This is a genomic window from Neisseria sp. P0016.S008 (genome assembly GCF_051957775.1).
GTDB classification, from domain to species: domain Bacteria; phylum Pseudomonadota; class Gammaproteobacteria; order Burkholderiales; family Neisseriaceae; genus Neisseria; species Neisseria flavescens_B.
Genome location: NZ_JBQCWB010000001.1, coordinates 1 through 57,671, shown reverse-complemented (window position 1 = coordinate 57,671; position 57,671 = coordinate 1). Strand labels below are relative to the sequence as shown.

Below are 57,671 nucleotides of genomic sequence, written 5' to 3'. Positions count from 1 at the left end.
TAACATAGGGTATATGGATTGGGTTCCACCTTTGTCTATGTTTAGTACAAAACCATTTTTATTGTTCTTAAGCCAGTCAATATAAGCTCCATCATCTGGCATATCTTTAAAAATTTTTATATCAGACATAAGTTTCTCCAAATTGTTTTCCATAATTTCTATGAAGTTGTTTATTTTCAAAAAGGTCGTCTGAAAACCTTAATTTGAGGTTTTCAGACGACCTTTTCTTGCCAATCAGTTAATCAGGGCACGATTTAGCCCAAAGCTTTTCTTGCGCCGGCAAAGAGGCGATACCAGCCGGACAATTCCGTCCAGTCTTCCGGTTTCCAGCTCATTTGTGCGGCGCGGTATACGCGTTCCGGATGCGGCATCATGATGGTAACGCGGCCGTCGGTGTTGGTCACACCAGCAATACCTTGAGGCGAGCCGTTAGGGTTGAGCGGATAAGTTTGGGTCACTTGGTTTTGTCCGTCGACGTATTGCAGCGCAATGCCCAAATCGGCGGAGATATTGCCGCCGTGAAGCGCGAAGTCGGCGCGACCTTCGCCGTGGCTGACCACGACAGGCAGGCTGGAGCCTTGCATTTCGTTCAGAATCAGCGATGCGGATTTTGGAACATGAACCATACTCAGGCGCGCTTCAAACTGTTCGCTCAAGTTGCGTTTGAACTTCGGCCATGTTTCTGCGCCCGGGATAATCTCGGCAAGGTTGCTGACCATTTGACAGCCGTTGCACACGCCCAATGTCAGCGTGTTCGGGTCGGCGAAGAAGGCGGCAAATTGGTCGCGCAGAGCAGGGTGGAACAGGATGGATTTCGCCCAGCCTTCGCCTGCGCCGAGTACGTCGCCGTAGCTGAAGCCGCCACACGCCGCCAGCATTTTGAAGTCGGCAAGGTGAACGCGGCCTGCCATCAGGTCGGACATATGCACGTCGTAGGCATCGAATCCGGCACGGGTAAACGCGGCGGCCATTTCGATTTGTCCGTTTACGCCCTGTTCGCGCAGGATGGCGATTTTGGGTTTTGCTCCGCTGTTGATGAAAGGCGCGGCGATGTCTTCGTTCACGTCGAACTTCACGTCGGCAAACAATGCGCTGCGGTCGTTGTCGTCAATCAGGGCAAACTCACTGTCGGCGCAGGCAGGGTTGTCGCGCAGACGTTGAATGGCGTGGCTGGTTTCCTGCCATGCGCGTTGCAGGTCGGTAAGGGATTGATTGAAAATTTCTTCTCCTGCATTGATGACCATATGGCCGCTGTCGGCAAACTCTCCCAAATGGTGCAGCGTGAGATTCAGTTTCTCGCACAAATTGAAAATATATTCGTGGTCGGCAGCGTGAACAGCAATAACGGCTCCTAATTCTTCGTTAAACAGGGTAGTTAGGACAAATTTTTGCCATTCTTGAGACGAGTAATACTCGTTTTGAACGTTAATATTTTTACTTACCATTGTCAGCAGGTCGAGATTCATGCCACGGCGAGAAGCAAATGCCATTTCTGCCAGAGTCACAAACAAACCGCCGTCGCTGCGGTCGTGGTAGGCCAGCAACTTATCTTCTTGAACGAGTTGCTGAATTAACTGATAAAACGCTTTCAGACGGCCTGCATCAATATCAGGTGCTTCGCCGCCGCTTCGGTTATACACTTGAGCCAGTGCAGACCCACCCATACGGCACTTGTTGTTGCCTAAGTCAATCATCAGCAGAATAGTGAACGAATTGGCATTGTCTTTTAATACGGGCGTAACGGTTTTGCGCACGTCTTGAACTGGCGCGAACGCGGAAATAATCAGGCTCAACGGCGAGACGACAGATTTTTTCTCTTCGCCGTCTTGCCAAACGGTTTTCATCGACAGGCTGTCTTTGCCCACGGGGATGCTCAAATCCAATGCCTGACAGGCTTTAGAGACGGCTTCGACGGTGCGGTAGAGTTTTTCGTCTTCACCCTCGTTGCCGCACGCCGCCATCCAGTTGGCGGAAAGTTTGATGTTGCCGATGTCGCCGATGTTGACCGCCGCGATGTTGGTGATGGCTTCGCCGATGCACATTCTGCCCGAAGCAGGCGCGTCAAACAGGGCGACGGTTGGTTTTTCGCCCATAGACATCGCTTCGCCGCGATAGGTGTTGAAGCCCATCATGGTAACGGCGCAGTCGGCTACGGGGGTTTGGTATTTGCCGACCATTTGGTCGCGGTGGGTCATGCCGCCGACGCTGCGGTCGCCGATGGTAATCAGGAAGTTTTTGGCGGCTACGGTAGGCAGGCGCAAAACGCGGTAGGCGGCTTCGGTGATGTCGATATCGCCGGCGTTAAATGGTTTTTCAGACGACCTCACGGTTTTGTCGCTGCGTGTGGTTTTGGGCGGTTTGCCGAGCAAGACGTTCAGCGGCAAATCGACGGGGTTGTTGGAGAACAAGTCGTCGCGCACTTTCAAATGGCCGTCGTCGGTCGCCGTGCCGACTACCGCAAACGGGCAGCGTTCGCGTTCGCAGATGGCGCGGAAGGTGTCCAAATCTTTTTCCAAAATCGACAACACATAACGCTCTTGCGATTCGTTGCACCAGATTTGCAGCGGATTGAGGCCGTGTTCTTCCAACGGCACTTCGCGCAGCTTGAATACCGCGCCGCGGCCGGCATCGTTGACGAGTTCAGGGAAGGCGTTGGACAGGCCGCCTGCGCCAACGTCGTGGATGGAGATAATCGGGTTTTTGTCACCGAGCTGCCAGCAGCGGTCGATGACTTCTTGTGCGCGGCGTTCAATTTCGGGGTTGCCGCGTTGTACGGAGTTGAAGTCTAAAGACGCGTCGTTTGTACCGGTATTCATGGAAGAAGCCGCGCCGCCGCCCAAGCCGATGAGCATGCCCGGGCCGCCCAGTTGGATCAGTAACGCGCCTTCGGGGATTTCGTCTTTGTGTGTTTGTTGTGCCTGAATGCTGCCCAAGCCACCGGCAATCATAATCGGTTTGTGGTAGCCGCGAACTTGGCCGTCAAACTTCTCTTCAAAAGTGCGGAAGTAGCCCAAGAGATTTGGACGGCCGAATTCGTTGTTGAACGCTGCGCCGCCGATCGGGCCTTCGATCATGATGTCTAAAGGGGAAGCAATATGGTCGGGTTTGCCGTAGGCTTGTTCCCAAGGCTGCTCCAAGCCAGGGATATTCAGGTTGGAGACGGTAAAGCCGGTCAAGCCCGCTTTCGGACGTGAGCCTTTGCCTGTCGCGCCTTCATCGCGGATTTCACCGCCCGCGCCCGTTGCCGCGCCCGCAAACGGCGCGATGGCGGTCGGGTGGTTGTGCGTTTCCACTTTCATGATGATATGGGTGTCTTCCTCGTGGAAACGGTAGCCTTGGTTTTCCGCCGCATTCGGATAGAAACGCTCGATTTTCGCGCCTTCAATCACGGACGAATTGTCTTTATAGGCAACGACTGTGCCTTCGGGATGCGCGTTGTGCGTGTCGCGAATCATGCCGAAAAGGGATTTCGGTTGTTTTTCGCCGTTGAGGATGAAATCGGCGTTGAAGATTTTGTGGCGGCAGTGTTCGCTGTTTGCCTGCGCAAACATCATCAATTCAACATCGGACGGATTACGGTTTAAAGCCTGATAGTTTTCAACCAGATAATCGATTTCGTCGGCTGAAAGCGCCAAGCCCATTTCGGTATTGGCTTTGACCAATGCCTCTTTACCGCCGCCCAATACATCTACGCTGGAGAAGGTTTCCGATTGGATGTGGTGGAACAGTTGCGCCGCTGCATCGATGTCGGTCAATACGCTTTCGGTCATGCGGTCGTGCAACAGGGCTGCCCATTGTTGTTTTTGCCCGTCGGTAAGCGCACCTTCCAACCATACGGCCATGCCGCGTTCGATACGCTCAATACCTTCCAAACCGCAGTTTTCGGCGATATTGGTTGCTTTGGAAGCCCAAGGAGAAATGGTGCCCAAACGGGGCGTTACCAAAAATAAATGCAAGCCCTCGCGCGCTTTGGGCGTTTGTTCAACGCTTTGCGCTGCCAGTAAGGCTTGCAGTTTTTCGACTGTCGCGGCATCAAGTGCTTTTTCGCTACCGACAAAATACCAAAATTCGCTGCTTAATTTGACTTCAGGCAGGCCGAGGGCGGCTGCTTTTTGGAAGAGTTTTTCAACACGGAAATCAGAAAGGGCGGTTACACCGCGCAAGGGCAGAACAACAGACATGGATTCAGCTCACAAAATGCAGTTGGGGAATCCATTATTATACCTGAAAAATGCAATTTTGCTTGTGAATTTATACTTCAAGTGTTGACAATTTTTGCTTGTAAACTGAAGGGGAATAAGGCAATCGTGCCGCCTAGTTTTTTATTTTGTACCTGATTACTCGATTATTTTTGTTTATTTTTGAATAATCGGGAGGAATGGGAGTAGATGAGCATAAAGGTATAAAGTAAAAATTATTTGATTGTTGAATTCGACATTTTGCTGACAATAAGGCCGTCTGAAACCTTACTTTCAGACGGCCTTGCTTTATCCTTTTCTTTTGTTTCCCAACATATCCAGCAATCCTGCTAAATTACTTTTTCCTTCTTCCTTGCTCACAATCGGCTCGCCGCCTTTGCGGCCTAGGATTTTGATGTCTTCCTGCGGCATTTCATCTATGAAGCGACTCGGCTCGGGGAACTGCCATGTGCCTTGTTTTTTACGTTTGAGGCAGTGGGTCAGTGTAAGTTGGCGTTTGGCGCGGGTAATGCCGACGTACATCAGGCGGCGTTCTTCTTCGACATTGTCTTCTTCTATGCTGTCATTATGCGGCAGTATGCCCTCTTCGCAGCCGACGAGGAAAACGTAGGGATATTCCAAGCCTTTGGAGGCGTGCAGGGTGGAGAGTTTGACGGCATCGACTTCTTCTTCGCTTTTACCCTCCAAAAGCGTCATCAGGGTAATGGTTTGGGCAAGCTCGATGATGTTTTTGCCGTCCTGCTCGCCTTTGCGTTCCAGCCAGCCGGTCAGGTCGGTAACGTTGCGCCATTTGATTTCGCCTGCTTTGCCTTCTTCGTTGGCCAACAAGTGGTTTTCGTAGTCGATTTCTTTGAGTAGGTTGTGGATAAGCTCGCCTGCTTCGCTGGTTTCGGCTTTGGCGCGGTAGTTTTCAATCATATCCATGAAGGCTTGCAGGTGTTGGCGGTTGGTATGGTTCAACAGGGCAAGCGCTTCTTCGGTTTGCGCGGCTTCATATAGGCTGCATTCGTGTTCGTGCGCGTAGGTGTTGAGCTTTCCCAGTGTGACGTCGCCGATGCCGCGTTTGGGCGTGGTTACGGCGCGTAGGAAGGCAGGATCATCATTGGGGTTGGCAAGCAGGCGCAAGTAGGACAAAACGTCTTTAATTTCAGCTTTGTCGAAAAAGCTTTGTCCGCCGGAAAGCTGGTAGGGAACGCGCGCGCTGCGCAAGGCTTCTTCAAAAATCCGCGCCTGATGGTTGCCACGGTATAACACGGCGAAATCGGCGTATTGGGTTTTGTCGCTGCCGACCAGCTTCTGCTTGACGATTTGACTGACAACCCAGTCGGCTTCGTGTTGCTCGTTTTGGCAGGCAACGACTTTGACAATTTCGCCTTCGCCGAACTGCGACCAAAGTTTTTTCGTGAACAGCTTGGGGTTGTTTTCAATAACTTTATTGGCGATTTTGAGAATGCGCGCGGTGGAGCGGTAGTTTTGTTCTAATTTGATGACCTTCATCTGCGGATAGTCTTCCTGCATTTTGCGCAGGTTTTCCATGTTTGCGCCGCGCCATGCGTAGATGGATTGGTCGTCGTCGCCGACGGCGGTAAACATGCCTTCCGCGCCGGTCAAGAGCTTCATCAGGGTAAATTGGCAGGTGTTGGTGTCTTGGCATTCGTCAATCAATAGATAACGCAGCCGCCGCTGCCATTTGTTGCGCACTTCGCTGTTTTGCTGCAACAGCACGGCGGGCAGGCGGATTAAGTCGTCGAAGTCCACCGCCTGATAGCTTTGCAGGGTTTCCTGATAGCTCGCATACACGCGCGCGATTTGTTCTTCCCAAGCATTGGAGGCAGTCTGAAGCACGTCTTCGGGCGTTTTCAAATCGTTTTTCCATAGGGAAATCTGATGCTGCGCTTTGAATAAGGCTTCTTTGCCCGTACCGCCCAAGAGCTCACCGATGATTTTGGCGCTGTCGGTAGAGTCGAGAATGGAAAAGTTTTTTTTGTAACCGATTTGATTGGCTTCTTCGCGCAGAATCTTCATGCCCAAAGAGTGGAAGGTGCAAATCGTCAGCCCGCGCGTTTGCGATTTGGGCAGCATTTTGGCGACGCGCTCCTGCATTTCCGTGGCGGCTTTGTTGGTGAAGGTAATCGCGGCGACGGTATGCGGCAGATAGCCGACATTGACAATCAAATGCTTGATTTTCTGCGTAATTACGCCGGTTTTACCGCTGCCTGCGCCAGCAAGGACGAGCAGGGGGCCGCCTAGATATTTGACCGCAGCTTGCTGTTGGGGGTTGAGTTTCATTGAAGGGGGAAGACGGGTAATGTGGGGAGCAATTATACAACAAGGCCGTCTGAAATTTTCAGACGGCCTTGGTCGTTTTTTAGAGTAAACCCTATGCAAAATATTTCAATTTGCCTTTGAAGTCTTCCAGCTTCTCATAGCCTTTTTGCGCCATGATGGCTTTTAATTCAAGGGAAACCCGTTCAAAAATGTCTACGCCTTGCTGGTGTAACGCCGTGCCGATCTGCACCATGCTTGCGCCGCACAAGATGTGTTCAAACGCATCACGACCGCTGTAAACGCCGCCCGTTCCGATGACCTGGATAGATGAATCCAATCTTTGATAGAACGCGTGGACATTGGCGAGCGCGGTCGGTTTGATGTATTGACCGCCTATACCGCCGAAGCCGTTTTTCGGGCGGATCACGACGGATTCGTCTTCGATATACATGCCGTTGCCGATGGAGTTGACACAATTGACGAATTTTAGGGGATAGCGGTTGAACACTTTTGCCGCTTGATCGAAATGGGCAATATCGAAATACGGCGGCAATTTGATGCCCAAGGGCTTGTCGAAGTAGGTAAAGGCATTATCCAAGATCATCTCGGTTGTTTCAAAGTCGTAGGCGATTTGCGGTTTGCCGGCGACGTTTGGGCAGGATAGGTTGAGTTCGGTAATGCCGTTAAACCCGCTGTTTTGCACCTTTTCCAACAGGATATGTGTTTCGCCGGGCGACAGGCCGACCAGTGATAGGAAAAATGTCCGTTCCGGCTGAGACTCTTGAAGGGTAAGCAGGTAATCTAGATAGTAATCAATGCCTTGATTCGGCAAGCCCATCGAATTGATGCTGCCGAGAGGGACGTCCCGATAACGCGGCTCGAGGTTGCCTTGACGCGGGGTAAGCGTTGCGGTCTTGGTAATGAAAGTGCCTGCCGAAGACTGTCTGACCGCTTCCAATTCCTCAACAGTCATACACGACACACCAGCGGCGTTCATCAGGCAGTTGTCAAGAGAAAAACCAGCGATTTGGGTTTTCAACGATACCATCTCCTGCTCCTTTTCTTCGAAAAATCAAATTGTTTACCGAGCGTAACACGAAGAGGCGGTACGATTTTTAACAAACATCAAATGACAAAGCATGTAGGCGGATGTTGTTTTCAATATTGAAAAAAAGCCGTCTGAAAAACTCAAACGGTCTTTCAGACGGCCTTTACTATATGGCATTAATTAGGAACAAATCTGTCGGTTGATTTGAATATTAGGTTTTAAAAATCAGGCCAACCATTCGGCCAAGGCTGCTTCAAAACGTTTCAAGCCTTCGGCCATGTCTTCATCGTTCAGCAGCAGGCTGGGGGCAAAGCGCACCACATTGGCGCCGGCAACCAGTACCATCAGGCCGTGTTTTAAAGCGGCGGCGGTGATTTCTGAAGCCTTGCCTTCGTATTTGTCCGCCAACACACAGCCGAGCAGCAAGCCCATGCCGCGGACTTCTTTAAATATGTCGGTCTTTTCACCCAATTCACGCAATGCCGTCTGAAGTTTTTGGCCTTGTTGGTCAACGTGTGCCAATGTTTCGGGCGCATTGATGATGTCAAACGCACGGCTACCGACCGCGCACGCCATTGGGTTGCCGCCGAAGGTCGAGCCATGTGTTCCGGGACCGAAGGTTGGGGCGATTTTATCGGTGGTCAGTATCGCGCCAATCGGGAAGCCGCTACCCAAGGCTTTGGCGGAGCTGAGAATATCGGGTGTTACGCCGTAATGCTCGTAGGCAAACAGTTTGCCCGTATGACCCATGCCGGTTTGTACTTCGTCCAAAATCAGCAAAGCACCATGTTTGTCGCATAAACGGCGTGCGGCTTGCAGATATTCTTGAGTGGCAGGCAGAATGCCGCTTTCACCTTGAATCGGCTCGATAATCACGGCGCAGGTTTTGTCGCTGACGGCTGCTTCCAATGCGGCAACATCATTGAAGGGAACGTGGGTAATGCCGGCCGGCAGCGGCGCGTAGTCTTTGCTGTATTTGGGCTGGCCGCCGACGGATACGGTAAACAGGGTGCGGCCGTGGAAGCTGTTGAGGCAGGAGATAATTTCGGTTTTGTGTTCGCCAAAATGATCGCGGCCGTATTTGCGCGCCAGTTTCAACGCGGCTTCATTGGCTTCTGCGCCGGAATTGCAGAAAAACACTTTGTCGGCAAAGGTGTTTTCGACCAGTTTTTTGGCCAATTCTTGCGCCGGTTGGGTGGTATAGATATTAGAAATGTGCCAGAGTTTTTGCGATTGTTCGGCCAAGGCTGCGACCAAATCGGGATGACAATGACCCAGCGCATTCACAGCAATACCGCCTGACAAGTCAATGTATTCTCGTCCTTCGGTATCCCAAACCCGGCTGCCGAGCGCGCGTTCCGGAATCATGGGGGCGAATGAGAAATTGGGTGTCAGGTAGTTTTGCATTTTCTTTTCCTTTTAATATTGTCAACAATTTTTTCAATTATGCGCCTATTGATTGAGAGATTCAATATGGCAATCAGGCCGTCTGAAAACTGGCTTTCAGACGGCCTGATGCTTATTTATGCTTGATTTCCCAGCATTGATGTATTTTTTTGTTGCGGAAATCGTCGGGAACGGACTGTTTGGAAATGTCTTTGACGGTGTATTGTTCCGCGACCGAATCGTCCAACACAAAACTGCGCAGGTTGTTGGAGAAATACAGAATGCCGTCTGAAGCGAGCAGGCTCATTGCGCCGTCAATCAGCTTTTTATGGTCACGCTGGATGTCGAGGATGTCGAGCATCTTTTTGCTGTTGGAAAAGCTGGGCGGGTCCATGACGATCAGGTCGAACTTTTTGCCTTCGTCTGAGGCATTTTGCAGGTATTGGAACACATCGGCGCGGACGATTTTGTGTTGTTCGGGGTCGATGCCGTTTAGTTCGAAATTGCGTTTTGCCCACTCGAGATAAGTGTTGGATAAATCGACGGTTTCGCTGGATACCGCGCCACCGGTTGCGGCATAGACGGTGAAGCTACCTGTGTAGGAAAACAGGTTGAGGAAGCGTTTGCCCGCTGCGGTTTCGCCGACTTTTTTGCGCGTGTTGCGGTGGTCGAGGAAAAGGCCGGTATCGAGGTATTTGTCGAGGTTGACCCAAAACTTGCGGCCGTTTTCAGTGATGACGAAATCGTCGCCGGTTTTGCCGGTTTTCTCGTATTGCTGCAAACCTTTTTGACGTTCGCGGCGTTTGAGGTGGATTTGTTCGGGCGCAAAACCGGTCACAAAACCAATAGCTTCCAATACATCGGCAAGCCATGCTTCGTATTCTTCGGGCTGCATCAGCCAGCCGGTATCGTATTCCTGAAGATGGATTTGGTCACCGTAAACATCGACGGCAAAGGGAAATTGGGGAATATCGCGGTCGTAAATGCGCCAGGCTTCGATATCGTTGCGTTTGGCCCATTTCATAAGATGTTTGATGTTTTTGCCCAAGCGGTTGGCAAAGGGGGTAATGTCGGTCATGGTTTCATACGGCCTGAATTAAGTATTGGGAAGGGGTTGGATTTTAACGCACTTGATGCCTTTTTGCTTGACTGTTATCCATAAAATCTATATTATCCGCCGTTCGCCTTTTGATACGAAGCCATCGTCATCCAACCTAAACCGCCGTTTCGGGCGCGTTTCTTTTATTGCTTGCATATTTGCAAAGCCTTTTCTGTGCAGGTTGTCGTCGATGTTAACCACAAGCAAGATGCTTGCGACAACCCTGTAACTTCACATTTCCCGTATCGTTACTTTCCTTTGCTTCAGGTCGTCTGAAATTGTTCAGGCGTGCGCGTTGTTGTCTCTTAGGATAGATATGTCTATTAAATTTGCCGATTTGAACCTTGATAAAAACATTTTGTCTGCCGTAAGCAGCGAGGGTTATGAAAGCCCGACCCCGATTCAGGCGCAAGCGATTCCGTTTGCTTTGGACGGCCGCGACATTATGGCTTCGGCACAAACCGGTTCAGGCAAAACCGCAGCCTTCCTGCTGCCGACTTTGCAAAAACTGACCAAGCGCAGCGAAAAACCAGGCAAAGGCCCGCGCGCTTTGGTATTGACCCCGACCCGCGAACTGGCGGCTCAGGTGGAAAAAAACGCGCTGGCGTATGCTAAAAATATGCGTTGGTTCCGTACTGTCAGCATTGTCGGCGGCGCATCTTTCGGCTACCAAACCCGTGCTTTGAGCAAACCGGTTGACCTGATTGTCGCTACTCCGGGCCGTCTGATGGATTTGATGCAGAGCGGTAAAGTTGACTTTGATCGTTTGGAAGTGCTGATTCTTGACGAAGCCGACCGTATGCTGGACATGGGCTTTATCGACGACATCGAAACCATCGTTGAAGCGACGCCTAGCGACCGTCAGACTTTGTTGTTCTCCGCCACTTGGGACGGCGCAGTAGGCAAACTGGCGCGCAAACTGACCAAAGACCCTGAAACCATCGAAGTTGAGCGTGTGGATGATCAAGGCAAAATCGAAGAGCAGTTGTTGTACTGTGACGATATGCGCCATAAAAACCGCCTGCTCGACCACATCTTGCGCGATGCCAATATCGACCAATGCGTGATTTTCACATCCACTAAGGCCATGACCGAAGTCATCGCGGATGAATTGTACGAAAAAGGTTTTGCCGCCAACTGCCTGCACGGCGATATGCCGCAAGGCTGGCGTAACCGCACGCTGATGGATTTGCGCAAAGGCCGCTGCAAAATTTTGGTTGCTACCGATGTAGCCGCACGCGGTATCGACGTACCGACCATTACCCACGTTATCAACTACGACTTGCCGAAACAGGCTGAAGACTACGTTCACCGCATCGGCCGTACCGGTCGCGCTGGCCGTACCGGTATTGCGATTACTTTTGCCGAAGTAAACGAATACGTCAAAGTACACAAAATCGAAAAATACATCGGCCGCAAATTGCCTGAGCTGACCATCGAAGGCATGGAGCCGACACGCAAACGCAAATCTGCCGGTGGCAAACCGAAAGGCAAAGGCGGCTGGGGCGATCGTAAATTCGGCGGTTGGCGTGGCGATAAGAAACCGGCTAAAGAAGGTTTCGGTGGTAAAGCTCGCGGCGAAGGCCATAAAAAAGACGGTTTCAAGAAAGACGGCTTTAAGAAAGACGGTTTCAAGAAGTCTGACGGTTTCAAAAAAGGCGGTGAAGGCTTTAAAGGTAAACGTAAGTCTAACGACGGCTTTGGCGGCAAACATAAAAAAGGTTGATTGCTTCAATCTTAAGGCTGTCTGAAATAAGACGAAAGGGCGTGTGAAGACACGCCCTTTTTTATGGTTTCAAGTTTTCGTATAGAAAAAAGCGCGGGATTGATCCCACGCTTTTTTCAGACGGCCTCTTACAAAGCGGCCAATACAGCATCGCCCATTTCGGAGCAGGAAACCAGTTTGGTACCTTCTTCATAAATGTCGCCGGTACGCAAGCCTTGTTGCAGTACTTTTTGTACGGCGTTTTCAACTTGTTGCGCGCGTGCTTCGTCGTTCAGGCTGTAACGCAGCAACATGGCAAGGGACAAAACGGTTGCCAGCGGATTGGCTTTGTTTTGACCGGCAATGTCAGGAGCAGAGCCGTGAGACGGTTCGTACAGGCCTTTGCTGTTTTCGTCTAAAGAAGCGGAAGGCAGCATACCGATGGAACCGGTCAGCATGGACGCTTCGTCGGAGAGGATGTCGCCGAAGATGTTGCCGGTGGCAATCACGTCAAATTGTTTGGGCGCGCGTACCAACTGCATGGCAGCGTTGTCGACGTACATATGGGAGAGCTCGACATCAGGGTATTCTTTGCCGATTTCTTCAAAGATTTCGCGCCACAGTTCGGTGGTTTCCAAAACGTTGGCTTTGCCTACGGAGCAGACTTTTTTGCTGCGTTTTTGGGCAGATTGGAAGGCAACGTGGGCAATACGGCGGATTTCGCTTTCGCTGTATTTCATGGTGTTGTAGCCTTCGCGTTCGCCGTTTTCCAAAACACGGATGCCGCGCGGTTCGCCAAAGTAAATATCGCCGGTGAGTTCGCGTACGATGAGGATGTTGAGGCCGGCGACGATTTCCGGTTTCAGAGTGGAAGCATTGGCCAGCTCTTTATACAAAATGGCAGGACGCAGGTTGGCAAACAGATTCAAGTCTTTACGGATGGCCAACAAGCCGCGTTCAGGGCGCAGCGGACGGTCGAGATTGTCGTATTGAGGAGAACCGACTGCACCAAGCAGGACCGCATCGGCTTTACGGCAAAGGTTTTGCGTGAATTCTGGATAAGGATGGCCGTATTCGTCATAGGCTTCGCCGCCCAAAGGCGCGTATTCGTAGCTGACATCCAAACCTTGTTCGATAAGTTTGTCGAGTACACGGACGGTTTCTGCAACGATTTCAGGGCCGATGCCGTCGCCGCGCAAGATAGCGATATGTTTGGTCATTTCGGGTTTCCTTATGGGAAGGTTTTAGGTAAAGGGCAGGCCGTCAGTTTTTCAGACGGCCTTAAATCAATTTGCTCTGAAAACGCTGATTGTACCATTATGGTACTGGTAAAGCTGGGTAGAAATCGCGTAGGCAGAGTCTTCAAATGCCTGCAGGGCAATATTCGCCATCGCCTGCAAAGCTTCTTCATCGGACGGGCTGCAAACGAGCAGGGCGTTGCGTGTCGGGACTGCAAAAACGGGGTTGGCCGGCAGCATAGGATCGTCTTTAAGTACTTCGTCCAAAAGCAAAATCAGGGAAGCATCATAGTCGTTATCCAAATGGATTTGAGCCAATGACCAACCTTCAGCATGATGAATTTGGACATGTCCATCCATCTGTTGGCGCAAATTATCCATGGCGGTACGATACAAGGCATCCTCATCTTCAATACCGGCCTCTTTCATATGCTCACGATTGAGCGTATGCATGGATTCTTCCGTATCCACCATACTAAAGCAACATGATATCGCCCGCAATCGGTTTGTATACCAGGTAATCGGCAGGTTCGGTTTCATCCGTATTTGTAATCAGTCTGGCGTTTTCCAGATAAATCGTATTTTTAATCGTTGGAAGAATTTGTTGTGCTGAAACACTGGCATCAGTATCTTGAATCTTATAGATAACCGCTAAATTGGCTGCAACAATCGCCTCCAACGCCTCGGGATTTTGCAGATAACTTGTGTAATGGTTGCTCAAATATGTGCTGAACGATGCTTCATCGTCTTCGGAAAACTGGACAATGGTGGGCGAAGACGCAATAGTTTCGCCCCAGTCGATTTTTGCTTCAAGATCCAATTCTTCTTGAATGCGACGGGCAAAGTATTCGACAAATTCCTGCCAAGTCATTAATTTAGGTTTGGAGCGGAACAACCTGCTGAAAAAAGACATATTGTGTCCTGAATAAGGGGATAAGGCCGTCTGAAATATTATAGACATTCGGTTTCAACACGGATTTTAAAAACAACTTTGCGTATGTTCGATCTGTCGCCGACCAATGGAGCATGCGCATCATTCGGGAAAAATAGCGCAAATTCGCCGGGCTCCAAGGTCAGCCAAGTTTCCGGCTCGCAGTCGAAAAACTCGATATCGCGCTTTTCGTTGTAGCCTAAACCGTTTTTCAGACGGCCTCTGTCTATCCAGCCATATGTTTCGCTGCCATCAATCGGCGTTTGTATATCAATATGTTTTAAGTGCGCTTCAGGCTGAGCTTCGCCTTTAGTCCTCATCGGCTCACTGCCGATAAAAATACGGATATTGGGATTCTCGCATGGCACTTGGCCGTCCGGCAGTTTGGCAAAATCTAGGGTCTGCAACAGATGGAAGGCCTCGGCAAAGTTGGGATGCAAGGCAGCGTAGCGGGTGGCATTATTTATGGTGTCGGTAATCATGGTGTGGTTAGGTAGAAATTAAACTTCAGGATGTGAAGAATACGTTTTAAGGACGCTTTATTGGGATTATGACAACAAGGCCGTTTGAAAGGGCTTTTTATGGAGTTGTGTTTTGCAGATTCAAAGTGGAAGCATAATGTTCAGCGATAGGAATACGCTTGCGGCTGACTTAGTTTATATCGCTGCCTTCTTCAGTCCATAAAAACGGAAAGAACGTGTAAACGCTGTCGCCATTCAAATCATGGATTTCTTCGCGCCAATTTTTCCAACGCAGGTTTTCGTAAAACAACTGTAAATCGCCGTTCAATGCCCAATTTAAGAAGTCGCCATAACCTTTACCGCAATCTTCCCATTCCAAGGTATCCGGTGGCAGGTAGAAAACATTACCTACTTTGCCATTTAATCCCCCGCCATTAATCGCAAAATAGCCTCCCGCAACATCATCGGCAAACAGATAATAGGGAGCAGGGCCTGCTGGCTCGGATTGTGTACGGCCTAGATTCCAACTTCCCAAACCACGAGGTAGCTTCGCGCTGCCGGAACCAAGTATCCGTAACCAGCCGTCATCGATAAGGATACCGCCGGTTTCATAAACGACAGCACCCATAAACGAACGTATCGTTACTTGGGTTTTGACAAGTTCTTCCTTTGCCTTTTCAAGCGTACGTGGCAGAACTTCAACGCTGTTTACCGCTTCTGTAAGCCACTCTTGAATCAATGACCATGCAGGGTCTTGGGTTCGAATTAATTCGTCGAATGATCTCATGGACTATCCCAAAACATTCAGTAAAGGCCGTCTGAAACACTTAAATTTTTCAGACGGCCTTTTGTATGTCAACCGTTAAACAGCCAAGGCTGGCTTTGGCGGCGTTTTTCTTCAAAGGCGTGAATTTCGTCAGCATGTTGCAGGGTCAGGCCGATTTCGTCCAAGCCGTTTAAGAGGCAGTGTTTGCGGTGTTCGGTAATGTCGAATGTGAATGTTTCGCCGCTAGGGGTGGTCAGGGTTTGCTCGGCAAGGTCGATGGAGAGCTGATAACCTTCGTTGGCTTCAACTTCTTTGAAAAGCTGGTCAACCTGTTCTTCTGTCAAAACGATAGGCAAAAGGCCGTTTTTGTAGCAGTTGTTGAAGAAGATGTCGGCGAAGCTGGGGGCGATGACGGCGCGGAAGCCGTAGTCGTCCAATGCCCAAGGGGCGTGTTCGCGTGAAGAGCCACAACCGAAGTTTTTACGCGTCAACAGGATTTGTGCGCCTTGATAGCGTGGTTGGTTCAGGGAGAAATCCGGATTTAACGGGCGTTTGCTGTTGTCCATGCCAGGTTCGCCGTGGTCGAGGTAACGCCATTCATCAAAGGCATTGGGGCCGAAGCCGCTGCGTTTGATTGATTTCAAAAATTGTTTGGGGATGATGGCATCGGTATCGACGTTGCTGCGGTCGAGCGGGGCAACGATGGCGGTAATTTTGGTAAAGGCTTTCATGTCAGGTTCTTATAGTAATAATGGGAAATTTTATGGCTATTCGGGTTAGCGTGTGCTGTGCAAACCGATTCGGTTGCCTTCTGTGTCTTCGATAAATGCTGCAAAGCCATTGGCAATGCGGAATTTCTCTTGTAACAGTTTGCCGCCTGCAGCAACGGCTTTTTCTGCTGTTTCGGCACAATCCGGGCAATTAAAGAAAATGGTTGTACCGCCGTGGCCGGGCTGGGCATTGCTGTCGTGCCAAATCATACCGGCCGTACCGTGTTGGGTGTAATCGGCTGGAAAAATGATGAAACGGAATCCGTTGCCGCCAACGTCTTGCAGAGGCTTGCCGAATACGGATTCGTAAAAGGCTTTGGCGCGATCCAAATCATGAGCGTGAATACCAAACCAGCTTGATGGATTGCTCATTGTTTCTTCCTTTGCTTGGAATCGTGAAAATGTCTGAAAAATTAATAATGAATAATGTATCAGGCCGTCTGAAACGGAGTTAGGAGCTTCAGACGGCCTGATTTACCGAATTATTCGGTAGCGGCTTCGATTTTTTCTCCAACATGGCTCATGCCGCGGCCTACTGCATTGCCGCCTTTTTTAACGGCTTCGCCAGTTTTGTCGGCAACGTGTTCTGCGGTTTCTTTGGTTTTGTCCCAATTGCGGCTGGTATCGTCTTTTGCGCCGGACCAAGTGCTGGAACAAGCTGACAGGATAAGGGCTGCGGCAGCCAATGCAAACAGTTTTTTCATACTAGATTCCTTTCAAGTTATCAATGATTAAGAAGGTTTTCGGACGTTTTGCGCAATATAATAAGAAAACTTGTTTGAGCAAGGTATTGTTTCAGTCGGCCTGATGAATAAAGGCCGTCTGAAAATATTTTAAGCCATAGTGCGGATATCGGTAAAGTGGCCGGTCACTGCGGCTGCGGCTGCCATGGCAGGGCTGACGAGGTGGGTGCGTCCGCCGTTGCCTTGACGGCCTTCAAAGTTCCGGTTGGAAGTAGAGGCGCAACGTTGTCCCGAGGTCAGGCGGTCGGCATTCATGGCGAGGCACATAGAGCAACCCGGCTCGCGCCATTCAAAACCGGCTTCGATAAATACTTCATGCAAGCCTTCTTTTTCGGCCTGTTCTTTAACCAAACCGGATCCGGGAACAATCAATACGCGTTGTACATTGTCCGCTTTTTTACGGCCTTTGGCGATGGCGGCGGCTTCGCGCAAGTCTTCGATACGGCTGTTGGTGCAAGAGCCGATAAAGACGATATCGACAGGGATTTCGTTTAATGGCGTACCGGCTTCCAAGCCCATGTATTCGAGGGCGCGTTCCATGCCGCTGCGTTTGACCGGATCGGTTTCTTCGGCAGGATTAGGCACTTTGCCGTTGATGTCCAAAACCATTTCAGGTGAGGTACCCCAAGTTACTTGAGGCTCGATGTCTTCGGCTTTGAAGTGGTATTCTTTATCGAATACGGCGCCTTCGTCAGACACCAGCGTACGCCAGTACTCAACGGCTTTGTCCCATGCTTCGCCTTTAGGTGCAAAAGGTTTGCCTTTTACATAGTCAATGGTGGTTTGGTCGACGGCAACCATGCCTGAACGTGCACCGGCTTCGATCGCCATATTGCACAGGGTCATGCGGCCTTCCATAGAAAGGCTGCGGATGGCTTCGCCGCCAAATTCAATGGCGTAGCCTGTACCGCCTGCCGTACCGATTTGGCCGATGATATAAAGTGCCACGTCTTTGGCAGTAACGCCGGGTTTCAGACGGCCTTCAACGGCAATCAGCATGGATTTGGATTTTTTCGCGGTAATGCACTGGGTCGCCATGGTGTGCTCGACTTCGGAAGTGCCGATACCGTGAGCCAATGCGCCGAATGCGCCGTGGGTAGAGGTGTGCGAGTCGCCGCAGACAACGGTCATGCCGGGCAGGGTAGCACCTTGTTCCGGGCCCATAACGTGCACGATGCCTTGGCCTTTATCCATAAACGGGAAGTAGGCGAGTGCGCCAAACTCTTTAATGTTTTTGTCCAAAGTATCGACTTGCAGTTTGGAAATCGGATCTTGGATACCTTTGTCCCAGTCGCCGGTCGGGGTGTTGTGGTCGGCTGTGGAGACCACGCTGTCGATACGCCAGAGTTTGCGGCCGGCCATTTTCAAGCCTTCAAATGCTTGCGGGCTGGTTACTTCATGAACCAGGTGGCGGTCGATGTAAAGCAGGACAGTACCATCTTCTTCTTCGCGGACGACGTGGCTGTTCCAAAGTTTATCGTAAAGGGTTTGTGCGCTCATGATGAGTATTCTTTGCTATTGTTAGGTATGAATGATGGTTTGCGTTTATGGGCGGATTTTAGGCTTTTTATAGGGGCTGTGCAATAGAAATTTGTCCAATTTTTAAAATTTGTTGCAAAGTTTCAAAAATCCTTATTAAAAATTAGACAAATTGTAGAATTGTTGACAAAAAGATGCATCTTATCTGAAAGAATACTTGTCGAAATGCACTAAAAAGTTCTATCATTCTCACTTAATATCCACACTTAACAAAGAGGTATAGAGAATGAAATTACCGGTAATGGCTGCCGAACATCTGTCGCAACTTCAGGCGTTTGAAGCGAAAATCTTGTGCAACCACGCCAAAATCGAAGCATGGTTCCGTTCGCAATGGAACGAACACCGTCCGCCATTTTATGGTTCGGTTGACATCCGTAATGCCGGTTACAAAATTTCATCTATCGATATGAACCTGTTTCCGGGCGGCTTCAATAATTTGAATCCCAACTTTATCCCGCTGGCGGCGGTTGCCGCACAAGATGCGGTACAGCGTGCCTGTGAGACGGCAAAATCCGTATTGATTATTCCTGAAAACCACACACGCAACACATTCTATCTGCAAAACGTTTACGCCCTCAGCGAGATTTTGCGTTCGGCAGGATATGAAGTGCGCTTGGGCAGCCTGAATCCTGAAGTGACTGAGCCAACTGAGTTTGAAACCGCGTTGGGCGATAAAATTTTGCTTGAGCCTTTATTGCGCACCCGCGAGCGTGTACATCTTGCAGACGGTTTCTCGCCTTGCGTTGTCCTGTTGAACAACGACTTGTCTGCGGGCATCCCTGAAATCCTTAAAAATATCAGCCAAACCGTTTTGCCTCCATTGCACGGCGGCTGGACGACTCGCCGTAAAACCGAACACTTCGGCGCATACAACCAAGTTGCTGCTGACTTTGCCAAGTTGATTGACATTGACGAATGGCAAATCAATCCTTATTTTGAAAAAATCAGTGGTTTGGATTTCCAAGAGCGTGAAGGCGAGGATGCGTTGGCAGGCGCAGTAGAGCGCGTATTGGCGAAAACTCAAGCCAAATACGACGAATTGGGTATTACCGACCAGCCTTTCGTTATTGTGAAAGCCGATGCAGGTACTTACGGTATGGGCGTAATGAGCGTTAAATCTGCGGATGAAGTGCGCGGATTGAACCGTAAAAACCGCAACAAAATGGCAAAAGTCAAAGAAGGTTTGGAAGTCAGCGAAGTCATTGTCCAAGAAGGTATTTATACCTACGAAACCATGAATGGCGCCGTGTGCGAACCTGTCGTTTATATGATGGACCGTTTCGTTATCGGCGGCTTCTTCCGTGTACACGAAGGCCGTGGTGCAGACGAAAACCTCAACGCCGGCGGTATGGTGTTTGTTCCGCTATCCAACAGCATCCCCACCGGCAGCGGTGACAATTCTCAAGAAGCCCCCGAAGCCTGCAAACGCGTATTTGAACAATGGGATTCACTCGGTATGCCGCGCTCTGAAAAAGACTGCGACGTCGACAACGAACACAACCGCCTCTATGTTTACGGCGTAATGGCGCGCCTGTCCTTGCTTGCCGCTGCATTGGAGCTGGAGAAAACTACGCCTAAAGCCTCTAAAGCCTAATAAAGCGTTGATCGATATTGTCAGGCCGTCTGAAAATCAGTTTTCAGACGGCCTTTTCTGTCTGTACAATTCATTCTAACTAAAAAACATGATTTATTTTTATGAGCAAACCAGCCAATCCAGTTGAAAAAACCGACACTCTGCAAGACCAAGCCATGCAGCGCAGCAATACCGACAATGCGCCGCGCTCTGCTATTCATCAAACCTTGTATTCCGCCGATACCTTTGTTCAGCATGATTATCTTGCTGGAAAAAACTTGCCCGATATTGTCCATCCGCAAGAAGGTCAAATCAACTGGCTGCATTTTGTCGGCATCAATGATGTTGCCTTGCTTAAACACGCGCTTGAGCCTTATGGTATCCATGAGCTGGTTATTGAGGATATTCTTAGCCGCAAGCAACGTCCGAAAATCGAAGACTACGGCAGCTATGTTTTTACTGCCGCACAGGTTTACCACTATACCTCCACAGGCAAGCTCCATTCTGACCAAGTGTATGTGATTATCGGCAAAGATTTTGTGTTGTCTTTCCAACAAAAACCGTTGGGCTTGTTCAGCCATCTCCGCCGGCAGATGCACGAAAATCCGCACAATATTTTGAACAAAAATACAGCGTTTCTTGCCTATTGCCTGCTTGACCGTATTGTGGACGACTATTTCATCGTTTTGGAATCGTACAACAACCGTGTCGAAGTAATAGACAAGTCCCTGTTTAAAAATGAAAACAGCGATATTCTCAGTAAGATTCACCGCCTCAAGCGTGATGCCGTCCGTCTGCGGCGCACGCTTTTGCCATTGCGCGATGTGTTCTATCAACTGGCCGTGCGCGGCGATTTTGCTATTTTCAAAGGCGAATCGACCGTCTATCTGCGCGACGTATACGACCACAATATGCAGCTTATCGAATCGCTTGATGCCTCGCGTGATATGGTGTTGAGCATGATGGACATTTATCTTTCCTTCCAATCCAACCGCATGAACCAGCAAATGCGCGTGTTGACGGTTATCACCATCATCTTTATGCCGCTGACCGTCATCACCGGTATCTACGGCATGAACTTCGACAATATGCCCGAGCTGCATTGGCATTACGGCTATTTCATGGTTTTGGGTGTGATGCTATGCATTATTATCGGACTGCTGATTTTCTTCTCACGTAGAAAATGGCTGTAAACAGGAAGGCAATGGGTTGAAACTCAACGATTAAAAACGGTAGAATGATTTGGCACACGTGCAGTCTGAAGTTTTTCAGACAATTAAAAAATAAATATCAAAAGGAGAAGAAACTATGAAACCGGAACGCCAACTACCTTCCCATGAGCTGATCATGTCCGAGCTGATGATGCCTTATACGGCAAACTTCAGCGGCAATGTTCACGGTGGCGATCTTCTGCGCCTGCTTGACCAAGTGGCATATTCCTGCGCCTGCCGTTACAGCGGTACCTATTGCGTTACTCTGTCTGTTGATAAAGTATTGTTTAAAGAACCCATTCATGTCGGCGAACTGGTAACCTTTTACGCCAGTATCAACTACACCGGCCGTACTTCTATGGAAGTCGGCATCCGTGTAGAGGCGCAAAACATCCACACCGGCGAAGTGCGTCATACCAACAGCTGCTACTTCACCATGGTTGCCGTTGAAGATGGTAAGCCGGTTCCTGTACCGCCTTTGGAAATCAATACTCCGCGCCAACGCTGCCGTTATGAAAGGGCTAAAAAACGCAAAGAGTTGAGTTTGCAGGCTGCAAACGAAGATTCTGGCTGCAACTAAATTCAATTTATTAAATAATGAAGGCCGTCTGAAATCATGTTTCAGACGGCCTTCACGCAAAAGCCATAAACTGCTTGTTTTGTGGTAGAATCAACAAGATTTTTGCCATACGAAATTACAGATAATCATGACCGACGCAACCATCCGCAACGACCATAAATTTGCACTTGAAACCCTGCCTGTCAGCCTTGAAGACGAAATGCGCAAGAGCTACCTCGATTACGCCATGAGCGTAATTGTGGGGCGAGCCCTGCCGGATGTCCGCGACGGTCTCAAACCGGTACACCGCCGCGTGTTGTACGCGATGCACGAGTTGAAAAACAACTGGAATTCCGCCTATAAAAAATCGGCGCGTATCGTCGGCGACGTTATCGGTAAATACCACCCACACGGCGATACAGCCGTTTACGACACCATCGTCCGCATGGCGCAAGACTTCTCCATGCGTTATGTGTTGATCGACGGTCAGGGCAACTTTGGTTCTGTCGACGGCTTGGCAGCAGCAGCCATGCGTTATACTGAAATCCGCATGGAAAAAATTTCCCATGAAATGCTGGCGGATATTGAAGAAGAAACCGTCAACTTCGGCCCCAACTATGACGGCAGCGAACATGAGCCGCTGGTATTGCCGACCCGTTTCCCTGCGCTGTTAGTCAATGGTTCGTCTGGTATTGCCGTCGGTATGGCAACCAATATTCCGCCACACAATTTGGGCGATACCATCAATGCCTGCCTGCGTTTGTTGGACGAGCCTGAAACTGAAATCGACGAGCTGATCAACATTATCCAAGCGCCCGATTTCCCAACAGGTGCGACTATTTACGGCTTAAGCGGCGTGCGCGAAGGCTATAAAACCGGTCGCGGCCGCGTGGTAATGCGCGGTAAAACCCATATCGAGCCTATCGGTAAAAACGGCGAACGCGAAGCCATCGTTATCGATGAAATCCCATATCAAGTAAACAAAGCCAAGCTGGTTGAGAAAATCGGCGAGTTGGTACGCGAAAAAACGTTGGAAGGCGTATCCGACCTGCGTGACGAATCCGACAAATCCGGTATGCGTGTCGTGATCGAATTGAAACGCAATGAAAATGCCGAAGTCGTTTTGAACCAACTCTACAAACTGACCCAGCTGCAAGACAGCTTCGGTATCAACATGGTGGCCTTGGTTGACGGCCAGCCGCGCTTGCTGAACCTGAAACAAATCCTGTCCGAATTCCTGCGCCACCGTCGCGAAGTCGTTACCCGTCGTACTTTATTCCGCCTGAAAAAAGCGCGTCATGAAGGCCATATTGCCGAAGGTAAAGCAGTTGCCTTGTCCAATATCGACGAAATCATCCGTCTGATCAAAGAATCTGCCAATGCGCCGGAAGCCAAAGAAAAACTGCTGTCCCGCCCATGGCGCAGCAGCTTGGTTGAAGACATGCTCAGCCGTACGGATTTGGATCTGCACATGATGCGCCCTGAAGGCTTGTCAGAGAATTTGGGCCTGCATAGCCAAGGCTATTACCTGAGCGAATTGCAAGCCGATGCCATTTTGCGCATGAGCTTGCGTAACCTGACCGGTCTCGATCAGGAAGAAATTGTCGGCGAATATAAAAACCTGATGAGCAAAATCATTGATTTCGTGGATATTCTTTCCAAACCTGAACGCGTTACCCAAATCATCCGCGAAGAATTGGCAGACATCAAAGCCAACTTCGGTGATGAGCGTCGCAGCGAAATTAATCCGTTTGGCGGCGATATTGCCGATGAAGACCTGATTCCGCAACGCGAAATGGTCGTTACCCTGACTCATGGCGGCTACATTAAAACCCAGCCGACTACTGATTATCAGGCGCAGCGTCGCGGCGGCCGCGGCAAACAGGCAGCGGCAACCAAAGACGAAGACTTCATCGAAACCCTGTTTGTTGCCAACACGCATGATTATTTGATGTGCTTCACCAATTTGGGCAAGTGCCATTGGATTAAAGTGTACAAACTGCCGGAAGGCGGCCGCAACAGTCGCGGTCGTCCGATTAATAACGTTATCCAATTGGAGGAAGGCGAAAAAGTCAGCGCCATCTTGGCCGTCCGCGAGTTTCCGGAAGACCAATATGTTTTCTTCGCCACTGCACAAGGCATGGTGAAAAAAGTCCAGCTCTCTGCGTTTAAAAACGTCCGCAGCCAAGGTATCAAAGCCATTGCGCTTAAAGAAGGCGATTACTTGGTCGGCGCAGCGCAAACCGGCGGTGCGGACGACATTATGTTGTTCTCCAACTTGGGCAAAGCCATCCGCTTTAACGAATATTGGGAAAAATCCGGTAACGATGAAGCAGAAGATGCCGATATCGAAATCGAAAACGAAGATTCAGACGGCCTGGATGATGAAAATGCCGAAAACGCATTGCCAAGCGGCAAACACGGTGTCCGTCCGTCCGGTCGCGGTAGTGGCGGTTTGCGCGGTATGCGCCTGCCGGCCGATGGCAAGATTGTCAGCCTGATTACCTTCGCCCCTGAAGCCGAGCAAAGCGATTTGCAAGTATTAACCGCAACCGCCAACGGCTATGGCAAACGCACCCCGATTGCCGATTACAGCCGTAAAAACAAAGGCGGCCAAGGCAATATCGCCATCAATACCGGCGAGCGCAACGGCGATTTGGTTGCCGCGACTTTGGTCAGCGAAACCGACGACCTGATGCTGATTACCAGCGGCGGCGTCCTGATTCGTACCAAAGTTGAGCAAATCCGCGAGACCGGCCGTGCTGCCGCAGGTGTCCGCCTGATTAATCTGGACGAAGGCGAAACCTTGGTCAGCTTGGAACGAGTGGCTGAAGAGGCTGAAGATGAAGCTGCTTTAGAAAGCGATGCAGCTGAAAACCAAGTGGTAGAAGCTGAAGATACTCCGTCTCAAGAATCTTAAACGTCAATGAAAAAGGCCGTCTGAAAAGTTTTCAGACGGCCTGCTTATTCCAAAAGAAAATCCCGTGAGTGCAACCGAACCGTTCGATTTACCTCTTTTTCTGAAAAATCTGCCCAATCTGCCGGGCGTGTACCGTTTTTTTGACGAAGACAACAATGTTTTGTATGTCGGCAAAGCGGTCAATCTCAAGCGGCGTGTTTCCAGTTATTTCCAAAAAAACGACCATTCGCCGCGCATCGCATTGATGGTAAAACAGGTTCACCATATCGAAACCACCATCACGCGTTCCGAAGCCGAAGCGCTGATTCTCGAAAACAACTTCATCAAAGCCTTGTCGCCGAAATACAATATCCTTTTTCGCGATGACAAAAGCTATCCTTATTTGATGCTCAGCGGCCATCAATATCCGCAAATGGCGTATTACCGTGGCACGCTGAAAAAGCCTAATCAATATTTCGGCCCGTATCCGAACAGCAACGCCGTGCGTGACAGCATTCAAGTGTTGCAAAAAGTCTTTATGCTGCGTACCTGCGAAGACAGCGTATTCGAGCACCGTGACCGTCCTTGTCTGCTTTACCAAATCAAACGCTGCACCGCGCCTTGTGTCGGTCATATCAGCGAAGAAGATTATCGCGACAGCGTGCGTGAAGCAGCGACTTTTCTCAATGGCAAAACCGACGAACTGACGCGTACCTTGCAACATAAAATGCAAACCGCCGCCGTCAATCTGCAATTTGAGGAAGCAGCCCGTTACCGCGATCAAATCCAAGCGCTCGGCATCATGCAGAGTAATCAGTTTATCGACAGTAAAAATCCGAACAATCCAAACGATATCGATTTGCTTGCGCTTGCCGTTTCAGACGGCCTTGTCTGCGTACACTGGGTCAGCATACGCGGCGGGCGGCACGTCGGCGACAAAAGCTTCTTCCCCGACACCAAAAACGACCCCGAACCAAACGGACAAGACTACGCCGAAGCCTTCGTCGCCCAACACTATCTGGGCAAAAGCAAACCCGACATCATCATCAGCAACTTCCTCGTCCCCGACGCATTGAAAGAAGCCTTAGAGGGCGAACACGGCAAACAAATGCAGTTCGTGACCAAAACCATAGGCGAACGCAAAGTCTGGCTGAAAATGGCGGAACAAAACGCACAAATGGCGATTGCCCAACGCCGCCTGCAACAAAGCAGCCAGCAACACCGTATTGATGAACTGGCAAAAATCCTCGGCATGGATTCAGACGGCCTCAACCGCCTTGAATGTTTCGATATCAGCCACACACAAGGCGAGGCTACTATTGCGTCCTGCGTTGTGTACGATGAGCAAAACATCCAGCCTTCGCAATACCGCCGCTACAACATCACAACCGCCAAGCCCGGCGATGACTACGCCGCCATGCGCGAAGTCCTGACGCGTCGTTACGGCAAAATGCAGGAAGCCGAAGCCAACGGTGAAAGCGTCAAATGGCCGGATGTCGTGTTGATTGACGGCGGCAAAGGGCAAATCAGCGTAGCCGTATCGGTATGGGAAGAACTCGGGCTGCACATTCCTTTAGTTGGTATCGCCAAAGGCCCCGAGCGCAAAGCCGGTATGGAAGAACTCATACTGCCATTTACCGGCGAAGTCTTCCGCCTGCCACCCAATAGCCCGGCTTTGCATTTATTGCAAACCGTACGCGATGAGTCGCACCGCTTTGCCATCACAGGCCACCGCAAAAAACGTGACAAAGCACGCGTTACTTCCTCACTGAGCGAAATCCCCGGTATCGGCAGCAAACGCCGCCAAGCATTGCTCACCCGATTCGGCGGTCTGCGCGGCGTGATTGCCGCCAGCCGCGAGGACTTGGAAAAAGTGGAAGGCATCAGCAAAGCATTGGCGGAAACCATTTACGAGCATCTGCACTGATTGGTTTGAACAGCAAAAAGGAACAATATGAAACCTGTCATCATCAAAAATATCGAGATCGGCAAAGGCCTGCCTAAAATTGCCGTGCCGCTGGTGGCCGCCAATACGCAGGAATTGGAGCAGGCTTTGCGCGTATTGAAAGAGACGGCTTTTGACATTATTGAATTTCGTGCGGATTTTTTCCAAACTGCGCTTGATGCTGATTTTATTGCCGAGCAATTAGGCATTGTCCGACAGGCTTTTCCTGACAAGCCCTTGCTGTTTACGTTTAGAAGGGCGCAAGAGGGTGGCAATACGCCTTGTTCTGACGACTATTATTTTGAATTATTGGAAAAAATCATCCGTTCCAAACAAGCCGATATTATCGACATCGAGCTTTTTACCGAGGAAAGCGGCGTAAAACAAACCATAGCTTTGGCGCATGAGTATCAAACTGCCGCCTTACTTTGTAATCACGATTTCCAAGCCACGCCGTCTTTGGCAGACATTACAGGTCGTCTGAAAACAATGGCCGGGTGGGGCGCGGATATCTGCAAAATTGCCGTGATGCCGCAATCGCCGCAAGATGTATTGACTTTATTGCAGGCAACGTATGAAGTTTCACAAAGTATAAACTGCCCGATTATTACTATGTCTATGAATAAAATCGGTGCAATCAGTCGTCTGGCCGGCTCGGCTTTCGGCTCGGTCGTAACCTTTGGTGCAGCAGGAAAAACGTCAGCTCCCGGTCAAATTGATGCCAATGAATTGAGGAAAATCTTGGCCATTTTAGGATAATTTAGTTATTAACATTTAAGTCCATTTGAAAAATATTTTTCAGATGGACTGATTTTTTATCATTTTTTTCTTTCAATTCTAAATAAAATAGGTAACAATAGGCTTCCTATTTTAATAACTAGAGGAGAAATAAAATGACTACTACTAAAGAAAACCTGGCGAATCCAGGTCCAGTAGGCCTGTGTGGCTTTGCATTGACAACTTGGTTGCTCAGTCTGATTAACGGCGGCTTTTTTACTGCTCAAGAGGGTGTCGGCTTAGTTTTGGGCATGGCTCTCGCCTTTGGTGGTATCGCCCAAGTTATTGCCGGTATGTTTGAGTTCAAGAAAGGCAATACGTTTGGCTTTACCGCTTTTATCAGCTATGGCGCCTTCTGGTGGACATGGGCTTTGTTTACCATCTTTTTCAAAGGTGAAACAGCTCCGGCATTTATCGGTTGGTATCTCTGCGCATGGGGTATGTTTTCGCTGATGATGTTTGTGGCCACCTTGACCAAGCCTAAAGTATTGAGCGGTATTTTCTTTTGCTTGACGCTGACTTTCTTTGCTTTAGGTATTGGCGACGGCATGGAAAATCATAGCATCGTCCATATCGGCGGTTGCTTAGGCTTGGTAACTGCACTTGGTGCGTTCTACTTGGCCGCCGCGGAAGTCATCAACGAATCTTTCGGCCGTACTGTTTTGCCGATTGGCGAGCGTAAATAAGCTTAACCATACAAAATGCCGTCTGAACGGTGGACATGAAATCAAGGATTTCAGCCACAATGTTCAGACGGCATTTTTATTTGTCTTCAAATAAATCGACATCAAATAAGTCCGGCTCTTTGATGCGCTCCCGACAATCGAGCTTGATGTCTTCAGTAACCCGGCAGCAGCACGGCAAAATTTCTCCGGGCGCGACAAAAGCGAGTGGAAAATTATCATAAGAGACTTTCCCATCCAAGATTTTAACCCGGCATGAACCGCAATAACCGCTGCGACATTGGTATTCAACCTCGTGTCCGGTGCGCTCCAAGCCCTCCAATAAGGTTTCGCCTTGTTGGAGTTGGAAGGTTTTGTCGTGTGTGCTAATGAGTGCCATGTGTGTTTTAGGGCATAGAGGCCGTCTGAACAATGTTTCAGACGGCCTTAAATATATAAATTCAAATAATCAAGCCTTTTTCCCACAAGGCCAAAACGACATGAAGCTGGCTGTTATATTTTTTTTCATTACCCACAATTTCGCGCCAGAAAACGGATTTTTTCTGATTTGCCCATTCGGGATCATTTTTTAAAAGGCTGACCGCTACAACGGCATATTCTCCGTTTTTGGAATGTTTGGTTTTGACTTTTTCCGGGTTGATTCCTTTAACCAACCCCGCACGACACAATCCCAAAAATACATTCTTTGGGCATCCTTTTTTTCTAATTGACTCCTTGATGGGAAATGATGCCGCAATCTCTGTCCAAGCTTGTTCCATATCTTCATATTTAGAATATGATTCAGCTGCTTTTACCGCAATGTCGCCATAAATCTTCATTTTTGGTTATACCTTGAGGATTGAAAAGAGATTTTCAGACGGCCGGTTACGCCCAAAGGCCGTCTGAAACGCGGTTTACAGCTCGAAATCGCCCAAATCGTCGGCATTAACTTCCGAATCAATCTGACCAATCAGGTAAGAGGAAATTTCTACTTCCTGCGGCGCAACCTGTACATTGTCAGAAGACAGCCACGCGTTAATCCAAGGAATCGGATTTTGGGTTGCACCTTCAAATCCGGCAGGAAGGCCAACCGCCTGCATACGCAGATTGGTAATGTATTCAACGTATTGAGCCAGAATTTCCTTGTTCAGGCCAATCATTGAGCCGTCTTTAAACAGATAGGCCGCCCATTCTTTTTCCTGCTCGGCCGCTTTTTTGAAGAGTTTGAAACATTCGTCCTGCAATTCATTCGCGATTTCCGCCATTTCAGGATCATCGGCACCGGCACGCATCAGGTTGAGCATATGCTGGGTGCTGGTCAGGTGCAGGGCTTCGTCACGGGCAATCAGCTTGATGATTTTGGCGTTGCCTTCCATCAACTCGCGTTCGGCAAAGGCGAACGAGCAGGCGAATGAAACGTAGAAGCGGATGGCTTCCAATACGTTGACGCACATCAGGCAGAGATAGAGTTTTTTCTTCAACTCACGCAAAGACACGGTCACGAGCTTGCCGCCGATATTGTGCGTGCCTTCGCCCAACAGATTGTAATATTGAGTGTATTCAATCAAATCATCGTAATAGCAGGCAATGTCTTCAGCACGGGCGATGATGTATTTGTTTTGCACAATATCATCGAACACGACTGACGGTTCATTCACGATATTGCGGATGATATGAGTGTAGCTGCGCGAGTGGATGGTTTCGCTGAAGCTCCACGTTTCAATCCAAGTTTCCAGCTCGGGAATCGACACCAAAGGCAAGAAAGCAACGTTCGGGCTGCGGCCTTGGATCGAATCGAGCAGGGTTTGGTATTTCAGATTGCTGATGAAAATATGTTTTTCGTGTTCGGGCAGATTGGCGTAGTCGATACGGTCGCGCGACACGTCGATTTCTTCGGGACGCCAGAAGAAAGACAATTGTTTTTCAATCAGTTTTTCAAATACTTCGTATTTCTGCTGGTCATAACGGGCGACATTTACCGGCTGACCAAAAAACATCGGCTCTTTCAGCGCATCGTTTTTGGTTTTGGAAAAGGTGCTGTATGACATGACTAGGTGTTCGCAGGACATGGGTTTTTCTCAGGTTTATTTAAATTTAGGAATTTGGATTTCAGACGACCTTTTAGATTAATCAAGGATCGTCTAAAAAACTAGCATAGATCTAGGGCTATTATTTCAAAGTTTATTCATATCAATATCGAATCCTGCCGCTTTTAACTCTTTGGCAATTTTGTATTTCCATTGGTCAATATCATTTGCTGGTATATAACCTACACCTTGAATATCTGATGGAAATTCAACATCATCACTGACTAAGCAACAAACTCTTTCTCTCCCTAACTTAGCCATCAAATAGCCATGTTCAAGCACTACATTTTGTCTGGCGCGGGGTTTAAGCTTTCCCTCTTCTGACTTCAGACGACCTTCGTCGCATGGCGTATAAAGAACAATACCAAAACCTACATCTGTACATTCTTCAATTTTTTCAATAATTGTTTTTCCATTATTGGCTTGCTCTTGCAAAATAATCGGTTCTAGCCCTAATGCTCTTAGTACATTCTCTACTTGCGTGCGGAGAAGAGTATCCCGACCATGAACAATGAAAACTTTATGATTGGAATAAATGGGTATCTCTTTTTTTAATTCCGAAACAGCAGTATCCAATGAGTTTTGAGCTTCTTCCAAAATTTCATCAGTTATATCTTTTGTATATTGTTCGTCTCTTGATACTATTTCTCTTGAATATCTAAAGGAAGAATATACGCGGAGACTTTTCTGTTTTCTATCCAACTCATCTTGTTTAACTTTTCTAATTGTTTCAGTGTTTAATTCAGATTGCGTTACAACAAATCGACAAGCATTATCTATCAAATAACCATATACTCTTAATGGTTGCCCTTTTAGATGCCGAACTGCAAACTTCTCCAATACTTTTTCTTTATCATCTATATCAAGCTGATGATATTGTCTATTATTGCCATTTTTATCTTTTTCATTGGTTTCTACTAATACATGATAAAACATCATTTTTCCCTTTAGCATTATTCTCTCAATATTTTTCAGACGACCTTTTAAACGCTAAAAGTCGTCTGAAAATCCCCCTTATCAAATCTTACAAGCCCCGCCCGCGCAGCTGTCATCTTGAATATCGGCCTGCGTATCGTCCGCTCCGTCGCGGGTGTTATGGTAGTACAGGGTTTTGACGCCGTATTTATAGGCGGTCAGCAGGTCTTTGAGCATTTGTTTCATGGAAACTTTGCTGCCTTCAAATTTGTTCGGGTCGTAGGCGGTATTGGCGGAAATCGATTGATCGACGAATTTTTGCATTACGCCGACGAGTTTCAGGTAGCCTTCGTTGCCGGGAAGCTGCCACAGGGTTTCGTAGGCATCTTTCAGGGTTTCAAATTCCGGTACGACTTGTTTCAAAATACCGTCTTTTGATGCTTTAACGCTGACCAGGCCACGTGGGGGCTCGATGCCGTTGGTGGCGTTGGCAATTTGCGAGCTGGTTTCAGACGGCATGAGTGCGGTCAGGGTTGAGTTGCGCAGACCGTATTTGACGATGTCGGCGCGCAGGCTTTCCCAGTCGTAGTGCAAAGGCTCGTTGCACACGGCATCCAAGTCTTTTTTGTAGGTGTCGATAGGCAGTTTGCCTTGCGAATAAACGGTTTGATTGAACAGCGGGCATGCGCCGTATTCTTTGGCAAGGTTTACCGATGCTTTGAGCAGGTAATACTGCATGGCTTCAAAGGTGCGGTGGGTCAGGCCGAGGGCTGAGTCGTCGCTGTAACGTACGCCGTTTTTCGCCAGATAGTAGGCGTAGTTGATGACGCCGATACCGAGTGTGCGGCGGTTCATGGTTGCGGTGCGAGCGGCTGCAACCGGATAGTCTTGATAATCCAACAGGGCATCAAGTGCACGTACGGTCAAATCGGCAAGCTCTTCCAGTTCGTCCAAGTTGTTCAATGCGCCCAAGTTGAAAGCGGACAGGGTACACAAGGCAATTTCGCCTTCAGCGTCGTTGATGTTGTCCAGCGGTTTGGTCGGCAGGGCGATTTCCATGCACAAGTTGGACTGATGAACAGGCGCAACGCGCGGATCAAACGGACTGTGCGTGTTGCAGTGGTCAACGTTTTGGATGTAGATACGACCGGTACCGGCGCGCTCCTGCATCAGGGTGGAGAACAATTCTGTTGCCGGCAAAGTGCGTTTGCGGATGTTTGGATCTTGCTCGTATTGAGTGTAGAGGCGTTCAAACTCGTCTTGGTCGGCGAAGAAGGCATCATACAAACCCGGAACTTCATTCGGCGAGAACAGGGTAATGTTGCCGCCTTTAATCAAGCGGGTGTACAGCAGGCGGTTGATTTGTACGCCGTAGTCCAGTTGGCGGATACGGTTGTCTTCTACGCCGCGGTTGTTTTTCAATACCAACAGGCTTTCGGCTTCAATGTGCCACAATGGGTAGAACAAGGTTGCCGCGCCGCCGCGTACGCCACCTTGCGAGCAGGACTTAACCGCCGCTTGGAACATTTTGAAGAATGGGATACAGCCGGTGTGTTGTGCTTCGCCACCGCGGATTTCACTGCCCAAGCCACGGATACGGCCGGCGTTGATGCCGATGCCTGCGCGTTGGGAAACGTATTTCACAATTGCGCTGGTGGTAGCATTGATGGAGTCGAGGCTGTCGTCACATTCAATCAATACGCAGCTTGAGAATTGACGGGTAGGCGTACGCACGCCGCTCATGATAGGTGTAGGCAGCGATACTTTGAATGTAGAAACGGCATCGTAAAAGCGTTTGACGTAATCCAAACGGGTCTCTTTCGGATATTTGCTGAAGAGACACATGGCCACCAAAATGTATAAGAACTGCGGCGTTTCATAAATTTGGCGGGTAACGCGGTTTTGAACCAGATATTTGCCTTCCAGCTGTTTTACGGCAGCATAAGAGAAGGTCATATCGCGGCTGTGGTCGATATAGGCATTCAGCTCGTCGAATTCTTCGCGGCTGTAATCTGCGATGATGTGGCGGTCGTATTTGCCAGCTTCGGTCAGTTTTTTAACGTGATCGTAGAGGTGAGGCGGTTCGAATTCGCCATAAGCGATTTTGCGCAGATGGAAAATGGCGAGGCGGGCGGCCAAATATTGATAATCGGGCGTATCTTGTGAGATCAGGTCGGCCGCGGCCTTGATGATGGTCTCATGGATATCGTCGGTACGGATACCGTTGTAAAACTGAATATGTGATTTGAGCTCGACTTGCGATACGGAGACGTTTTGTAAGCCTTCCGCCGCCCAAGTAACAACGCGGTGGATTTTGTCTAAATTGATATCTTCCAAGCGTCCGTCGCGTTTGGTTACTTTAATATTCGTTGCTGCATTCATTGTTCAGTCTCCCCATTAAAAAACACAAGATACGGTATGTGATTGCTTTGAACGGCACAATATAATGTATTTTTCTTTGTTTAACTAGACTTGACAATGCGCTTTTTTCGGAGTGTGGATTAGGGAATAGGAGGCCTAAACTAGATTTCATGTGGCTTTGTGGCGATTTGGCATTATTTTGTATTTGCATCACATTTGGTTAAACATCAGCTAGAGGCTTATGAAATAAAGAAATTTATATTCGGCTTCTGTCTAAATAGAAGGTGTGTTAAATTTTGCAAAGCAAGTAGTATGATGTAGTAATTAACCACATTTTTGTCATGTAAAAAATGGGCGTTTTGCCGGTGCCCTGGCGAAACATATAATGGAAAAACTATTTAGGAGGCGAATCATGTTAATGTTGAAAAATTTAGGTTCCGCACTGGCAGCGGTTGCCGTATTGAGCTTGGGTGCTTATTCTGCCGAAGCGGCGGCTAAACCACATGGTCATCATGTGAGCAAACACCAGCATGCGAAGAAAAACAAATTGCATCCTGCTTGCAAGCAATACCTTGAGCGCCGTGCCGCTTGGTATCGTTACAAAGGCAATAAGGCCGAGTTGAGGGAAAACCGAAAAGCGGCAAAAGCGTTCCGCGGTTTGCCTTATGCCGAACAAAAAATTCAATGCCAAGCCGCTTATCAGGCATTTGATGATTTTGATCACGGCAAATTCCGCCGCCGTTAATCGTCTGATTTAAACAAAGGCCGTCTGAATGTTTCAGACGGCCTTTGATATTTATTTCTCAACAATGATTTTGTTTTCGGCTTGAGGCTCGTATTGGGTGGATTCATCACCGTAATACAATACGCCCAGCTTGATGGGGATGCGGCCTTGCGATTTGCGGTGGGCATTGGAATCGCGCAGGGAGTAGGCGCAACCGCAGTATTCTTGTTGGTAGAAATGCTCGCGCTTACTGATTTCAATCATGCGTGCGCTGCCACCGCCTTTGCGCCAGTTGAAATCCCAATAAACCAAGTCATCATACGGCTCGGCGGCGCGATGGCCGCAGCCGTTGATCTGTTTCATGTCTTTCCAGCGTGAAATGCCCAGTGAGCTGGTGAAAACATGGAAGCCGTTTTCATGGGCATATTGAGCTGCTTTTTCAAAACGCATGTCGAAACACATGGTGCAGCGGATACCGCGTTCGGGTTCAAATTCCATGCCTTTGGCTTTGGCAAACCATTCTTTGCGGTCGTTTTCGTAGTCGTCGTCTTTATCGACAAAGGGGATGCCGAATTTGTCCGCAAAGCGCATGTTTTCTTCTTTGCGCAACATATATTCTTTGTGCGGATGGATATTGGGGTTGTAAAAATAAATGGTGTAGTCGATGCCGCTGGCAAGCATGGCTTCCATCACTTCGCCGGAACATGGGGCGCAGCAGGAATGCAGCAGGACTTTTTTATGGCCGCCCGGCGGAACGAGGATGGGGCGGTCAATATCGGTAACGAGGGGAGTATTTAATTCGGTCATGGTCGGATTCTATTTATTGTTAAGTGTTTCAGACGGCCTTGGTTATGGGGGCCGTCTGAAATATAAAATGAAGCATATATTTTAACAGAGCTACACTTTATGGAACAGTTTGCTACTGCTTTTTCTTTTCGTTCAATGGCTTGAACTCTTGCGCATCCGGAGGCGGGGCTGCGAAGATGGCGTCTGGATTGGGGTGTGCCGCAAATTCTGCCAGCAGGTTGCGATAGTCCAGCGACTGCTTCATCAGTTCGGCAGCGGCGGTACGCAGATTGTCCACGTCTTCCGGCGGCAGATAGAAACTGGTCGGAATATTCAATACCTTGTCCCTCAGCTGAGATGGCGGAAGGTCTTTTTTTGCTGTCGTCTGCATCTTCGATTTTGATCGGCGGTGTGTAGTTGCAGCGTCCGCCGTTGTTGTTTAGGGTAATCGGTGCAAATACCATAGGCACGGAGCTTGAAGCTGCGACGGCGCGGGCAAGTCGCAAGTCGCCCAAGTCGATACACATCGGGTCGAAATATTCTTGCGTGAAATTAAAACGCTCGCCTATGCCCATATCGGTGGCGGAAATGATGGCAAACGGGCCTTTGCGGTTCATTTCCAAATCGCGGAAAGTGGTTTTGCCGAAAAGGTAGTTTTCAAACTGCTCCTGTAACAGATCGCCGCGTCCGTATTCAGGCGAGGCCAGTCGGGGCAGGTTGGACATGGAAAAGGCTTGTTTGACAACTTGGCGTTGGAAGTTTTGGTGTAGGAAATGTTTATAAAACAGCGGAATGGTTTCTTCGCCCTTGAGTGCAAAGTACGCAGCCAAAACCGAGCCGCCGGATACGCCGACCACCACATCGACATTCGACATCAAAGATTGTTTTTTGCCGCCTATGGTAATCTGCTGCTTATGAAGCTGCTCCAACACGCCATAACCCAAGGCCGCCGCACGCGTACCGCCACCGGAGAACATCAATACAATAAGCGTATCGTCTTCGTTGTTACGCTGAAGCTGGCTGGTTTCAAAGCGGTAGCCGCGTTGCAGGTCGACCGTATCAATGCCGGCAAGAGGCTGATATTTCACCAGCGAGCAGGCGGATAATAGGGCTGCGGAGAGCAGGGAAAGGGCGGATTTAAAAGGGAATTTCGGCATAAACACAGGAAGGTCGGTTGTTCATTCAAAACGGATTATAAAGGTTTTCAGACGGCCTTTATAGAAGGTGGATATTCAGACGGCCTTTTTGCATCGATTTTCCGTTATAATCGACACAATCTTTATCTTTCCAAACCCTTATGGCGCAACCAAACCGCATCAACCACGAACCTATCTTTCTGCTTGCTTCCGCCCCGTGGCGTGAGAGTAGCTTGTGGGTGGAAGCTTTCAGCCGCCGTTATGGGCGGGTGGCTTTGTTGGCAAGAAGCGCGCGTAAACGGCAGAGCGAATTGCGCGGTGTGTTGGTGCCGTTTGTGCCGGTGAGTGCGTCTTGGTATGGTTCGCAAGAGTTGAAGACCCTGCATCGCGCCGAATGGATAGGCGGTTGGCCGCAGCCGCAGGGCAGGGCTTTGTTCAGCGGATTGTATGTGAACGAGTTGATGCTAAAGTTGACCGTCCGCGAAGACCCGTTGCCCGAGCTTTACGATGTTTTGGCGGAAACCATGAAGACCATTTGCTGCGAGGCCAACCACATTGCCGCTTTGCGCCGTTTTGAATGGACGCTGCTGACACGCTTGGGATTTGCCCCCGATTTATTCCATGACGGCAACGGCAATGAAATCAACGGCGAAGAAACGTATTGGCTCACGCCGGAAGAGGCTGTGGTTCCCTTGGAAGAGGCCGACCGTTTTCACGCGCTCAATAAAGGCGTTGCCGTATCGGGTGCGACGTTAATTGATTTGAGGGAAGGCAGCTTCATTCATCAGGAAAGTCTGGGGCAGGCTTTGAAAGTAACGCGGCTTTTGATTGACAACCTTCTGCCCGAGGGCATCAAGTCTCGGCAGGTTTTGCAGCAGTTGCAGCAGTTTGGCTTGGGCAGTTGAATTTTTTCAGACGGCCTTTGATAGGTAAAGGCTCAGGCCGTCTGAAACCTTAATGAAAGGACATTATTATGTTGTTAGGCGTAAACATTGACCATATTGCCACCGTCCGCAATGCGCGCGGTACGATTTATCCCAGCCCTGTCGAAGCGGCGCTGATTGCGGAAACCCACGGCGCAGATTTGATTACCATGCACTTGCGTGAAGACCGCCGCCATATTAAAGATGCGGACGTGTTTGCCGTTAAAAACGCCATCCGCACGCGCCTGAATTTGGAAATGGCGCTGACGGAAGAAATGCTGGAAAACGCGCTCAACGTCATGCCGGAAGATGTGTGCCTTGTGCCTGAAAAACGTCAAGAAGTGACCACTGAAGGCGGTTTGGACGTATTGGCGCAACAGGATAAAGTGGCCGAGTTCACCAAAATCCTGACCGACGCAGGCATCCGCGTGTCCTTGTTTATCGATGCCGATAACGCGCAAATCCAAGCCGCTTATGATGTCGGCGCGCCCGTTATCGAATTGCACACCGGCGCATATGCCGATGCACACAGCCACGCCGAGCAAATGAAACAATTCGAGCGCATTCAAAACGGCGCGCATTACGCCAGCGATTTGGGTTTGGTCGTCAACGCCGGACACGGCCTGACCATTCACAACGTTACGCCGATCGCTCAAATTCTCGCCATCCGCGAACTGAACATCGGACATTCGCTGATTTCCCAAGCACTCTTCCTCGGTCTGCCTGAAGCTGTCCGCCAAATGAAGGAAGTCATGTTCAGAGCCAGAATGCTGCCTTAACGGCATCAGTTATACAGGCTAAAGCGGGTTTGCTTTGGCCTATATCCACACTTTCAGACGGCCTGACTATTTAAACAAGGAGCAGACCCATGATTTACGGAATCGGTACAGACATTGTTTCCCTCAAACGCATTATCCGCCTGAACAAAAAATTCGGACTGGCATTTGCGCAACGCATTCTCAGCCCGGAAGAGCTGTTGGAATTTCCGCAGGCAGGCAAACCGGTCAATTATCTTGCCAAACGCTTTGCCGCCAAAGAGGCTTTTGCCAAAGCCGTCGGTACGGGCATACGCGGCGTGGTGTCTTTCCGCAATATCGGTGTCGGACATGATGCATTGGGTAAACCTGAGTTGTTTTTTGCACCAGCTTTGACCAAATGGCTGGAAGAGCAGGGTATCCGAAGCTGCCATCTCAGTATGAGCGATGAAGAGGATACCGTTATGGCTTTTGTCATTGCGGAAAAATAAGGCCGGATTTAAGTATTCTGAAATAGAAAATCCTTTTCAGACGGCCTGAAGGGTTAGGTATTTGTTGAAGGTCGGGCGTATAGGCCCGACATCGTTTTTTTACGCATAAATCGGCAGGTGTCGCCGCCTGCCGCATATAAGAATAATCTCATGATGACTGAAGACACACGTCCCTTGGTGCAAGTGGTTGCCGGGATTTTGCTCGACCCAAACGGCCGCTACCTGCTCAGTTCCCGCCCTGAGGGTAAACCGTATGCCGGCTATTGGGAATTTGCCGGCGGCAAGGTGGAAGCCGGCGAAAGCGATTTTCAAGCCTTGCAACGCGAGTTTGAAGAAGAACTCGGCATCCGTATCCTTGCCGCTACGCCGTGGCTGACCAAAGTCCATTCCTACGAACACGCACATGTTCGCCTGCATTTTTTATGGGTGGAAGCCGACCAATGGACGGGCGAAATCCAATCTAGGGAAGGGCAGAAATGGGCATGGCAAAAGGCAGGGGATTTTACCGTTACGCCGATGTTGCCTGCCAATAGCGCATTGTTACGCTCCCTCTCCATTCCGCGCCAGCTTCAAGGCCGTCTGAAAAGCGGCTTGAGCGGTCAAAACAGCATGGGCGAATATCATGTTGTACCATATCTGTCGGCTCAGCATCAAACCGCATCGGCGGTATTGCTGGATTTTGCCGATTGGCAACAAGGCAAGCCGATAGAAGCACCCAGCGTGTGGCCAATCATTGAAAACGCCGAACAATGGCAGCAGGTGCAAAATGCCGATGCCGTCGTATGGAAAGTGGCGAATGAAGCGGCAGCCAAGCAAGTTGTCGATATTTTGGCGCAAGGCGTGGCTATGCCGCTGATTGCGGCAGCTCCGGAAAGTATGGTTTCCATTTATCGTGAACAGTGGCAGAGCATGGGTGTGCATGCCGTTTTGACCGATAATGATATTGAGGCCGTCTGAAATGAGTAAAAATCAAAAACTACTGATTGCCGCTGTTTTACTGATTGTGTTTGCGGCGGCCAAACTGCTGCTCCTGGATTGGTGGCAGCGGCAACAGTCAAAAGCGAATGTAGTCGAATGTAGTCTGACACAAGGCTGCGTCCTGCCTGACGGTTCAAAAGTGCGTGCGACCTCCATCAATACACGCGAGCCTTTTGATATTGTGGTGGAAAATGTGCCGAAGAATACGGGCGCGGTCAGTATCAGTTTCAGTATGAAAAACATGGACATGGGCTTCAACCGCTACAATCTGACGCAACAATCGCCGCAAAGTTGGCAGGCTGCGCAAGTCCGCTTGCCGTTTTGCATCGAAGGCCGCCATGATTACACTGCCGACATTACCATTGGCAAACAGACTTTTCAGACAGCATTTAGTGCAGAGTAGTCATCAGGTAAGGGCCGTCTGAAAAATTAAAGGCAAAAATTTTAAGTTTTTCAGACGGCATATTTAAAAGTTCCCTATAAATGAATCAATTATAAATTATTTTTAGATAGATTGTTTACAATTATTCTGACTATCAGCCAAAAGTACAAAACGGACAGAAGCTAGGCCACATAAGGGTTTGATGTGGTACAGCCTGTCCGTTTTTTACATTTGTTGCAAAAAAATCGTTTATTAATAACTGAATTTTTTATAATTTTTTTGAAAAAAGTGTTTGACAAGACCGGTTTTATTTTTTAAATTTGTTTCCATAAATAAAAACTACATCGCACTACAAAGGAACATCATCATGAATCTGTATCAAACCACTCTCTCTTGTTATAGATTTTCTCCCATCTCTGCCGCTCCCGTCGCCGCCAGCTTATTGGCAGTCCCGACGGTCTGAAGGCTCTCAACCCGAATCCAGTTTCCGCATTCCTACAAACTTTTCGGGTTTTAAAATATCTGTATCCCCAATAGCCATTCATATATTGATTAATAAAAATTAAAAAACGTATACCTCCGCTTCAGCCTTATTGTATTTATTGGTTTTGATAACTATTTGTATTTATTGATTTTAAATTTTTTAGATGGTTGATGATTGACATTTTACAGGCCGTCTGAAAACAGTTTTTAAAACGATTGTTTCTTTTTAAACGGTTCGTTTCAAGTTGTGAAAAAAACGAGCCGTCCGATTCATACTGAAAAAAAGTCTATAAAGGAGAAATATGATGAGTCAACACTCTGCCGGAGCGCGTTTCCGCCAAGCAGTGAAAGAATCAAATCCTCTTGCCGTGGTCGGTTGCGTCAATGCTTACTTTGCACGATTGGCTACCCAAAGCGGTTTCAAAGCAATCTATCTGTCTGGCGGCGGCGTGGCAGCCTGCTCTTGCGGTATCCCTGATTTGGGCATTACCACAATGGAAGATGTGCTGATCGACGCGCGACGCATTACGGACAACGTGGATACGCCTTTGCTGGTGGACATCGATGTGGGTTGGGGCGGTGCATTCAATATTGCCCGTACCATTCGCAACTTTGAACGCGCTGGTGTTGCAGCGGTTCACATCGAAGATCAGGTAGCGCAAAAACGCTGCGGCCACCGTCCGAACAAAGCCATCGTTTCTAAAGATGAAATGGTCGACCGTATCAAAGCCGCCGTAGATGCCCGCGTTGATGAGAACTTCGTGATTATGGCGCGTACCGATGCGCTGGCGGTGGAAGGTTTGGATGCCGCTATCGAACGCGCTCAGGCTTGCGTGGAAGCCGGTGCAGACATGATTTTCCCTGAAGCCATGACCGATTTGAAAATGTACCGCCAATTTGCAGATGCAGTGAAAGTACCTGTATTGGCCAACATTACCGAGTTTGGTTCAACTCCGCTTTATACCCAAAGCGAGCTGGCTGAAAACGGCGTGTCGCTGGTTCTGTATCCGCTGTCATCGTTCCGTGCAGCAAGTAAAGCCGCTCTGAATGTTTATGAAGCGATTATGCGTGATGGCACTCAGGCCGCAGTGGTTGACACTATGCAAACCCGTGCCGAGCTATACGAGCATCTGAACTATCATGCCTTCGAGCAAAAACTGGATAAATTGTTTCAAAAATAAGTAACCGCTTTCAGACGGCCTTTCAACAAATCCGCATCGGTCGTCTGAAAAAATAAAACCCATAAAATACAAAGGAGAAATACCATGACTGAAACTACTCAAACCCCGACTTTCAAACCTAAAAAATCCGTTGCGCTTTCTGGTGTTGCGGCCGGCAATACCGAATTGTGTACCGTTGGCCGTACCGGCAACGATTTGAGCTATCGCGGTTACGACATTCTGGACTTGGCACAAAAATGCGAGTTTGAAGAAGTCGCCTACCTGCTGATTCACGGCCATCTGCCCAACAAATTTGAGCTGGCCGCTTATAAAACCAAGCTCAAATCCATGCGCGGCCTGCCTATCCGTGTGATCAAAGTTTTGGAAAGTCTGCCCGCACATACCCATCCGATGGACGTGATGCGTACCGGCGTATCCATGCTGGGCTGCGTTCATCCTGAACGTGAAAGCCATCCGGAAAGCGAAGCGCGCGACATCGCCGACAAACTGATCGCCTGCCTCGGCAGCCTCCTGCTGTACTGGTATCAATATTCGCACAACGGCAAACGCATTGAAGTTGAAAGCGACGAAGAGACTATCGGCGGTCATTTCCTGCACCTGTTGCACGGCAAACGCCCAAGCGAATCACACATCAAAGCCATGCACGTTTCACTGATTCTGTATGCAGAACACGAGTTCAACGCTTCTACCTTTACCGCCCGCGTGATTGCCGGTACAGGCTCTGATATGTACTCCTGCATTACCGGTGCAATCGGTGCGTTGAAAGGTCCGAAACACGGCGGTGCGAACGAGGTGGCTTACGATATTCAAAAACGCTACCGCAATGCCGACGAAGCCGAAGCAGACATCCGCGAACGCATCGGCCGTAAAGAAATCGTGATCGGTTTCGGTCATCCGGTATACACCATTTCCGACCCTCGCAACGTTGTCATTAAAGAAGTGGCACGCGGTTTGAGCAAAGAAACCGGCGATATGCGCCTCTTTGACATTGCCGAACGCTTAGAGAGCGTGATGTGGGAAGAGAAAAAAATGTTCCCGAATCTGGACTGGTTCTCCGCCGTTTCCTACCAAAAATTGGGCGTACCGACCGCTATGTTCACACCGCTGTTTGTGATTTCCCGTACAACCGGTTGGAGTGCACACGTTCTCGAGCAACGCAAAGACGGCAAAATCATTCGTCCGAGCGCAAACTACACAGGCCCTGAAGATTTGGCATTCGTGGAGATTGAAAACCGCTAATACGCGTAACAGCAGGGTGGGCCGCCCGCCCGCCCTATCTCGAAATGCCGTTTGAAAACAATGAATAAATGATGTTTTCGTTTTTCGACGGCCTAGTGCAGTATGCGAGAGAGAGAGCCGGCCGTTTGGAAAACATGCTGCTCTGCTGTCGTCATTCCCATACAGGCAGAAATTCAAAAGGTGAAATGTTCTGCTGTAAAGAGTGCTGAAAGATTTAGGTTTGGATTTCCGTCTATACGGGAATGATGGTAGCGGAGCAGCAATTTTTTTTCATACCGCGAATAGATTTTTAGACAACAAGCAATAAAACAGAATTTATGGTTTCAGACGGCCTAAAGGTCCGAATCAACAGGCCGTCTGAAACCCCAAAACCAAAAAAAGAATAGATTTAGGAGAACCGACATGACTGCCAACCAACGTTACCGCAAAGCTTTGCCCGGTACGGATTTGGAATATTACGACGCGCGTCAGGCGTGTGAAGACATCAAACCAGGCTCTTACGACAAGCTGCCTTATACAAGCCGTATCTTGGCTGAGAACTTGGTCAACCGCGCAGACAAAGTCGACCTACCTACGCTGCAAAGCTGGTTGGGCCAACTGATTGAGGGAAAACAGGAAATCGACTTCCCCTGGTATCCGGCGCGCGTGGTGTGTCACGATATTCTGGGTCAGACAGCGTTGGTGGATTTGGCAGGCCTGCGCGATGCGATTGCCGAAAAAGGCGGCGATCCTTCCAAAGTGAATCCGGTGGTGCAAACCCAGCTCATCGTCGACCACTCTTTGGCCGTTGAATGCGGCGGTTACGATCCTGATGCCTTCCGCAAAAACCGCGAAATCGAAGACAGACGTAACGAAGACCGTTTCCACTTCATCAACTGGACAAAAACAGCATTTGAAAATGTGGACGTGATTCCGGCGGGCAACGGCATTATGCACCAAATCAACTTGGAAAAAATGTCGCCGGTTGTCCAAGTCAAAAACGGCGTGGCATTCCCCGACACCTGCGTCGGCACAGACTCACATACGCCGCACGTCGATTCATTGGGCGTGATTTCCGTAGGCGTGGGCGGTTTGGAAGCCGAAACCGTGATGTTGGGACGTGCATCCATGATGCGTCTGCCTGATATTGTCGGCGTTGAGCTGACCGGTAAACGTCAACCGGGTATTACTGCCACAGACATCGTGTTAGCACTGACCGAATTCTTGCGTAAAGAGCGCGTGGTTGGCGCATTTGTCGAATTCTTCGGCAAAGGCGCAAGAAGCCTGTCTATCGGCGACCGTGCCACTATTTCCAATATGACTCCTGAGTTCGGCGCAACTGCCGCGATGTTCGCTATTGATGAGCAAACCATTGATTATTTGAAACTGACCGGTCGCGATGATGAGCAGGTGAAATTGGTGGAAACCTACGCCAAAACCGCAGGCTTGTGGGCAGATGCCTTGAAAACCGCCGTTTATCCGCGCGTTTTGAAATTTGATTTGAGCAGCGTAACCCGCAACATGGCAGGCCCAAGTAACCCCCATGCCCGTTTTGCGACCGCCGATTTGGCCAGCAAAGGCTTGGCTAAACCTTACGAAGAGCCTTCAGACGGCCAAATGCCTGACGGTGCAGTGATTATTGCTGCAATTACTTCGTGTACCAATACTTCCAATCCGCGCAACGTTGTCGCCGCCGCGCTGTTGGCACGCAATGCCAACCGCCTCGGCTTGCAACGTAAACCTTGGGTGAAATCTTCGTTTGCCCCAGGTTCAAAAGTAGCCGAAATCTATTTAAAAGAAGCAGGCCTGCTGCCTGAAATGGAAAAACTCGGCTTCGGTATCGTTGCCTTCGCATGTACCACCTGTAACGGCATGAGCGGCGCGCTGGATCCGAAAATCCAAAAAGAAATCATCGACCGCGATTTGTACGCCACCGCCGTATTGTCAGGCAACCGCAACTTCGACGGCCGCATCCATCCGTATGCGAAACAGGCTTTCCTCGCTTCGCCTCCGTTGGTCGTTGCCTACGCGCTGGCAGGCAGCATCCGTTTCGATATTGAAAACGACGTACTCGGCGTTGCAGACGGCAAAGAAATCCGCCTGAAAGATATTTGGCCTACCGACGAAGAAATCGATGCCATCGTGGCCGAATATGTGAAACCGCAACAATTCCGCGACGTTTATATCCCGATGTTCGACACCGGCACAGCGCAAAAAGCACCAAGCCCGCTATACGACTGGCGTCCAATGTCCACCTACATCCGCCGCCCACCTTACTGGGAAGGCGCACTGGCAGGGGAACGTACATTGAGCGGTATGCGTCCGCTGGCGATTTTGCCCGACAACATCACCACCGACCACCTCTCGCCATCCAATGCGATTTTGGCCAGCAGTGCTGCAGGCGAATATTTAGCAAAAATGGGTTTGCCTGAAGAAGACTTCAACTCTTACGCAACCCACCGCGGCGACCACTTGACCGCCCAACGCGCAACCTTCGCCAATCCGAAACTGTTTAACGAAATGGTGAGAAACGAAGACGGCAGCGTACGCCAAGGTTCTCTGGCACGCGTTGAACCTGAAGGCAAAACCATGCGTATGTGGGAAGCCATCGAAACCTATATGAACCGCAAACAGCCGCTCATCATCATTGCCGGTGCGGACTACGGTCAAGGCTCAAGCCGCGACTGGGCTGCAAAAGGCGTACGCCTCGCCGGCGTGGAAGCGATTGTTGCCGAAGGCTTCGAGCGTATCCACCGCACTAACTTGATCGGTATGGGCGTGTTGCCGCTGCAGTTCAAACCGGGTACCAACCGCCACACCCTGCAACTGGACGGTACGGAAACCTACGACGTTGTCGGCGAACGCACACCGCGCTGCGACCTGACCCTCGTGATTCACCGTAAAAACGGCGAAACCGTCGAAGTTCCGGTTACCTGCCGCCTCGATACCGCAGAAGAAGTATTGGTATATGAAGCCGGTGGCGTGTTGCAACGCTTCGCACAAGACTTCTTAGAAGGAAATGCAGCGTAAGGTAAATCGGGTATCGTCAAAATACCCGGACTACGCTCAAAAAGGTTTTCAGACGGCCTTGAATGTTTGAGAGGCCGTCTGAAAAAACCATACTAGAAATACAAAGGAGAACTCGAAATGCCGCAAATTAAAATTCCAGCCGTTTACTACCGCGGCGGTACATCCAAAGGCATTTTCTTCAAACGCACCGATCTGCCGGCCGCTGCGCAGGAAGCAGGCGAGGCACGCGACAAAATCCTCTTGCGCGTACTCGGCAGCCCCGACCCTTACGGCAAACAGATTGACGGTTTGGGTAATGCCAGTTCGTCCACCAGCAAAGCCGTGATTTTGGACAAATCCGAACGCGCCGATCACGATGTCGATTACTTGTTCGGACAAGTTTCCATCGACAAACCTTTTGTCGATTGGAGCGGTAACTGCGGTAATTTGACCGCCGCCGTGGGCGCATTTGCCATCGAGCAAGGCTTGGTCGATAAATCCAAAATCCCTTCAGACGGCCTGTGTACCGTCAAAATCTGGCAGAAAAACATCGGCAAAACCATTATTGCCCATGTGCCGATGCAAAACGGCGCAGTTTTGGAAACAGGCGATTTTGAGCTTGACGGCGTAACGTTCCCTGCAGCCGAAGTGCAAATCGAATTTTTAGATCCGGCTGATGGCGAAGGCAGTATGTTCCCAACCGGCAATTTGGTCGATGAAATTGATGTGCCGAATATAGGCCGTCTGAAAGCCACGCTTATCAATGCCGGCATTCCAACCATTTTCCTGAATGCCGCAGATTTGGGCTACACAGGCAAAGAGTTGCAAGACGACATCAACAACGATGCCGCGGCTCTGGAAAAATTTGAAACCATACGCGCGTATGGCGCGCTGAAAATGGGCTTGATCAGCGACGTATCCGAAGCCGCCACCCGCGCCCATACTCCGAAAGTCGCTTTTGTCGCCCCTGCAGCCGATTACACCGCTTCAAGCGGCAAAACCGTCAAAGCTGCCGACATCGACTTATTGGTACGCGCGCTGAGCATGGGTAAATTGCACCACGCCATGATGGGCACCGCTTCAGTCGCCATCGCTACCGCCGCCGCCGTGCCCGGTACGCTGGTGAACCTTGCAGCCGGAGGTGGAGCGCGTAAAGAAGTCCGTTTCGGTCATCCGTCAGGCACACTGCGTGTCGGTGCCGCCGCCGAATGTCAGGACGGCCAATGGACGGCCACCAAAGCGGTCATGAGCCGTAGCGCACGCGTGATTATGGAAGGACAAGTCCGAGTGCCGGAAGATTGCTTTTAAGTTTTCAGACGGCCAAGCCATTAAACAAGGCCGTCTGAAAACCAAATAAGCAGATTTTAGTCGGGTAGCGATACCTGCAATGGAGATTAGGATTGGGCATGAAGCCTGACTAAACACCAAACCAAAGGCAATCTGGAAAGCTCTCAAATATTCTTGCTCTTTTCAGACGGCCTGAAACCAAAAAAACAATCAAAATTCAAAGGAGAAACACCATGTCCAACCAACTCATTCTTGTTCTGAACTGCGGCAGCTCTTCACTCAAAGGCGCCGTTATCGACCGTAAAAACGGTAAAGTTCTCTTAAGCTGTCTCGGCGAACGTTTGGGTACGCCCGAAGCAGTCATTACATTCAGCAAAGACGGCAAAAAATGCCAAACAGCCTTGACCGGCCGTAACGATCATGCCGGTGCTGTAGGTATGCTGTTGAAAGAGCTTGAAAAACACGGACTGCACGACCGTATTAAAGCCATCGGCCACCGCATCGCACACGGCGGCGAAAAATACAGCGAGTCTGTTTTGATCGACCAAGCGGTAATGGACGAACTCAATGCCTGCATTCCGCTTGCTCCGCTACACAACCCTGCCAATATCAACGGCATTTTGGCTGCACAAGAACACTTCCCGGGTCTGCCCAATGTCGGCGTGATGGATACTTCATTCCACCAAACCATGCCGGAGCGAGCCTACACTTATGCCGTTCCGCGCGAATTGCGTAAAAAATACGCTTTCCGCCGCTACGGTTTCCACGGTACCAGTATGCGTTACGTTGCCCCTGAAGCGGCACGCATCTTGGGCAAACCGTTGGAAGACATCCGCATGATTATTGCCCACTTAGGCAACGGCGCATCCATTACCGCCATTAAAAACGGCAAATCCGTTGACACCAGTATGGGCTTCACGCCGATTGAAGGCTTGGTGATGGGTACCCGTTGCGGCGACATCGATCCGGGCGTATACAGCTATCTGACTTCACATGCCGGTTTGGATGTTGCCCAAGTTGATGAAATGCTGAACAAAAAATCAGGTTTGCTCGGTATTTCCGAACTTTCCAACGACTGCCGTTCTTTGGAAATCGCTGCGGATGAAGGCCATGAAGGCGCACGTTTGGCTCTAGAAGTCATGACCTACCGCCTTGCCAAATACATTGCTTCGATGGCTGTGGCTTGTGGCGGCGTTGACGCACTCGTGTTTACCGGCGGTATCGGCGAAAACTCGCGTAACATCCGTGCCAAAACCGTTTCCTATCTTGATTTCTTGGGTCTGCACATCGACACCAAAGCCAATATGGAAAAACGCTACGGCAATTCAGGCATTATCAGCCCGACCGATTCTTCTCCGGCTGTTTTGGTCGTTCCAACCAATGAAGAGCTGATGATTGCCCACGATACGGCTCAGTTGGCCGGCTTTATGGAAGAAGCAGGCTAGGGCGAAGATTTTCCTAGACCATAAACAATAAAAAGTGCGGATTCATCATCCGCACTTTTTCATTGCATCTCAAATCAAGCCACTTGGGTTTGATGCTCGTCGCCGTTGCGTTCACGAATAACGCCCAAACGGTAAACGGTTTCGCCTTGTTCGCTCAAGAAAGCTTGTACTGCATCGGCATCTTCTTTGGCAATGATAACGACCATGCCGATACCGCAGTTGAACGTACGGTACATTTCTTGGGTTTCCACATTGCCTGCTTTTTGCAGCCATTGGAACAATTTAGGCAATTCCCACGCTTTGGCATCGATTTGTGCAACGGTATTTTCAGGCAAAACGCGAGGTACGTTTTCGGTAATGCCGCCGCCGGTAATGTGGGCCATGCCTTTAATGGTGAACTTTTCCAAAGCGGCAAGAATAGGTTTCACATACAGGCGGGTAGGGGCGATGATGGCTTCGCGCAAAGTTTTGCCGTTGTCGAATTCCGCGTCCAAATCGGGATTGTCGCGCTCGATGATTTTGCGTACCAAAGAGTAGCCGTTGGAGTGTGCGCCGTTGGAGGCCAAGCCCAAAACAACGTCTCCGGCCTGAATGCTGCGGCCGTTAATCACGCGTTCTTTTTCAACCACGCCGACGGCAAAACCGGCCAAGTCGTATTCGCCTTCGGGATACATGCCCGGCATTTCGGCAGTTTCACCGCCAATCAAAGCGCAACCGGATTCTTCGCAACCTTGGGCAATACCTTTAATCACATCAGTCGCGCGGGCAACGTCCAGCTTGCCGCAAGCGAAATAGTCCAAGAAGAACAAAGGTTCTGCACCTTGAACCAAAATGTCGTTGACGCTCATGGCAACCAAATCGATGCCGACGGTATCGTGTTTGTCCCAGTCGAATGCCAGTTTCAGCTTGGTGCCGACGCCGTCCGTACCGGAAACCAATACCGGATTTTTGTATTTTTTGCCGATTTCGACCAAAGCGCCGAAACCGCCCAAATCACCCAACACTTCAGGGCGCATAGTACGCTTGGCAAAAGGTTTGATGTTTTCGACCAGTTGATCGCCTGCGTCGATATCCACGCCTGCGTCACGATAGCTCAAAGAAGTGCTCATTGGATTTCCTTATTCGGGTATGGGTAGATTGTCGGAGCGTATTTTATCTTAAATTGGAGGATTCAGGCTGAATTTTTTGGCGTTATTGTTAACAATTTTATTTTGCCTTGATTGGTGCCGTACTTTCAGACGGCCTTTGTGAATCTGTTATACTGCTTATTTATTTTGAAAACCTTAAACATTAATTGGGAAATACCTTTTTATGTATCAAAAGAAAGAGCGTGGCGCAAAACCGTGGGTAATTATGGCTTGCGTCGTTGCAGCCTTTATTTGGCTTTTATATGCCTTGGGCGATGTTTTGACACCGTTTATCGTGGCCGCCGTTTTGGCCTATGTTTTGAATCCCTTGGTCGAATGGCTGCAATTGAAGCGTATCCGCCGCGCACCGGCCTCCATGATTATTATGGCGTTTGCCTTGCTGGTATTGCTGGCGTTGGTGCTGATTATCGTGCCTATGTTGTTGAACCAGTTTAACAATCTGGCCGAACGCCTGCCGCAAATCGTGGGCTTTGTTCAAAACAAATTGCTGCCGTGGCTCAACAGCGTCAGCGGGGATTATATTCAAATCGATCAAGAATCAATCATCGCATGGTTGCAGTCGCATACGGATGAGTTGAGCAATACGCTCAAAGAATGGATTCCTACCTTGATGCGTCAAAGTGGTAACGTCATCAGCGGCGTCAGCAATTTGGTGTTGTTACCTTTGCTGCTGTATTACTTCTTGTTGGATTGGAAACGCTGGTCTTCCGGAATCAGCAAATTGGTTCCGCGCCGTTTTATCGAAACTTACACGCGTATCAGCGGCAATATGGATGAAGTTTTGGGCGAGTTTCTGCGTGGCCAGCTGATGGTGATGATGATTATGGGCTTGGTCTATGGCTTGGGCTTGATGCTGGTCGGTTTGGATTCCGGCTTTGCCATCGGTATGATTGCCGGTATTTTGGTATTTATTCCGTATTTGGGTGCATTTACCGGCCTTTTGCTGGCGACAGTTGCCGCGCTTTTGCAATATGGCTCATGGCAGGGTTTGTTGATGGTCTGGGCTGTATTCGGTGTCGGACAATTCTTGGAAAGCTTTTTCATTACGCCTAAAATCGTCGGCGACCGCATCGGTTTGTCTCCGTTCTGGGTGATTTTCTCGTTGATGGCTTTCGGACAACTGATGGGTTTTGTCGGTATGCTTGCCGGTCTGCCGCTTGCCGCCGTAACATTGGTTTTATTGCGTGAAGGTGCATCTGCCTATTTCGGCAGCCATTTCTATAAACATAAATAAATCGATGATATTAAGGCCGTCTGAAATCCAAGTTTCAGACGGCCATTGATAACAAAGGAAGTCTATATGTTAGCCATTATCGGCGGCAGCGGTTTGACCAAACTGCCGGAACTCGAAATTACTGAACGAAAAATCGTACGCACTCCATACGGCTTAACCAGCAGTCCTATTTTGTTCGGCAGGTTGGGGCGCTTGGACATTGTTTTTCTCGCCCGACACGGCTTCAGCCATACCATCGCGCCGCATGAAATCAACTATCGCGCCAATATCTGGGCATTGCACTCTTTAGGCGTTGAAAACATTATTGCCATTTCTTCAGTCGTCGGTATCAACCCTGATTTTGAAAACGGCAGTCTGGTGTTGCCGGACGATTTGATTGACTATACCTATGGCCGTAAAGATACTTTTTTTGAAGGCCAAGAATGCCCTGTCGTCCATACCGATTTTTTCAACCCTTATTGCAATGAATTGCGACAAAAGTTATTAAATATCACGAAAGCGCACAATGTGCCGATTTACGACACAGCAGTATATGGCTGCCTGCAAGGCCCGCGCCGTCCAACTCGCGCAGAAATTGCCCGTTATCGCAATGATGGTGTAGATGTACTTGGTATGACCGGTATGCCCGAAGCTGTTTTGGCCAGAGAGTTGAAAATGGCCTATGCCCACTTTTGCAGCGTCAGCAGCATTGATTGCTTTGATAGCGGAGTAGGGACTGTAGGCTGTAATGAACAGACTTCTATGGCGATGACGAAAATCCGACAATTATTGAATGGTTTGTAATTGATCATGCCGTCTGAAATGATGTTTTCAGACGGCATTGTTTTAGTTAAGAAGCCGTTTCACGCGCCCAATGAGGCAGGGAAGCTTTTTGTTTGCGGAACGAGGCAAGTTGCATGCCCCGACATTTTTCAAAAATCAATTCGACCCCGCTTTGCAGCTGTAAAATCAAATTGGTATGCGTTTCCGTTTTAATAAAGTCAATATTGCGTTGTACCAAGCGCTGAATGACGGCATAAACATCAAGGCAGCCATTTGCAAAAAACCACGGATTCAATTTTACCCAACGGCCGCCGCTTAGTGCAGCATCAGGCTGAAAATCAGCGCGAATCTGTGTCAAACGATTGTCGGAGAAATGCAGTTCGATATCGCCATAAAGCCAAATATTCCAGCCTTTTTGTACCAACAAGCCTTTAGGGACGCAATCAGGCGCAGGAAACATCTGCAAAATAGACTCTGCCGATTGTCCGATTTCCAGATAGTCAAACCGGCCGGTATACAAAAAATCATAAATATCAACGGCAATAGGAAAGTGGTAACGCATGGCAACAACCATAGAAAAGCAATTAACCAAGCTATCTTAAACTTAAAATATAATGAAATCAATTCTTATTACTATTTATTCAATATAAGAAAGGCCGTCTGTTGTCCAGACGGCCTTATAGCTTTGGCTTAAACCGATAATTTTGGTTTACTCAGCCTTTAAATCAGCCACGCATTGCTTATCGCGTGCCTCAAAAGCTTCCGCGCCACCCAAGAGTTTGAGTTGCTCCTCAGGGCTGATTTTGCCGAAGTTTCGGATTTGCTCGTCAGAGAGTTTGCTTAAGGGCTGATCCCACATGCAGGCACAATAGTCTTGAGCCAATTTCTCGTTTTGCGCATCCAAACCTTTTGCCTTCAAATCAGCTTGCCATTTTTCAGCAAAAGGAATGTTTTTCACACAAGATTCCACCACATTTTGTTTCATCTGCGGCTTGTTCATGGCGCATTGTGAGAGCAGGGCGGTCAGAGCCAGCAAAGACAAAATAATCCATGCCCAAATGCGGATGGTGCGGATTTTTGCCTTGGCTTTCTTTCTGGCCGCCAGTTGCTCTTCAGACGGCCTTTCCGTTTGTTGCTCAGCCATGCAGGCTTTCCATGCGGATCATGGTGATCGGAGCATCCACGCAGCTCAGAGCTTCAATCGCTGCGATAGCGCGTTTGATATTGTGTTCCACTGTGGTGTGGGTCAGAATCACAATTTCGGCAGTACTTTGATTAATCACGCCTTTTTGAATCAGAGCCTCGATAGAAACATTTTCTTTGGCCAAGAGTGCGGCAATTTGACCCAAAGTGCCCGGTTCGTCAGTTGCTTGAACGCGCAGATAGTAGCTGCTGGTGATTTCATCCATAGGCAGAATATTTTGCGCTTGAACTTGCGAAGGTTGGAATGCCAAGTGAGGAACACGATGGTCAGTTTCTGCTTCAATCAGGCGGGCAATATCAATAATATCGGCAACTACGGCAGAAGCAGTCGGCAATGCACCAGCGCCTGCACCGTAATACAAGGTTTCACCAACCATATCGGCATTGACGCGGACAGCATTCATCACTCCGTTAACGTTAGCCAGCAAACGGCTTTCAGGAATCAGAGTAGGGTGTACGCGCAACTCGATGCCTTTGTCGGTTTTACGGGTAATACCCAACAACTTGATACGATAGCCAAGTTCTTCAGCGTATTTGATATCGCGGCTGTCGAGTTTGCTGATGCCTTCCAAATAACAGGCAGAAAAGTTCATCGGCGTACCAAATGCCAATGCGCTCATAATCGTAATTTTATGGCCGGCATCATGACCTTCGATATCAAAAGTAGGGTCAGCTTCTGCATAGCCCAAAGCCTGAGCTTCTTTCAAGACGTCTGCAAACGCGCTGCCTTTTTCACGCATTTCAGTCAGAATGAAGTTGCTGGTACCATTAATAATACCGGCGATACTGCGGATTTGGTTCGCAGCCAAGCCTTCACGCAAAGCCTTGATAATAGGGATACCGCCGGCAACAGCAGCTTCAAACTGCACCATGACATTTTTTTCTTCCGCCAAAGGGAAAATTTCATTGCCGTATTCAGCCAGTAGTTTTTTATTGGCAGTAACAATGTGTTTACCGTTTTCAATCGCTTTTAATACCGCATCTTTGGCAATACCGGTACCGCCAAACAATTCAACAACAACATCAACATCTTGATGTTGAACCAGCTCAAACGGATCTTTGATAAAAGCAGCATTCGGGCAAATTTGTTTGGCTTTTTCTTCGCTCAAATCGCAAACAGCAGAAATACGGACTTCGCGTCCCAAACGGCGGCTGATTTCCGCAGCATTGTCCTGCAATACAGTAGCCGTACCGCCACCGACTGTACCCAAACCTAAAAGACCGATATTTACTGGCTTCATTGTGTCTCCTTTTGAGCCGATACTTTAAAATAATCACGAAAAACCAAGGCTTGTTATAATCGCTTGCAATCGTAAATTCAGAGCAAAGCATCAATGCACAAGGTCAAACGTTGAATCCTACCTGATATTGCTTGATTTTGCACCTTTTTTTGCAAGTTTCCCAAGGCCGTCTGAAAAATCGTTCTTCCATAAAAACAGGAATTGCCATGAAAATCACAGAAAACCATATTGATGAAACCGCATCATTTTTTTCATCCTCACAAGGCATATTGCAAATCGGTGCACAAACATACTCAGAACCCATTTGCTGGCAAGATGGCAAAGTGAGCATCATTCCTCAAACAACCATCGAAGAATTAAACGAACAAATTTTTATATCAGCAATTGAAACAGCAGAAAACCGTCCAGAAGTCATTATCATAGGTACAGGAGCAAAACAACAATTTCTGCATCCCAAAATTGCAGCAGCCTTATCAGCTTACGGAATCGGTTTCGAATGCATGAACACAGCTTCAGCTTGTAGAACTTTAGTTTTACTGCAAGGAGAAGGCCGAAGCACATGGGCTTGGTTGTGGCCATAATTTGTAGAAAAGGCTATTGCATCATGCTAGTATAAGTTCGCATAATTTATATTATGTTAAGTTATGATTATAAATTGTAATCATAACTTATTAATTTAATTAGTATTTTTAAATTCTTATTCTAAGCCACTTTCAAAGAACAGGATCTTTTGTATCTCTCAGTGGATATCTAAAATTCTAAAAACCATTTGAACTTAAAGATTCAAACGGTTTTTTAGTATCAATTTATTTATATTCCATGCTTTTACATACAGTTAAATTTTAAAATTTAATCTTCCTTCAAATCCAACCGCTTTCATCATCAAGCCCTGCCCGTACTCAAACCTGCCTTGCCATTTTCCCATAAAGTTTTCAGCAATACTTTCCACGCTGATAGTTTGGGATCAGGCTGTTTACCTTGTCCGATTAAGTCCATTTGCATCATATACCAGTTCATTTCCAACATCGCGCCCGCTTTTTTATCAACCAACGCCACGCCTGTTTGAATGCGGTCAGTTTGCACGGTTTGGTAGGTGCCGTTTTGCATTTGGTTCGCCAAATCAGGGACTAAGGCAAACGGGCGGGCGACGCCGACCAAATCCAAATGGCCGCTGGATAAGGCGTCTTCCATGGCTGTTTGCGAACGAAAACCGCCGGTAATAATCAGCGGGACTTGGCTGACTGCACGGGCTTTTTCGGCGTAATCGATGAAGAAGGCTTCGCGTTTGCGGGTGCTGTCTTTAGCGACGAGCATTTGCGGGCTTTCGTAGTTGCCACCGGAAACTTCAATAAAATCAATGCCCATTTCCGATAACTTTTGTACCACCTGCACCGATTCGCTTTCGTCAAATCCGCCTTTTTGGAAATCCGCTGAATTGAGTTTTACGCCCACCAAGAAATCTTTGCCCACGGCGGCGCGAATGGCGGTGTAGGTTTCCAAAAGGAAGCGCATACGGTTTTCCAAGCTGCCGCCCCATTGGTCTTGGCGGCGGTTGTGGTGCGGCGAGAGGAATTGGTTGATGAGATAGCCGTGCGCGGCATGAATTTGTACGCCTGAAAATCCTGCCTGCTCGGCAATTTTCGCGGTTTGCACGAATTGCTGAATCAGCCCGTTGATTTCATCGGCACTCAATTCGCGCGGCGGATTGATGAAGCCGTCCATACCCACCAACGGCACGGCGCTCGGCGCAAGTGGTGTTTTATTGACCACCGCAGGCGACTGCTTGCCCGCATGGTTGATTTGCATGATAAGCAACGTGTCGCTTTGCGTGCCGGCTTTCGCCCATTTTTTCAGCATCTCAAGACTGCGGTCGTCTGAAATCACCACATCGTTTATCGAACCCTTACCGCTTTCGGCAACCATCACATTGCCCGTAACCAAAACGCCCGCACCGCCTTGCGCCCAAGTACCGTACAGGCGGATGAGTTTTTCAGACGGCTGGTCATTCTGGGCAAGTTGCTCTTCCATAGCGGATTTGAAGATACGGTTTTTAGCAGTTTTACCGTTTTGAAAAGTGAATGGAGTGAATAACATAATTGTTCCTTTAAGTTGATAAGTTTAAAAATGTAATCGTATTTAGGTAAAAATAAAGGGTTAACGGATAACCCTATTTTGAAAGCGGGCAATTTTGAGCCATCAAATCAGCAAGCTGTTTCAATCTCGCCACCGCATCCGCCATGGCAATACTGTAAAACCGCTCTTTGCCGACCTGCTCTACCGCCACCGCCCCGGCTTGCAACATGATTTTCAAATGATGCGACACCGCAGGGCGCGACAGATGCAGATGCTCGGTCAGCTCATTCACATTCATCTTGCCGTGTTCCCACAGCACGCGCAGGATTTGATGGCGGTTTTCATCGCTCAACACGGTAAAGATGGGAATGCACTCGTGCATTAAATTCATAGTTTGTTGCGGCATATTCGGCTTCTTGAGTTTATGTGTTTAAAAACTTGAACTCATTTTAGAGGAAAAGATGGGGAATGTCAAAGGGAATTTTCAGAAGATGGTTTTAGCGTACAAATCACAGTGTCTCATCAATAATTATCTCAGTCTGCAAGCCGTTTCAGATGGCCTTTTTCGTAATAAAGAGCGGTCAAATTTTTAAGTGTTTTGCAAATCATCTTAAAAATTTGACCACTTTCATCATTATCTAGACCGCAGCCGTCTGAAACATTGATAGACCGGTTACTGATGTTCGCTTTCTGCCACTTTTGTCCATTTTGCCAATGTCTGCTTCATCTGTGCCTGAGGGATGAAGCGGGCTATCCGTTCTACTTCCTTGCCTTGATAAAACAGCAGCCATGCAGGTACGGTCAGCACGTGGAAACGTCCCGCCATTTCGGGTATTTCAGCAATATCGGCTTTTACGGCATACACATTTCCTTCCTCCGCCAAAGCTGAGTCAAGTTGGGCGGCCACGACCGTACAAACACCGCAGATTGGGGCCTTGATGTACAGTGATACTAAAGGGTGTGTGGCGATGGCCTGTTCGATGTCTTTCAGAGTGTGTAGTTGTTGCATGTCATGTACTCCTTTGAGCGATTAAGCTCTTTTCTAGTTGTTAGAAAAGGGGCTTTCAACGAAATTAAAACAAGAAAGTAGTTTGAGCCGTTTAGATTTTCTCCACTACTACTTTTGCCCGCGCTTTCAGGCTGTTCAACACTGGCAAGTTGGCGGCGGAACGGTCGGCAAAATTTTGCAGGGTAGGAAGGTCGGCGTCGGCTTTTACTTTTACGGTTAGCACCAGATTATCCAGTCCACCGTAGCCATCTTCCATGCCAAACAGTTTGGCCAAGTCGATACCGCCGCTTGCGGATATTTCAAACTGTTCCAGTTTCACGCCTGCTTGTGCTGCTTGTCACTCGAAACCTATGGAGCAGCAGCCTGCAGCAGCGCCGATCAGGTATTCCATCGGATTTGGGGCAGCGTTTTCACCGCCCATGCTTTTCGGTTCGTCTGTGGTAAAGGCTGGGAAGCGGCGCACGGAGATTTCGTTCTTTGTGCCGGATACCCAGCGCGAATTGGCGCGTAATGCTGCCTTGCCTTTTGTATGGTCGTTTTCAATCGCTGCCATGGTAGTTCGGAAACGTTCGATATCTAACCCGTTAATCATGTTTTGTCCTTTCATAATGATGAATTGCAGATAGTTTTTCGCTACACTTACACGCCCATTTTCCACGTGGAGATGCGTATCAAATTATCCACCGTGTCGTGATTGACGATAGCGGCGAACGTGCCGTCCAGTTTGGCAATTTCAGCTTTGTCTTCATCGCTGAGGGCAAAGTCAAAGACGTTCAAGTTTTCCGCCATGCGTTCGGGTTTAGTGGATTTTACCAACACGATAATGTCGCGTTCCACCAGCCAGCGGGTAATCACCTGCGCCACGGATTTGCCATATTTCGTATCAATTAGCGACTGACAAAATGGTGGGCAAAAGCTCACCGCTTCAAGTTGATGTTCTATCATTAACCGAACACTTTTTTCAAGTGTACTTGATAGTCTGCGAAGTATTGTTCCACTTGTGGATTTTTGATCACATCGTTACATAAGAATGTCGGCAGACGGGTCAAACCGATGAACTC

General features: G+C 49.0%; 53 protein-coding genes and 2 pseudogenes (1 of these 55 running past the window's edge). 22 read left to right on the top strand and 33 right to left on the bottom strand.

Going from position 1 to position 57,671, the window contains the following annotated elements:
• From ACTHS8_RS00275 to ACTHS8_RS00250, 6 genes are all read right to left on the bottom strand, one after another.
• Positions 1-129 carry the beginning of an HNH endonuclease gene (locus ACTHS8_RS00275; protein WP_440372649.1) on the bottom strand. 690 nt of this gene lie to the left of the window's left edge, so the window shows 129 of its 819 coding nt (coding positions 1-129); it begins with the start codon at positions 127-129; its stop codon lies beyond the left edge, outside the window.
• A 125-nt stretch (positions 130-254) separates the two neighbouring features.
• The gene (gene purL, locus ACTHS8_RS00270) at positions 255-4,181 is read right to left on the bottom strand and encodes a phosphoribosylformylglycinamidine synthase (protein WP_440372648.1); all 3,927 of its coding nucleotides are present in this window, start codon (positions 4,179-4,181) and stop codon (positions 255-257) included.
• Positions 4,182-4,487: 306 nt separating this feature from the next.
• Entirely contained in the window at positions 4,488-6,488 is a 2,001-nt protein-coding gene (rep, locus tag ACTHS8_RS00265; protein ID WP_440372647.1) for a DNA helicase Rep, read from the bottom strand.
• A 91-nt stretch (positions 6,489-6,579) separates the two neighbouring features.
• Positions 6,580-7,515 (bottom strand): dihydroorotate oxidase, encoded by a 936-nt coding sequence (locus ACTHS8_RS00260; protein WP_440372646.1) that lies wholly within the window; start codon positions 7,513-7,515, stop codon positions 6,580-6,582.
• Positions 7,516-7,740: 225 nt separating this feature from the next.
• On the bottom strand, positions 7,741-8,922 hold the full coding sequence (locus ACTHS8_RS00255) for an aspartate aminotransferase family protein (protein WP_440372645.1): 1,182 nt from the start codon (positions 8,920-8,922) through the stop codon (positions 7,741-7,743).
• A 112-nt stretch (positions 8,923-9,034) separates the two neighbouring features.
• A complete protein-coding gene (locus ACTHS8_RS00250; protein ID WP_440372644.1) occupies positions 9,035-9,979 on the bottom strand; it encodes a class I SAM-dependent methyltransferase in 945 nt (314 codons plus the stop codon).
• Positions 9,980-10,316: 337 nt separating this feature from the next.
• On the opposite strand from ACTHS8_RS00250, the gene ACTHS8_RS00245 reads away from it, so the two are divergent.
• Positions 10,317-11,726 (top strand): DEAD/DEAH box helicase, encoded by a 1,410-nt coding sequence (locus ACTHS8_RS00245; protein ID WP_440372643.1) that lies wholly within the window; start codon positions 10,317-10,319, stop codon positions 11,724-11,726.
• A gap of 128 nt (positions 11,727-11,854) precedes the next feature.
• Here ACTHS8_RS00245 and leuB read toward each other — a convergent pair whose 3' ends face one another.
• The 9 genes from leuB to leuC all read right to left on the bottom strand — a co-directional run bounded on the left by leuB (position 11,855) and on the right by leuC (position 18,114).
• Positions 11,855-12,925, bottom strand: a complete 1,071-nt coding sequence (gene leuB, locus ACTHS8_RS00240; protein ID WP_440372642.1) for a 3-isopropylmalate dehydrogenase — start codon at positions 12,923-12,925, stop codon at positions 11,855-11,857.
• Positions 12,926-12,991: 66 nt separating this feature from the next.
• Complete coding sequence (locus ACTHS8_RS00235) at positions 12,992-13,396, bottom strand: hypothetical protein (protein ID WP_440372641.1); 405 nt, start codon at positions 13,394-13,396, stop codon at positions 12,992-12,994.
• Positions 13,397-13,418: 22 nt separating this feature from the next.
• Positions 13,419-13,856, bottom strand: coding sequence for a hypothetical protein (locus ACTHS8_RS00230; protein ID WP_440372640.1), 438 nt, complete (start codon positions 13,854-13,856; stop codon positions 13,419-13,421).
• 38 nt (positions 13,857-13,894) lie between these two features.
• Positions 13,895-14,356 carry a YhcH/YjgK/YiaL family protein gene (locus ACTHS8_RS00225; protein ID WP_440372639.1) on the bottom strand — a complete coding sequence of 154 codons (462 nt, stop codon included), beginning with the start codon at positions 14,354-14,356 and terminating at the stop codon, positions 13,895-13,897.
• 169 nt (positions 14,357-14,525) lie between these two features.
• Positions 14,526-15,122, bottom strand: a complete 597-nt coding sequence (locus ACTHS8_RS00220) for a DUF2625 domain-containing protein (RefSeq protein WP_440372638.1) — start codon at positions 15,120-15,122, stop codon at positions 14,526-14,528.
• 68 nt (positions 15,123-15,190) lie between these two features.
• Positions 15,191-15,832, bottom strand: coding sequence for a 3-isopropylmalate dehydratase small subunit (gene leuD / locus ACTHS8_RS00215; protein WP_003677355.1), 642 nt, complete (start codon positions 15,830-15,832; stop codon positions 15,191-15,193).
• Positions 15,833-15,877: 45 nt separating this feature from the next.
• On the bottom strand, positions 15,878-16,243 hold the full coding sequence (locus ACTHS8_RS00210) for a VOC family protein (protein ID WP_049331002.1): 366 nt from the start codon (positions 16,241-16,243) through the stop codon (positions 15,878-15,880).
• A gap of 110 nt (positions 16,244-16,353) precedes the next feature.
• Entirely contained in the window at positions 16,354-16,575 is a 222-nt protein-coding gene (locus tag ACTHS8_RS00205) for a hypothetical protein (RefSeq protein WP_070644808.1), read from the bottom strand.
• A gap of 129 nt (positions 16,576-16,704) precedes the next feature.
• Entirely contained in the window at positions 16,705-18,114 is a 1,410-nt protein-coding gene (gene leuC, locus ACTHS8_RS00200) for a 3-isopropylmalate dehydratase large subunit (protein WP_440372637.1), read from the bottom strand.
• A 265-nt stretch (positions 18,115-18,379) separates the two neighbouring features.
• On the opposite strand from leuC, the gene gshA reads away from it, so the two are divergent.
• The 7 genes from gshA to ACTHS8_RS00165 all read left to right on the top strand — a co-directional run bounded on the left by gshA (position 18,380) and on the right by ACTHS8_RS00165 (position 27,803).
• Positions 18,380-19,747: a glutamate--cysteine ligase gene (gshA, locus tag ACTHS8_RS00195; protein ID WP_440372636.1), complete on the top strand. Its 1,368-nt coding sequence runs from the start codon at positions 18,380-18,382 to the stop codon at positions 19,745-19,747.
• A gap of 101 nt (positions 19,748-19,848) precedes the next feature.
• Positions 19,849-20,919: a magnesium/cobalt transporter CorA gene (gene corA, locus ACTHS8_RS00190; protein WP_440372635.1), complete on the top strand. Its 1,071-nt coding sequence runs from the start codon at positions 19,849-19,851 to the stop codon at positions 20,917-20,919.
• Positions 20,920-21,034: 115 nt separating this feature from the next.
• The gene (locus ACTHS8_RS00185; RefSeq protein WP_049331010.1) at positions 21,035-21,517 is read left to right on the top strand and encodes an acyl-CoA thioesterase; all 483 of its coding nucleotides are present in this window, start codon (positions 21,035-21,037) and stop codon (positions 21,515-21,517) included.
• Between the two features lie 127 nt (positions 21,518-21,644).
• The gene (gene gyrA / locus ACTHS8_RS00180; RefSeq protein WP_440372634.1) at positions 21,645-24,416 is read left to right on the top strand and encodes a DNA gyrase subunit A; all 2,772 of its coding nucleotides are present in this window, start codon (positions 21,645-21,647) and stop codon (positions 24,414-24,416) included.
• A gap of 64 nt (positions 24,417-24,480) precedes the next feature.
• Positions 24,481-26,322 carry an excinuclease ABC subunit UvrC gene (gene uvrC / locus ACTHS8_RS00175; protein WP_440372633.1) on the top strand — a complete coding sequence of 614 codons (1,842 nt, stop codon included), beginning with the start codon at positions 24,481-24,483 and terminating at the stop codon, positions 26,320-26,322.
• A gap of 27 nt (positions 26,323-26,349) precedes the next feature.
• Positions 26,350-27,099, top strand: coding sequence for a type I 3-dehydroquinate dehydratase (gene aroD / locus ACTHS8_RS00170; protein ID WP_440372632.1), 750 nt, complete (start codon positions 26,350-26,352; stop codon positions 27,097-27,099).
• 134 nt (positions 27,100-27,233) lie between these two features.
• Positions 27,234-27,803, top strand: coding sequence for an acetate uptake transporter (locus tag ACTHS8_RS00165; protein WP_070644792.1), 570 nt, complete (start codon positions 27,234-27,236; stop codon positions 27,801-27,803).
• Between the two features lie 76 nt (positions 27,804-27,879).
• Here the strand turns inward: ACTHS8_RS00165 and yfaE are convergent, their stop codons facing one another.
• From yfaE to nrdA, 5 genes are all read right to left on the bottom strand, one after another.
• Positions 27,880-28,179, bottom strand: coding sequence for a class I ribonucleotide reductase maintenance protein YfaE (yfaE, locus tag ACTHS8_RS00160; protein ID WP_003686421.1), 300 nt, complete (start codon positions 28,177-28,179; stop codon positions 27,880-27,882).
• Positions 28,180-28,240: 61 nt separating this feature from the next.
• On the bottom strand, positions 28,241-28,618 hold the full coding sequence (locus ACTHS8_RS00155; protein ID WP_440372631.1) for a DUF6979 family protein: 378 nt from the start codon (positions 28,616-28,618) through the stop codon (positions 28,241-28,243).
• A gap of 75 nt (positions 28,619-28,693) precedes the next feature.
• Positions 28,694-29,827, bottom strand: a complete 1,134-nt coding sequence (gene nrdB, locus ACTHS8_RS00150; protein WP_440372630.1) for a class Ia ribonucleoside-diphosphate reductase subunit beta — start codon at positions 29,825-29,827, stop codon at positions 28,694-28,696.
• Between the two features lie 126 nt (positions 29,828-29,953).
• Positions 29,954-30,805 carry a TIR domain-containing protein gene (locus tag ACTHS8_RS00145; protein ID WP_234394537.1) on the bottom strand — a complete coding sequence of 284 codons (852 nt, stop codon included), beginning with the start codon at positions 30,803-30,805 and terminating at the stop codon, positions 29,954-29,956.
• Between the two features lie 78 nt (positions 30,806-30,883).
• Positions 30,884-33,163 carry a class 1a ribonucleoside-diphosphate reductase subunit alpha gene (gene nrdA, locus ACTHS8_RS00140; protein ID WP_440372629.1) on the bottom strand — a complete coding sequence of 760 codons (2,280 nt, stop codon included), beginning with the start codon at positions 33,161-33,163 and terminating at the stop codon, positions 30,884-30,886.
• A 391-nt stretch (positions 33,164-33,554) separates the two neighbouring features.
• Between nrdA and ACTHS8_RS00135 the strand changes: the two genes are divergently transcribed.
• Entirely contained in the window at positions 33,555-33,887 is a 333-nt protein-coding gene (locus ACTHS8_RS00135) for a stress response protein (RefSeq protein ID WP_440372628.1), read from the top strand.
• A 51-nt stretch (positions 33,888-33,938) separates the two neighbouring features.
• Here ACTHS8_RS00135 and ACTHS8_RS00130 read toward each other — a convergent pair whose 3' ends face one another.
• Complete coding sequence (locus ACTHS8_RS00130) at positions 33,939-34,673, bottom strand: epoxyqueuosine reductase QueH (RefSeq protein WP_440372627.1); 735 nt, start codon at positions 34,671-34,673, stop codon at positions 33,939-33,941.
• Between the two features lie 112 nt (positions 34,674-34,785).
• Positions 34,786-35,809 (bottom strand): annotated as a pseudogene (locus ACTHS8_RS00125) (patatin-like phospholipase family protein).
• 140 nt (positions 35,810-35,949) lie between these two features.
• On the opposite strand from ACTHS8_RS00125, the gene recO reads away from it, so the two are divergent.
• From recO to ACTHS8_RS00075, 10 genes are all read left to right on the top strand, one after another.
• The gene (gene recO / locus ACTHS8_RS00120) at positions 35,950-36,693 is read left to right on the top strand and encodes a DNA repair protein RecO (RefSeq protein WP_440364112.1); all 744 of its coding nucleotides are present in this window, start codon (positions 35,950-35,952) and stop codon (positions 36,691-36,693) included.
• 68 nt (positions 36,694-36,761) lie between these two features.
• On the top strand, positions 36,762-37,490 hold the full coding sequence (pdxJ, locus tag ACTHS8_RS00115; protein WP_070589100.1) for a pyridoxine 5'-phosphate synthase: 729 nt from the start codon (positions 36,762-36,764) through the stop codon (positions 37,488-37,490).
• 89 nt (positions 37,491-37,579) lie between these two features.
• On the top strand, positions 37,580-37,957 hold the full coding sequence (gene acpS / locus ACTHS8_RS00110; RefSeq protein ID WP_003686416.1) for a holo-ACP synthase: 378 nt from the start codon (positions 37,580-37,582) through the stop codon (positions 37,955-37,957).
• Between the two features lie 153 nt (positions 37,958-38,110).
• Positions 38,111-38,914, top strand: a complete 804-nt coding sequence (locus tag ACTHS8_RS00105; protein ID WP_440372845.1) for an NUDIX domain-containing protein — start codon at positions 38,111-38,113, stop codon at positions 38,912-38,914.
• A 1-nt stretch (position 38,915) separates the two neighbouring features.
• On the top strand, positions 38,916-39,338 hold the full coding sequence (locus ACTHS8_RS00100; RefSeq protein ID WP_440372626.1) for a hypothetical protein: 423 nt from the start codon (positions 38,916-38,918) through the stop codon (positions 39,336-39,338).
• A gap of 767 nt (positions 39,339-40,105) precedes the next feature.
• Positions 40,106-40,981, top strand: coding sequence for a methylisocitrate lyase (prpB, locus tag ACTHS8_RS00095; RefSeq protein ID WP_002233567.1), 876 nt, complete (start codon positions 40,106-40,108; stop codon positions 40,979-40,981).
• An 84-nt stretch (positions 40,982-41,065) separates the two neighbouring features.
• On the top strand, positions 41,066-42,220 hold the full coding sequence (prpC, locus tag ACTHS8_RS00090) for a bifunctional 2-methylcitrate synthase/citrate synthase (protein WP_440372625.1): 1,155 nt from the start codon (positions 41,066-41,068) through the stop codon (positions 42,218-42,220).
• 402 nt (positions 42,221-42,622) lie between these two features.
• Positions 42,623-45,229, top strand: coding sequence for a Fe/S-dependent 2-methylisocitrate dehydratase AcnD (gene acnD / locus ACTHS8_RS00085; RefSeq protein WP_440372624.1), 2,607 nt, complete (start codon positions 42,623-42,625; stop codon positions 45,227-45,229).
• A 117-nt stretch (positions 45,230-45,346) separates the two neighbouring features.
• Positions 45,347-46,516 carry a 2-methylaconitate cis-trans isomerase PrpF gene (prpF, locus tag ACTHS8_RS00080; protein WP_049330884.1) on the top strand — a complete coding sequence of 390 codons (1,170 nt, stop codon included), beginning with the start codon at positions 45,347-45,349 and terminating at the stop codon, positions 46,514-46,516.
• 212 nt (positions 46,517-46,728) lie between these two features.
• Positions 46,729-47,940, top strand: coding sequence for an acetate kinase (locus ACTHS8_RS00075; RefSeq protein ID WP_311457626.1), 1,212 nt, complete (start codon positions 46,729-46,731; stop codon positions 47,938-47,940).
• 74 nt (positions 47,941-48,014) lie between these two features.
• Here the strand turns inward: ACTHS8_RS00075 and purM are convergent, their stop codons facing one another.
• The gene (gene purM / locus ACTHS8_RS00070; RefSeq protein ID WP_036490898.1) at positions 48,015-49,049 is read right to left on the bottom strand and encodes a phosphoribosylformylglycinamidine cyclo-ligase; all 1,035 of its coding nucleotides are present in this window, start codon (positions 49,047-49,049) and stop codon (positions 48,015-48,017) included.
• Between the two features lie 202 nt (positions 49,050-49,251).
• Here purM and ACTHS8_RS00065 point away from each other — a divergent pair, with 202 nt between their 5' ends.
• Both ACTHS8_RS00065 and ACTHS8_RS00060 read left to right on the top strand, forming a co-directional pair.
• Positions 49,252-50,322: an AI-2E family transporter gene (locus ACTHS8_RS00065; protein ID WP_440372623.1), complete on the top strand. Its 1,071-nt coding sequence runs from the start codon at positions 49,252-49,254 to the stop codon at positions 50,320-50,322.
• A 66-nt stretch (positions 50,323-50,388) separates the two neighbouring features.
• Positions 50,389-51,105 carry an S-methyl-5'-thioinosine phosphorylase gene (locus tag ACTHS8_RS00060; protein ID WP_049343856.1) on the top strand — a complete coding sequence of 239 codons (717 nt, stop codon included), beginning with the start codon at positions 50,389-50,391 and terminating at the stop codon, positions 51,103-51,105.
• 46 nt (positions 51,106-51,151) lie between these two features.
• Here the strand turns inward: ACTHS8_RS00060 and ACTHS8_RS00055 are convergent, their stop codons facing one another.
• The 3 genes from ACTHS8_RS00055 to ACTHS8_RS00045 form a co-directional block, all read right to left on the bottom strand.
• Positions 51,152-51,646, bottom strand: coding sequence for a hypothetical protein (locus ACTHS8_RS00055; protein ID WP_049328665.1), 495 nt, complete (start codon positions 51,644-51,646; stop codon positions 51,152-51,154).
• A gap of 147 nt (positions 51,647-51,793) precedes the next feature.
• Positions 51,794-52,228 (bottom strand): hypothetical protein, encoded by a 435-nt coding sequence (locus tag ACTHS8_RS00050; protein ID WP_440372622.1) that lies wholly within the window; start codon positions 52,226-52,228, stop codon positions 51,794-51,796.
• Entirely contained in the window at positions 52,221-53,528 is a 1,308-nt protein-coding gene (locus ACTHS8_RS00045) for a homoserine dehydrogenase (RefSeq protein WP_003686387.1), read from the bottom strand. Before ACTHS8_RS00045 ends, ACTHS8_RS00050 begins: the two co-directional genes overlap by 8 nt.
• A 206-nt stretch (positions 53,529-53,734) precedes the next feature.
• On the opposite strand from ACTHS8_RS00045, the gene ACTHS8_RS00040 reads away from it, so the two are divergent.
• A complete protein-coding gene (locus ACTHS8_RS00040; protein ID WP_063075905.1) occupies positions 53,735-54,109 on the top strand; it encodes an Mth938-like domain-containing protein in 375 nt (124 codons plus the stop codon).
• A gap of 301 nt (positions 54,110-54,410) precedes the next feature.
• Here ACTHS8_RS00040 and ACTHS8_RS00035 read toward each other — a convergent pair whose 3' ends face one another.
• The 7 genes and pseudogenes from ACTHS8_RS00035 to ACTHS8_RS00005 all read right to left on the bottom strand — a co-directional run.
• Positions 54,411-55,622, bottom strand: coding sequence for an NADH:flavin oxidoreductase/NADH oxidase family protein (locus tag ACTHS8_RS00035; protein WP_440372621.1), 1,212 nt, complete (start codon positions 55,620-55,622; stop codon positions 54,411-54,413).
• 73 nt (positions 55,623-55,695) lie between these two features.
• Positions 55,696-56,007: an ArsR/SmtB family transcription factor gene (locus ACTHS8_RS00030; protein WP_016687072.1), complete on the bottom strand. Its 312-nt coding sequence runs from the start codon at positions 56,005-56,007 to the stop codon at positions 55,696-55,698.
• A 267-nt stretch (positions 56,008-56,274) separates the two neighbouring features.
• Positions 56,275-56,610: a thioredoxin family protein gene (locus ACTHS8_RS00025; RefSeq protein WP_440372620.1), complete on the bottom strand. Its 336-nt coding sequence runs from the start codon at positions 56,608-56,610 to the stop codon at positions 56,275-56,277.
• Between the two features lie 91 nt (positions 56,611-56,701).
• Complete coding sequence (locus tag ACTHS8_RS00020; RefSeq protein WP_440372619.1) at positions 56,702-56,929, bottom strand: hypothetical protein; 228 nt, start codon at positions 56,927-56,929, stop codon at positions 56,702-56,704.
• A gap of 18 nt (positions 56,930-56,947) precedes the next feature.
• On the bottom strand, positions 56,948-57,202 hold the full coding sequence (locus tag ACTHS8_RS00015; protein ID WP_440372618.1) for an OsmC family protein: 255 nt from the start codon (positions 57,200-57,202) through the stop codon (positions 56,948-56,950).
• A 47-nt stretch (positions 57,203-57,249) separates the two neighbouring features.
• Positions 57,250-57,555: an aldo/keto reductase gene (locus tag ACTHS8_RS00010; protein WP_440372617.1), complete on the bottom strand. Its 306-nt coding sequence runs from the start codon at positions 57,553-57,555 to the stop codon at positions 57,250-57,252.
• Positions 57,555-57,671 (bottom strand): annotated as a pseudogene (locus ACTHS8_RS00005) (NADPH quinone reductase MdaB); the annotation flags it as partial. The pseudogene ACTHS8_RS00005 and the gene ACTHS8_RS00010, both read right to left, overlap by 1 nt.

Bases quoted from the DNA above. Each gene is read 5' to 3' on its own strand.
- purL (WP_440372648.1), bottom strand. From the start codon at position 4,181: ATGTCTGTTGTTCTGCCCTTGCGCGGTGTAACCGCCCTTTCTGATTTC.
- rep (WP_440372647.1), bottom strand. From the start codon at position 6,488: ATGAAACTCAACCCCCAACAGCAAGCTGCGGTCAAATATCTAGGCGGC.
- ACTHS8_RS00260 (WP_440372646.1), bottom strand. From the start codon at position 7,515: ATGGTATCGTTGAAAACCCAAATCGCTGGTTTTTCTCTTGACAACTGC.
- ACTHS8_RS00255 (WP_440372645.1), bottom strand. From the start codon at position 8,922: ATGCAAAACTACCTGACACCCAATTTCTCATTCGCCCCCATGATTCCG.
- ACTHS8_RS00250 (WP_440372644.1), bottom strand. From the start codon at position 9,979: ATGACCGACATTACCCCCTTTGCCAACCGCTTGGGCAAAAACATCAAA.
- ACTHS8_RS00245 (WP_440372643.1), top strand. From the start codon at position 10,317: ATGTCTATTAAATTTGCCGATTTGAACCTTGATAAAAACATTTTGTCT.
- leuB (WP_440372642.1), bottom strand. From the start codon at position 12,925: ATGACCAAACATATCGCTATCTTGCGCGGCGACGGCATCGGCCCTGAA.
- ACTHS8_RS00235 (WP_440372641.1), bottom strand. From the start codon at position 13,396: ATGCATACGCTCAATCGTGAGCATATGAAAGAGGCCGGTATTGAAGAT.
- ACTHS8_RS00230 (WP_440372640.1), bottom strand. From the start codon at position 13,856: ATGTCTTTTTTCAGCAGGTTGTTCCGCTCCAAACCTAAATTAATGACT.
- ACTHS8_RS00225 (WP_440372639.1), bottom strand. From the start codon at position 14,356: ATGATTACCGACACCATAAATAATGCCACCCGCTACGCTGCCTTGCAT.
- ACTHS8_RS00220 (WP_440372638.1), bottom strand. From the start codon at position 15,122: ATGAGATCATTCGACGAATTAATTCGAACCCAAGACCCTGCATGGTCA.
- leuD (WP_003677355.1), bottom strand. From the start codon at position 15,832: ATGAAAGCCTTTACCAAAATTACCGCCATCGTTGCCCCGCTCGACCGC.
- ACTHS8_RS00210 (WP_049331002.1), bottom strand. From the start codon at position 16,243: ATGAGCAATCCATCAAGCTGGTTTGGTATTCACGCTCATGATTTGGAT.
- ACTHS8_RS00205 (WP_070644808.1), bottom strand. From the start codon at position 16,575: ATGAAAAAACTGTTTGCATTGGCTGCCGCAGCCCTTATCCTGTCAGCT.
- leuC (WP_440372637.1), bottom strand. From the start codon at position 18,114: ATGAGCGCACAAACCCTTTACGATAAACTTTGGAACAGCCACGTCGTC.
- gshA (WP_440372636.1), top strand. From the start codon at position 18,380: ATGAAATTACCGGTAATGGCTGCCGAACATCTGTCGCAACTTCAGGCG.
- corA (WP_440372635.1), top strand. From the start codon at position 19,849: ATGAGCAAACCAGCCAATCCAGTTGAAAAAACCGACACTCTGCAAGAC.
- ACTHS8_RS00185 (WP_049331010.1), top strand. From the start codon at position 21,035: ATGAAACCGGAACGCCAACTACCTTCCCATGAGCTGATCATGTCCGAG.
- gyrA (WP_440372634.1), top strand. From the start codon at position 21,645: ATGACCGACGCAACCATCCGCAACGACCATAAATTTGCACTTGAAACC.
- aroD (WP_440372632.1), top strand. From the start codon at position 26,350: ATGAAACCTGTCATCATCAAAAATATCGAGATCGGCAAAGGCCTGCCT.
- ACTHS8_RS00165 (WP_070644792.1), top strand. From the start codon at position 27,234: ATGACTACTACTAAAGAAAACCTGGCGAATCCAGGTCCAGTAGGCCTG.
- yfaE (WP_003686421.1), bottom strand. From the start codon at position 28,179: ATGGCACTCATTAGCACACACGACAAAACCTTCCAACTCCAACAAGGC.
- ACTHS8_RS00155 (WP_440372631.1), bottom strand. From the start codon at position 28,618: ATGAAGATTTATGGCGACATTGCGGTAAAAGCAGCTGAATCATATTCT.
- nrdB (WP_440372630.1), bottom strand. From the start codon at position 29,827: ATGTCATACAGCACCTTTTCCAAAACCAAAAACGATGCGCTGAAAGAG.
- ACTHS8_RS00145 (WP_234394537.1), bottom strand. From the start codon at position 30,805: ATGATGTTTTATCATGTATTAGTAGAAACCAATGAAAAAGATAAAAAT.
- nrdA (WP_440372629.1), bottom strand. From the start codon at position 33,163: ATGAATGCAGCAACGAATATTAAAGTAACCAAACGCGACGGACGCTTG.
- ACTHS8_RS00135 (WP_440372628.1), top strand. From the start codon at position 33,555: ATGTTAATGTTGAAAAATTTAGGTTCCGCACTGGCAGCGGTTGCCGTA.
- ACTHS8_RS00130 (WP_440372627.1), bottom strand. From the start codon at position 34,673: ATGACCGAATTAAATACTCCCCTCGTTACCGATATTGACCGCCCCATC.
- recO (WP_440364112.1), top strand. From the start codon at position 35,950: ATGGCGCAACCAAACCGCATCAACCACGAACCTATCTTTCTGCTTGCT.
- pdxJ (WP_070589100.1), top strand. From the start codon at position 36,762: ATGTTGTTAGGCGTAAACATTGACCATATTGCCACCGTCCGCAATGCG.
- acpS (WP_003686416.1), top strand. From the start codon at position 37,580: ATGATTTACGGAATCGGTACAGACATTGTTTCCCTCAAACGCATTATC.
- ACTHS8_RS00105 (WP_440372845.1), top strand. From the start codon at position 38,111: ATGACTGAAGACACACGTCCCTTGGTGCAAGTGGTTGCCGGGATTTTG.
- ACTHS8_RS00100 (WP_440372626.1), top strand. From the start codon at position 38,916: ATGAGTAAAAATCAAAAACTACTGATTGCCGCTGTTTTACTGATTGTG.
- prpB (WP_002233567.1), top strand. From the start codon at position 40,106: ATGAGTCAACACTCTGCCGGAGCGCGTTTCCGCCAAGCAGTGAAAGAA.
- prpC (WP_440372625.1), top strand. From the start codon at position 41,066: ATGACTGAAACTACTCAAACCCCGACTTTCAAACCTAAAAAATCCGTT.
- acnD (WP_440372624.1), top strand. From the start codon at position 42,623: ATGACTGCCAACCAACGTTACCGCAAAGCTTTGCCCGGTACGGATTTG.
- prpF (WP_049330884.1), top strand. From the start codon at position 45,347: ATGCCGCAAATTAAAATTCCAGCCGTTTACTACCGCGGCGGTACATCC.
- ACTHS8_RS00075 (WP_311457626.1), top strand. From the start codon at position 46,729: ATGTCCAACCAACTCATTCTTGTTCTGAACTGCGGCAGCTCTTCACTC.
- purM (WP_036490898.1), bottom strand. From the start codon at position 49,049: ATGAGCACTTCTTTGAGCTATCGTGACGCAGGCGTGGATATCGACGCA.
- ACTHS8_RS00065 (WP_440372623.1), top strand. From the start codon at position 49,252: ATGTATCAAAAGAAAGAGCGTGGCGCAAAACCGTGGGTAATTATGGCT.
- ACTHS8_RS00060 (WP_049343856.1), top strand. From the start codon at position 50,389: ATGTTAGCCATTATCGGCGGCAGCGGTTTGACCAAACTGCCGGAACTC.
- ACTHS8_RS00055 (WP_049328665.1), bottom strand. From the start codon at position 51,646: ATGCGTTACCACTTTCCTATTGCCGTTGATATTTATGATTTTTTGTAT.
- ACTHS8_RS00050 (WP_440372622.1), bottom strand. From the start codon at position 52,228: ATGGCTGAGCAACAAACGGAAAGGCCGTCTGAAGAGCAACTGGCGGCC.
- ACTHS8_RS00045 (WP_003686387.1), bottom strand. From the start codon at position 53,528: ATGAAGCCAGTAAATATCGGTCTTTTAGGTTTGGGTACAGTCGGTGGC.
- ACTHS8_RS00040 (WP_063075905.1), top strand. From the start codon at position 53,735: ATGAAAATCACAGAAAACCATATTGATGAAACCGCATCATTTTTTTCA.
- ACTHS8_RS00035 (WP_440372621.1), bottom strand. From the start codon at position 55,622: ATGTTATTCACTCCATTCACTTTTCAAAACGGTAAAACTGCTAAAAAC.
- ACTHS8_RS00030 (WP_016687072.1), bottom strand. From the start codon at position 56,007: ATGCCGCAACAAACTATGAATTTAATGCACGAGTGCATTCCCATCTTT.
- ACTHS8_RS00025 (WP_440372620.1), bottom strand. From the start codon at position 56,610: ATGCAACAACTACACACTCTGAAAGACATCGAACAGGCCATCGCCACA.
- ACTHS8_RS00015 (WP_440372618.1), bottom strand. From the start codon at position 57,202: ATGATTAACGGGTTAGATATCGAACGTTTCCGAACTACCATGGCAGCG.
- ACTHS8_RS00010 (WP_440372617.1), bottom strand. From the start codon at position 57,555: ATGATAGAACATCAACTTGAAGCGGTGAGCTTTTGCCCACCATTTTGT.